This is a genomic window from Bradyrhizobium sp. 35, assembly GCF_023073215.1.
Lineage (GTDB): Bacteria > Pseudomonadota > Alphaproteobacteria > Rhizobiales > Xanthobacteraceae > Bradyrhizobium > Bradyrhizobium canariense_D.
The window spans coordinates 56944-113703 of sequence record NZ_JADPJC010000058.1 but is presented as its reverse complement, the minus strand read 5'-3'; the positions used below and the strand labels follow the sequence as shown (position 1 = coordinate 113703).

General features: G+C 64.8%; 53 protein-coding genes (1 of these 53 only partly in view). 28 read left to right on the top strand and 25 right to left on the bottom strand.

The window, feature by feature from the left end; all coding sequences use genetic code 11:
* Together IVB36_RS13525 and mutY are read right to left on the bottom strand one after the other, a co-directional pair.
* On the bottom strand, nucleotides 1–335 hold the 5' portion of the coding sequence (locus IVB36_RS13525; RefSeq protein ID WP_247372684.1) for a PaaI family thioesterase. The gene continues 88 nt to the left of window position 1, outside the view; the window shows 335 of its 423 coding nt (coding positions 1–335); it begins with the start codon at nucleotides 333–335; its stop codon lies beyond the left edge, outside the window.
* A gap of 52 nt (nucleotides 336–387) precedes the next feature.
* Nucleotides 388–1503 carry an A/G-specific adenine glycosylase gene (gene mutY / locus IVB36_RS13520; protein WP_018454928.1) on the bottom strand — a complete coding sequence of 372 codons (1116 nt, stop codon included), beginning with the start codon at nucleotides 1501–1503 and terminating at the stop codon, nucleotides 388–390.
* A 122-nt stretch (nucleotides 1504–1625) separates the two neighbouring features.
* Here mutY and IVB36_RS13515 point away from each other — a divergent pair, with 122 nt between their 5' ends.
* From IVB36_RS13515 to IVB36_RS13475, 9 genes are all read left to right on the top strand, one after another.
* Nucleotides 1626–2120, top strand: coding sequence for a DciA family protein (locus IVB36_RS13515; protein WP_085352633.1), 495 nt, complete (start codon nucleotides 1626–1628; stop codon nucleotides 2118–2120).
* A 127-nt stretch (nucleotides 2121–2247) separates the two neighbouring features.
* Nucleotides 2248–2922 (top strand): DsbA family protein, encoded by a 675-nt coding sequence (locus IVB36_RS13510; protein WP_027516417.1) that lies wholly within the window; start codon nucleotides 2248–2250, stop codon nucleotides 2920–2922.
* A gap of 217 nt (nucleotides 2923–3139) precedes the next feature.
* Nucleotides 3140–6604: a chromosome segregation protein SMC gene (gene smc, locus IVB36_RS13505; protein ID WP_204513841.1), complete on the top strand. Its 3465-nt coding sequence runs from the start codon at nucleotides 3140–3142 to the stop codon at nucleotides 6602–6604.
* Nucleotides 6605–6664: 60 nt separating this feature from the next.
* Complete coding sequence (locus IVB36_RS13500; protein WP_247372679.1) at nucleotides 6665–7645, top strand: small ribosomal subunit Rsm22 family protein; 981 nt, start codon at nucleotides 6665–6667, stop codon at nucleotides 7643–7645.
* Between the two features lie 138 nt (nucleotides 7646–7783).
* Nucleotides 7784–8344: a LemA family protein gene (locus IVB36_RS13495; RefSeq protein ID WP_085352637.1), complete on the top strand. Its 561-nt coding sequence runs from the start codon at nucleotides 7784–7786 to the stop codon at nucleotides 8342–8344.
* A 32-nt stretch (nucleotides 8345–8376) separates the two neighbouring features.
* Nucleotides 8377–9621 (top strand): M48 family metallopeptidase, encoded by a 1245-nt coding sequence (locus IVB36_RS13490; RefSeq protein ID WP_204513839.1) that lies wholly within the window; start codon nucleotides 8377–8379, stop codon nucleotides 9619–9621.
* A gap of 205 nt (nucleotides 9622–9826) precedes the next feature.
* Nucleotides 9827–10582, top strand: coding sequence for a hypothetical protein (locus tag IVB36_RS13485; protein ID WP_018454934.1), 756 nt, complete (start codon nucleotides 9827–9829; stop codon nucleotides 10580–10582).
* 60 nt (nucleotides 10583–10642) lie between these two features.
* Nucleotides 10643–11311, top strand: coding sequence for a hypothetical protein (locus IVB36_RS13480; RefSeq protein ID WP_204513838.1), 669 nt, complete (start codon nucleotides 10643–10645; stop codon nucleotides 11309–11311).
* 86 nt (nucleotides 11312–11397) lie between these two features.
* Complete coding sequence (locus IVB36_RS13475; RefSeq protein ID WP_204513837.1) at nucleotides 11398–11730, top strand: GIY-YIG nuclease family protein; 333 nt, start codon at nucleotides 11398–11400, stop codon at nucleotides 11728–11730.
* Nucleotides 11731–11753: 23 nt separating this feature from the next.
* Here IVB36_RS13475 and IVB36_RS13470 read toward each other — a convergent pair whose 3' ends face one another.
* From IVB36_RS13470 to petA, 5 genes are all read right to left on the bottom strand, one after another.
* Nucleotides 11754–12293 carry an adenine phosphoribosyltransferase gene (locus tag IVB36_RS13470; RefSeq protein ID WP_007595035.1) on the bottom strand — a complete coding sequence of 180 codons (540 nt, stop codon included), beginning with the start codon at nucleotides 12291–12293 and terminating at the stop codon, nucleotides 11754–11756.
* 12 nt (nucleotides 12294–12305) lie between these two features.
* Nucleotides 12306–14468 carry an anthranilate synthase component I gene (locus IVB36_RS13465; RefSeq protein WP_204513836.1) on the bottom strand — a complete coding sequence of 721 codons (2163 nt, stop codon included), beginning with the start codon at nucleotides 14466–14468 and terminating at the stop codon, nucleotides 12306–12308.
* A 314-nt stretch (nucleotides 14469–14782) separates the two neighbouring features.
* On the bottom strand, nucleotides 14783–15457 hold the full coding sequence (locus tag IVB36_RS13460) for a dienelactone hydrolase family protein (RefSeq protein ID WP_008134159.1): 675 nt from the start codon (nucleotides 15455–15457) through the stop codon (nucleotides 14783–14785).
* Nucleotides 15458–15601: 144 nt separating this feature from the next.
* Complete coding sequence (gene fbcH / locus IVB36_RS13455) at nucleotides 15602–17674, bottom strand: cytochrome b/c1 (RefSeq protein ID WP_247391670.1); 2073 nt, start codon at nucleotides 17672–17674, stop codon at nucleotides 15602–15604.
* A 62-nt stretch (nucleotides 17675–17736) separates the two neighbouring features.
* Complete coding sequence (gene petA, locus IVB36_RS13450) at nucleotides 17737–18267, bottom strand: ubiquinol-cytochrome c reductase iron-sulfur subunit (protein WP_026232845.1); 531 nt, start codon at nucleotides 18265–18267, stop codon at nucleotides 17737–17739.
* A 278-nt stretch (nucleotides 18268–18545) separates the two neighbouring features.
* Here petA and IVB36_RS13445 point away from each other — a divergent pair, with 278 nt between their 5' ends.
* The 6 genes from IVB36_RS13445 (at nucleotide 18546) to IVB36_RS13420 (ending at nucleotide 22273) form a co-directional block, all read left to right on the top strand.
* Nucleotides 18546–19004: a tRNA (cytidine(34)-2'-O)-methyltransferase gene (locus tag IVB36_RS13445; protein WP_018454940.1), complete on the top strand. Its 459-nt coding sequence runs from the start codon at nucleotides 18546–18548 to the stop codon at nucleotides 19002–19004.
* Between the two features lie 28 nt (nucleotides 19005–19032).
* Nucleotides 19033–19665 (top strand): 7-carboxy-7-deazaguanine synthase, encoded by a 633-nt coding sequence (gene queE / locus IVB36_RS13440; protein WP_247391667.1) that lies wholly within the window; start codon nucleotides 19033–19035, stop codon nucleotides 19663–19665.
* 17 nt (nucleotides 19666–19682) lie between these two features.
* Nucleotides 19683–20048, top strand: a complete 366-nt coding sequence (locus IVB36_RS13435; protein ID WP_247357255.1) for a 6-carboxytetrahydropterin synthase — start codon at nucleotides 19683–19685, stop codon at nucleotides 20046–20048.
* Between the two features lie 4 nt (nucleotides 20049–20052).
* Nucleotides 20053–20952, top strand: coding sequence for an oxygen-dependent coproporphyrinogen oxidase (gene hemF, locus IVB36_RS13430; protein ID WP_231188796.1), 900 nt, complete (start codon nucleotides 20053–20055; stop codon nucleotides 20950–20952).
* Nucleotides 20949–21695: an HAD family hydrolase gene (locus IVB36_RS13425; RefSeq protein WP_247372676.1), complete on the top strand. Its 747-nt coding sequence runs from the start codon at nucleotides 20949–20951 to the stop codon at nucleotides 21693–21695. The genes hemF and IVB36_RS13425 overlap by 4 nt, the downstream gene beginning before the upstream one ends.
* Nucleotides 21696–22066: 371 nt before the next feature.
* On the top strand, nucleotides 22067–22273 hold the full coding sequence (locus tag IVB36_RS13420) for a DUF2158 domain-containing protein (RefSeq protein WP_018454945.1): 207 nt from the start codon (nucleotides 22067–22069) through the stop codon (nucleotides 22271–22273).
* 112 nt (nucleotides 22274–22385) lie between these two features.
* On the opposite strand, the gene IVB36_RS13415 is transcribed toward IVB36_RS13420, so the two are convergent.
* Nucleotides 22386–23459: a TauD/TfdA family dioxygenase gene (locus IVB36_RS13415; RefSeq protein WP_247372674.1), complete on the bottom strand. Its 1074-nt coding sequence runs from the start codon at nucleotides 23457–23459 to the stop codon at nucleotides 22386–22388.
* Between the two features lie 391 nt (nucleotides 23460–23850).
* Between IVB36_RS13415 and IVB36_RS13410 the strand changes: the two genes are divergently transcribed.
* Nucleotides 23851–24066, top strand: coding sequence for a hypothetical protein (locus IVB36_RS13410; RefSeq protein WP_018454947.1), 216 nt, complete (start codon nucleotides 23851–23853; stop codon nucleotides 24064–24066).
* Between the two features lie 99 nt (nucleotides 24067–24165).
* Here IVB36_RS13410 and IVB36_RS13405 read toward each other — a convergent pair whose 3' ends face one another.
* On the bottom strand, nucleotides 24166–27915 hold the full coding sequence (locus tag IVB36_RS13405; RefSeq protein WP_247372671.1) for a LuxR C-terminal-related transcriptional regulator: 3750 nt from the start codon (nucleotides 27913–27915) through the stop codon (nucleotides 24166–24168).
* 41 nt (nucleotides 27916–27956) lie between these two features.
* Between IVB36_RS13405 and IVB36_RS13400 the strand changes: the two genes are divergently transcribed.
* Nucleotides 27957–28376 (top strand): nuclear transport factor 2 family protein, encoded by a 420-nt coding sequence (locus tag IVB36_RS13400; protein ID WP_231188813.1) that lies wholly within the window; start codon nucleotides 27957–27959, stop codon nucleotides 28374–28376.
* A 50-nt stretch (nucleotides 28377–28426) separates the two neighbouring features.
* Here IVB36_RS13400 and IVB36_RS13395 read toward each other — a convergent pair whose 3' ends face one another.
* From IVB36_RS13395 to IVB36_RS13375, 5 genes are read right to left on the bottom strand one after another with little or no spacing between them, the layout of a single operon-like run.
* The gene (locus tag IVB36_RS13395; RefSeq protein ID WP_247372668.1) at nucleotides 28427–29194 is read right to left on the bottom strand and encodes a sulfite exporter TauE/SafE family protein; all 768 of its coding nucleotides are present in this window, start codon (nucleotides 29192–29194) and stop codon (nucleotides 28427–28429) included.
* Entirely contained in the window at nucleotides 29191–30447 is a 1257-nt protein-coding gene (locus IVB36_RS13390) for a CCA tRNA nucleotidyltransferase (RefSeq protein ID WP_247372665.1), read from the bottom strand. Before IVB36_RS13390 ends, IVB36_RS13395 begins: the two co-directional genes overlap by 4 nt.
* 9 nt (nucleotides 30448–30456) lie before the next feature.
* Nucleotides 30457–30720, bottom strand: coding sequence for a DUF6111 family protein (locus IVB36_RS13385; protein ID WP_018454951.1), 264 nt, complete (start codon nucleotides 30718–30720; stop codon nucleotides 30457–30459).
* Nucleotides 30717–31388, bottom strand: a complete 672-nt coding sequence (locus IVB36_RS13380; RefSeq protein WP_027568565.1) for a CoA pyrophosphatase — start codon at nucleotides 31386–31388, stop codon at nucleotides 30717–30719. Before IVB36_RS13380 ends, IVB36_RS13385 begins: the two co-directional genes overlap by 4 nt.
* Nucleotides 31385–31996, bottom strand: coding sequence for a DUF1285 domain-containing protein (locus IVB36_RS13375; RefSeq protein WP_247372662.1), 612 nt, complete (start codon nucleotides 31994–31996; stop codon nucleotides 31385–31387). The genes IVB36_RS13380 and IVB36_RS13375 overlap by 4 nt, the downstream gene beginning before the upstream one ends.
* Before the next feature lie 280 nt (nucleotides 31997–32276).
* On the opposite strand from IVB36_RS13375, the gene IVB36_RS13370 reads away from it, so the two are divergent.
* From IVB36_RS13370 to IVB36_RS13340, 7 genes are all read left to right on the top strand, one after another.
* Nucleotides 32277–33275 (top strand): MoxR family ATPase, encoded by a 999-nt coding sequence (locus tag IVB36_RS13370; protein ID WP_018454954.1) that lies wholly within the window; start codon nucleotides 32277–32279, stop codon nucleotides 33273–33275.
* Nucleotides 33275–34219, top strand: a complete 945-nt coding sequence (locus IVB36_RS13365; RefSeq protein WP_018454955.1) for a DUF58 domain-containing protein — start codon at nucleotides 33275–33277, stop codon at nucleotides 34217–34219. The genes IVB36_RS13370 and IVB36_RS13365 overlap by 1 nt, the downstream gene beginning before the upstream one ends.
* Nucleotides 34216–37029 carry a DUF4159 domain-containing protein gene (locus IVB36_RS13360; protein WP_085352650.1) on the top strand — a complete coding sequence of 938 codons (2814 nt, stop codon included), beginning with the start codon at nucleotides 34216–34218 and terminating at the stop codon, nucleotides 37027–37029. The genes IVB36_RS13365 and IVB36_RS13360 overlap by 4 nt, the downstream gene beginning before the upstream one ends.
* A 7-nt stretch (nucleotides 37030–37036) precedes the next feature.
* Complete coding sequence (locus IVB36_RS13355) at nucleotides 37037–39100, top strand: hypothetical protein (protein WP_085361318.1); 2064 nt, start codon at nucleotides 37037–37039, stop codon at nucleotides 39098–39100.
* A 262-nt stretch (nucleotides 39101–39362) separates the two neighbouring features.
* Nucleotides 39363–40409, top strand: a complete 1047-nt coding sequence (locus IVB36_RS13350) for an alpha/beta hydrolase (RefSeq protein WP_085352652.1) — start codon at nucleotides 39363–39365, stop codon at nucleotides 40407–40409.
* A gap of 221 nt (nucleotides 40410–40630) precedes the next feature.
* The gene (locus IVB36_RS13345) at nucleotides 40631–41035 is read left to right on the top strand and encodes a DUF2946 family protein (RefSeq protein ID WP_018454959.1); all 405 of its coding nucleotides are present in this window, start codon (nucleotides 40631–40633) and stop codon (nucleotides 41033–41035) included.
* 147 nt (nucleotides 41036–41182) lie between these two features.
* Nucleotides 41183–43540, top strand: a complete 2358-nt coding sequence (locus IVB36_RS13340; RefSeq protein ID WP_247372659.1) for a TonB-dependent receptor — start codon at nucleotides 41183–41185, stop codon at nucleotides 43538–43540.
* A 22-nt stretch (nucleotides 43541–43562) separates the two neighbouring features.
* On the opposite strand, the gene IVB36_RS13335 is transcribed toward IVB36_RS13340, so the two are convergent.
* From IVB36_RS13335 to IVB36_RS13315, 5 genes are all read right to left on the bottom strand, one after another.
* Nucleotides 43563–44720: a hypothetical protein gene (locus IVB36_RS13335; RefSeq protein WP_247391660.1), complete on the bottom strand. Its 1158-nt coding sequence runs from the start codon at nucleotides 44718–44720 to the stop codon at nucleotides 43563–43565.
* A gap of 31 nt (nucleotides 44721–44751) precedes the next feature.
* Nucleotides 44752–45453: a methyltransferase domain-containing protein gene (locus tag IVB36_RS13330; protein WP_247372653.1), complete on the bottom strand. Its 702-nt coding sequence runs from the start codon at nucleotides 45451–45453 to the stop codon at nucleotides 44752–44754.
* 37 nt (nucleotides 45454–45490) lie between these two features.
* Nucleotides 45491–46006, bottom strand: a complete 516-nt coding sequence (locus IVB36_RS13325; RefSeq protein ID WP_018454963.1) for an N-acetyltransferase — start codon at nucleotides 46004–46006, stop codon at nucleotides 45491–45493.
* A gap of 66 nt (nucleotides 46007–46072) precedes the next feature.
* Nucleotides 46073–47020, bottom strand: coding sequence for a glycosyltransferase family 2 protein (locus IVB36_RS13320; RefSeq protein ID WP_247372650.1), 948 nt, complete (start codon nucleotides 47018–47020; stop codon nucleotides 46073–46075).
* Nucleotides 47021–47082: 62 nt separating this feature from the next.
* The gene (locus tag IVB36_RS13315) at nucleotides 47083–47574 is read right to left on the bottom strand and encodes an NUDIX domain-containing protein (protein ID WP_085352656.1); all 492 of its coding nucleotides are present in this window, start codon (nucleotides 47572–47574) and stop codon (nucleotides 47083–47085) included.
* 80 nt (nucleotides 47575–47654) lie between these two features.
* Between IVB36_RS13315 and IVB36_RS13310 the strand changes: the two genes are divergently transcribed.
* Nucleotides 47655–48536 (top strand): metallophosphoesterase, encoded by an 882-nt coding sequence (locus IVB36_RS13310; RefSeq protein WP_247372648.1) that lies wholly within the window; start codon nucleotides 47655–47657, stop codon nucleotides 48534–48536.
* Nucleotides 48537–48575: 39 nt separating this feature from the next.
* Here IVB36_RS13310 and IVB36_RS13305 read toward each other — a convergent pair whose 3' ends face one another.
* The 3 genes from IVB36_RS13305 to IVB36_RS13295 form a co-directional block, all read right to left on the bottom strand.
* Nucleotides 48576–49130 carry a hypothetical protein gene (locus tag IVB36_RS13305; RefSeq protein ID WP_018454967.1) on the bottom strand — a complete coding sequence of 185 codons (555 nt, stop codon included), beginning with the start codon at nucleotides 49128–49130 and terminating at the stop codon, nucleotides 48576–48578.
* 199 nt (nucleotides 49131–49329) lie between these two features.
* The gene (locus IVB36_RS13300) at nucleotides 49330–49536 is read right to left on the bottom strand and encodes a hypothetical protein (protein ID WP_007595122.1); all 207 of its coding nucleotides are present in this window, start codon (nucleotides 49534–49536) and stop codon (nucleotides 49330–49332) included.
* 30 nt (nucleotides 49537–49566) lie between these two features.
* Nucleotides 49567–51198, bottom strand: a complete 1632-nt coding sequence (locus IVB36_RS13295; RefSeq protein ID WP_247372646.1) for an isocitrate lyase — start codon at nucleotides 51196–51198, stop codon at nucleotides 49567–49569.
* Between the two features lie 221 nt (nucleotides 51199–51419).
* Between IVB36_RS13295 and IVB36_RS13290 the strand changes: the two genes are divergently transcribed.
* On the top strand, nucleotides 51420–52865 hold the full coding sequence (locus IVB36_RS13290; RefSeq protein ID WP_018454969.1) for a short-chain fatty acyl-CoA regulator family protein: 1446 nt from the start codon (nucleotides 51420–51422) through the stop codon (nucleotides 52863–52865).
* Between the two features lie 138 nt (nucleotides 52866–53003).
* On the opposite strand, the gene IVB36_RS13285 is transcribed toward IVB36_RS13290, so the two are convergent.
* Nucleotides 53004–53297: an antibiotic biosynthesis monooxygenase gene (locus tag IVB36_RS13285; RefSeq protein ID WP_007607017.1), complete on the bottom strand. Its 294-nt coding sequence runs from the start codon at nucleotides 53295–53297 to the stop codon at nucleotides 53004–53006.
* Between the two features lie 229 nt (nucleotides 53298–53526).
* On the opposite strand from IVB36_RS13285, the gene IVB36_RS13280 reads away from it, so the two are divergent.
* Both IVB36_RS13280 and IVB36_RS13275 read left to right on the top strand, forming a co-directional pair.
* Nucleotides 53527–54333, top strand: coding sequence for a hypothetical protein (locus IVB36_RS13280; RefSeq protein ID WP_018454970.1), 807 nt, complete (start codon nucleotides 53527–53529; stop codon nucleotides 54331–54333).
* Nucleotides 54334–54497: 164 nt separating this feature from the next.
* Nucleotides 54498–54839 (top strand): hypothetical protein, encoded by a 342-nt coding sequence (locus IVB36_RS13275; RefSeq protein WP_018454971.1) that lies wholly within the window; start codon nucleotides 54498–54500, stop codon nucleotides 54837–54839.
* A gap of 194 nt (nucleotides 54840–55033) precedes the next feature.
* On the opposite strand, the gene IVB36_RS13270 is transcribed toward IVB36_RS13275, so the two are convergent.
* Nucleotides 55034–55675, bottom strand: a complete 642-nt coding sequence (locus tag IVB36_RS13270) for a tetratricopeptide repeat protein (protein WP_026232851.1) — start codon at nucleotides 55673–55675, stop codon at nucleotides 55034–55036.
* Between the two features lie 134 nt (nucleotides 55676–55809).
* Nucleotides 55810–56742: a zinc metalloprotease HtpX gene (gene htpX, locus IVB36_RS13265; protein WP_085361309.1), complete on the bottom strand. Its 933-nt coding sequence runs from the start codon at nucleotides 56740–56742 to the stop codon at nucleotides 55810–55812.
* Nucleotides 56743–56760: the final 18 nt, after the last annotated feature.

Sequence of the window (56760 nt, the reverse complement as noted above, 5' to 3'; positions counted from 1 at the left end):
GCCTCGACGAACGCAATCGTCTTGCCGAGCTGCGTCACCTTGGCCTCGCCGATGATCGGTCCGGGCTTTGCGGGCGCCAGGAAATTCACGGTCATGCTGATGGTGGTGGTGTAGAGCCTGCCCTCGCTCATCACCAGCACGGCGGGGCCCATCGTGTCGTCGAGCATGGCCGAGAGCATGCCGCCCTGGATGAAGCCGGCCGGATTGCAGAACTCCGGCTTGCCGTCGAAGGCGAGCTTGATCCAGCCTTCCCTGGGTCGGGCATCGAGCAGGCGCCACCCCAATAGCTCGGCACAGGGCGGCCTGGGAAAGTTGTCGAGCGCGGTGTTGATCATGCGAGCCTCCGTTGCCTACCACAGCTAACGCAGGCCTGCTGCCAGCATTTTGTCAGCAGGATGGGCTGCTAGGGTCCAATCCATGCGCAATCACCTTACGCATGACGTTGGGCAATGCTTCATCGGCGAGCGTGGCGATCGGCACCCAGCGCATGCTGGCGGGTGCCCGCGTCCGCGCTTCCACCCTCGCCGTGTAGACCACCAGTTCCAGCGGAAAATGCGTGAAGACGTGGGTGACCACGCCGACCTTGCGCTGCCAGCGCGACAGCCCCTTCAACTCGGGCGCCTGCCGTTTTGCCTTGGCGTCGTCCTGCCCGGCCAGCCAGTCCGACCCCGGTACTTCGGTCATGCCGCCGAGCAACCCCTTTTCGGGACGGGTGCGGACGAGAAGCTCGTCGCCGCGCGTGACAACGAAAGCGGCGCCGCGCCGTAGCGCGCCGCTCTTCTTCGCGGCCTTGCGCGGAAACGTGTCCTGCGTTCCCAGCGCGCGCGCCGTGCAGCCCTCGTTCAGCGGGCATAGCGAGCAGGCCGGCTTTTTCGGCGTGCAGATCGAGGCGCCCAGATCCATCAGCGCCTGCGCGCTATCACCGGCGCGAGAATCGGCAAGCAGCGTCGCAGCCAACTCCTGAATCAGCGGCTTGGCCTGCGGGAGCTCTTCCTCAACTGCAAAGAGCCGCGAGACCACGCGCTCGATATTGCCGTCGACCGGCATGGTGCGTCGATCGAACGCTATCGCCGCGATCGCTGCCGCCGTATAGGGCCCGACGCCCGGCAGCGCGCGCAGACGCACTTCGGTGTCGGGAAAGGTGCCGCCATGCTCGCGCGTCACCGCGACCGCGCAGGCATGGAGATTACGGGCGCGAGAATAATAGCCCAGCCCGGCCCACATCCGCAGCACGTCCTCCTGCGAGGCCCGTCCGAGCGCGGTGACATCAGGCCAGCGCGAGACGAATTTTTCGAAATAGGGCCCGACCGCCTTCACTGTGGTCTGCTGCAGCATGATCTCGGACAGCCAGACGCGGTAAGGGTCGGATGCTTCGCCGGGCGGAGCCCGCCAGGGTAATCGGCGGCGGTGGCGGTCATACCATTGGAGCAGCGCGAGCGGACGCGATGGGGTCTCCGGCGGAACTGGTTCCGATTTCGCCTTGAGGGCGGATTTGGGGCTCATGTCCGCACTGTAACGGCAATGCGTCGATCTCTCCACGTCGTGCCCACGCTTGTCGCGGGCATCCACGTTTTTCTTCGCGGTGAAGAGCCTGCGGCCGACGCCCCGGAGTGCTATAAGGTCCCATGTCCAAGCTTCGCCCCATCAAACCCGGTCCCCTCAGCGCCAAGCCGCTGTCGCTCCTGCTCAACGACGTCTTCGCCGAGGCCTATGCCAAGCAGGGATTTGCCGCGCGCGAGCTGGTGACGCGGTGGGCGCAGATTGCCGGACCGGAGATCGCGGCCCACGCCGAGCCACTGAAGATGCAATGGCCGCGGCCGGTCGAGGGCCAGCCGCAGGAGCCGGCGACGCTGGTGCTGCGGGTCGAGGGGCCGATGGCGCTCGAGATCCAGCACTCCGCCGATGTGATCCTGCAGCGGGTCAATCGCTTCTTCGGCTGGAGCGCGGTCGGCAAGCTGGCCTTCCGCCAGGCTCCGCTATCGCGCGCCCGCCGGCCGACCCGGCCCGGCCCGCCGGACGCCAAATCGGTGGCCGAAGTGGCTGAGCGCCTGGGCGACATCGAAGATGAACAATTGAAGTCGGCGCTGGCGCGCCTCGGGGCCGCCATCAAGCGAAATTGAGCCTTATTCTGCGGCCAAACTGGACCTGTCCTGGCCGCTCGCCATTGCCTCAAACGACGTTTCAAGCTAGCGACAGGCCGCCTGAACGGGAATTTCGGGCGAGACCACGCCAATCCGGGAGCCGACCTTGATCATCACCCGCCGCGCCTTCACCTCGATGCTGTCGCTGACCGGGCTTGCCGCGCTCGCCGGGTTCTCGCCGCTGCGGTTCATCTCCGATGCCATGATCCCTGAAGCCATGGCGCAGCCGGCGGCTGGCGACGTGGCCAAGCCGGTGTCGCTGCCCGACATGGCGCTCGGCCCGAAGGACGCCGCCGTCACCATCACCGAATACGCCTCGATGACCTGCCCGCATTGCGCGGCCTTCAACGAGCAAGTGTTTCCCAAGATCAAGTCGGAATACATCGACACCGGCAAGGTGCGTTACGTCTTCCGCGAGTTCCCGCTCGACATCAAAGCCGCCGCCGGCTCGATGCTGTCGCGCTGCATCGCCAATGGCGACGCGCCGAAATACTTTGCCGTCACCGACATGCTGTTCCGCCAGCAGAACGATTGGGTCGTGAAGAACACCACGGAGACCCTGACGCGGATCGGCAAGCAGGCCGGTCTCACCCAGCAGCAGGTCGAGGCCTGCCTGAAGGACCAGGCGCTGCTCGACAAGATCGCCGCCGACCAGAAGTATGCCAGCGACGTTCTGAAGGTCGATTCGACGCCGACGTTCTTCGTCAACGGCGAGAAGATCAAGGGCGAGACCTCGTTCGAGGAATTCGCCAAGAAGATCAATCCGCTGCTCAAGAGCTGATTCGCACGGCACAATCCTGATTCGCATCTCGATAGCCGTATCTTTCCCGGCACAAATCCCTTGGGAAAAGCGGCTTTCGCCGGTTGCCCTCGCAGCCCACCGCGGCCATTGTCCAGCCGCATGAGGCGCCTCGCGCGACTCGCCCGGATACCGACATTGCCTTCCATGGTATTGTCCCGGCAGGGGGATTCGCGCCTGCCAACAGAGATGCGTGCTTATGAAAATCACCCGCCTGCGCCTTCACGGCTTCAAGTCCTTCGTTGAGGCCACCGACTTTGTCATCGAGCCCGGCCTGACAGGCGTGGTCGGCCCCAACGGCTGCGGCAAGTCGAATCTCGTCGAGGCGCTGCGCTGGGCGATGGGCGAGACCTCCTACAAGTCGCTGCGCGCCGCCGACATGGACGCGGTGATCTTCGCCGGCTCCGGCAATCGCCCCGCGCGCAACCACGCCGAAGTGACGATGACGATCGACAATTCCGATCGCACAGCGCCGGCGGCGATGAACGACAGCCAGCTTCTGGAAATTTCCCGCCGCATCGAGCGCGAAGCCGGTTCGGTCTACCGCATCAACGGCCGCGACGTGCGCGCCCGCGACGTGCAGATTCTGTTCGCCGACGCCGCCACCGGCGCGCGCTCGCCGGCCCTGGTCCACCAGGGCAAGATCGGCGAGATCATTCAGGCCAAGCCCGAGCAGCGCCGCCGCGTGCTGGAAGACGCCGCCGGCGTCGCCGGCCTGCACGCCCGCCGCCACGAAGCCGAGCTGCGGCTCAAAGCGGCTGAAACAAACCTCACCCGCGTCGAGGACGTGATCGGCCAGCTCGCGGGGCAAATGGAAGGCCTCAAGAAGCAGGCCCGCCAGGCCGTGCGCTATCGCGAAGTTGCGGCCAAGGTCCGCAAGGCCGAGGCAACCCTGTTCCATCTGCGCTGGATCGGCGCCCATGCCGACGTCAACGAATCCGGCCAGACCCACGATCTCGCGGTTCGCGAGATGGCCGAGCGGACCCAGCACCAGGCCGAGGCCGCTCGCATCCAGGCGATTCGCGCCGCCGAAATGCCGGCGCTGCGCGATGCCGAAGCGCGCGCCGCAGCGGGGCTGCAGCGCCTGACCAACGCCCGCGAGCTGCTCGATCGCGAGGAAGAGCGCGCCAAGGAGCGCGTCGCGGAACTCGAGCGGCGCCTCGCGCAGTTCGAAGGCGACATCTCGCGCGCCCAGCAGCAGACCATGGACGCCGATATCGCGCTGCAGCGCCTCGACGCCGAAGATGCCGAGCTGAAGGAAGAGATCAAGTCGCGCGTTGAGAAGCGCTCCGGCGTCGACGAGCGTGTCGCCGAAGCCGAGGCGGTGCTGACCGAAACCGAGCAGCAGTTCGCCGAGCTCACCACCGCGCTCGCAGACCTCACCGCCAAGCGCAACCAACTCGAAGCCAACGTTCGCACCCACCGCGACAAGCTCGCCCGGCTCGACCAGGAGATTTCGAACGTCGCGGCGGAAGAGCAGAAGCTCACCGAGGAGACCGGCGGCTTCGGCGATCTCGACGAGCTGACCGCGACGGTCGAGAGCGCCGAGCAGACGCTGGCGGCCTCGGAAGCCGCCGCTCAGGCCAGTGAAGCCGCGCACGTCGCCGCGCGGCAGACGCTGGAATCCTCGCGCTCGCCGCTCGTCGAAGCCGACAAGCGCGTGCAGCGGCTCGATACCGAGGCGCGCACGATCTCCAAGATCCTGAACGGCGAGACCAAGAATCTGTGGCCGCCGATCATCGACGGCATCACCGTCGACAAGGGATTCGAAAAAGCGATCGGCGCAGCCCTCGGCGACGATCTCGACGCCCCGGTCGATCCGTCCGCGCCGATGCGCTGGACCAATTCCGGCGTCACCGACGGCGATCCGGAACTCCCCGAAGGCGTGGTGCCGCTCGCCAACCACGTGCAGGCCCCGGCCGAGCTGACTCGCCGCCTGGCGCAGATCGGCGTGGTGCCGCGCGAGCGCGGCGCCGAGTTGGTCTCGCATCTCAAGACCGGCCAGCGGCTGGTCTCGCCCGAAGGCGACGTCTGGCGCTGGGATGGTTTTGTCGCAGCCGCCCACGCGCCGACCGGCGCAGCACGGCGGCTTGCCGAGCGCGCCCGCCTCATCGATATCGAAAACGACCTGGAGCAGGCCCGCATCGACGCGCAGATCAAGCGCCAGGCGCTGGAGAACGCCGAGGCCGAGCTGCAGATGGCCGCCAGCACCGAAGGTGCGAGCCGCGAAGCCTGGCGCGCCGCGCAACGCGAGCTCAACGTCGCGCGCGAACGCCATGCTACGGTCGAACGCGAGATCAGCCGCCATGCCGCGCGCAAGGCGACGCTGTCGGAAGCGCACAGCCGTCTGGCCGCCGACCGCGCCGAGGCCGAAGCCGCCTACGAATACGCCGAAGCGGGGATCTCCGAGCTGCCGTCGAGCGAGGACACCGAAACCCGTCTCGCCGCCGTCCGCAGCGACATCGAAGGCCATCGCCGCATGGCCGCTCAGGTCCGCGCCGAGGCACAGGCGCTGGCGCGCGAAGCCGAGCTGGCCGACCGCCGCGTGCAGGCGATCCTCGCCGAACGAACCGAGTGGCAGAACCGCAAGGAGAGCGCGGCCTCCCACATCGACACCATCCAGGCCCGTATCGCCGAAGTCTCGATCGAGCGCAGCGATCTCGAGAACGCGCCAGCCGTGTTCGCAGAGAAGCGCAGCGCGCTGATCACCGAGATCGAATACGCCGAAAACGACCGCCGCATGGCCGCCGATGCGCTCGCCAGCGCGGAAACCGCGATGGCCGAAACCGATCGCGTCGCCAAGCTGACGCTCGAGGCGCTCTCCAGCTCGCGCGAGGCCACCGCCCGCGCCGAGGAGCGCATGGAAAGCGCGCGGCGCCGACTCGATGACATCGAGCGCGAGATCCGCGACATGCTCGAAGTCGAGCCGCAGGCCGTTGCCGGGCTCGCCGAGATCGAGCCCGGCGCCGAGCTGCCGCCGCTGCACGACATCGAGGAAGACCTCGAAAAGATGCGCCGCGATCGCGAGCGCCTGGGCGCGGTCAATTTGCGCGCCGAGGAAGAGCTGCGCGAGGTCGAGACCCAGCATAATGGTCTGGTCACCGAGCGCGACGACCTCGTCGAGGCCATCAAGCGGTTGCGCCAGGGTATCCAGAGCCTCAACAAGGAAGCTCGCGAGCGGCTCCTGACCTCGTTCGAGGTCGTCAACAACCACTTCAAGCGCCTGTTCGTCGAGCTGTTCGGTGGCGGCGAAGCCGCGTTGCATTTGATCGAGAGCGATGACCCTCTTGAAGCCGGCCTCGAAATCATCGCCAAGCCGCCGGGCAAGAAGCCGCAGACGCTATCGCTGCTCTCCGGCGGTGAGCAGGCGCTGACCGCGATGGCGCTGATCTTCGCGGTGTTCCTCACCAATCCCTCGCCGATCTGCGTGCTGGACGAAGTCGACGCGCCGCTCGACGACCACAACGTCGAGCGCTATTGCAACCTGTTGCACGAGATGACCGCCTCGACCGACACGCGCTTCATCATCATCACCCACAACCCGATCACGATGGCGCGGATGAACCGCCTGTTCGGCGTCACCATGGCCGAACGCGGGGTCTCGCAACTGGTGTCGGTGAACCTGCAAGAGGCGGTGGACATTCTCGACCAGAACGTGGCGTGAGTCCGCTCCCGTCACGCACCTATTGACGTCGTCATCCGCGCAAGCGGATGATGACCACGAATGATGATCTCACCCACCCTCCCCGCCGAACTGAAAGCGGCCCTCGACGGCAAGCTCCAGGGGTTCTCGCGCGCCGACGCTGCGCAGCGATCGCAGAAAATCTCGACCACCTATCGTGCAGGGGGCGGCTCCGGCACGATCAAATCCGAGGCCGATGCGCTCGCCTATGCGCTCGCGAGGATGCCGGCGACCTACGCTGCGGTGGCGGCAAGTCTGAATGCGCTGACCGAGGTCGCACCGGACCTCGGTCCGGAAACGCTGCTCGACGTCGGCGCAGGTCCGGGCACCGCGAGCTGGGCCGCTGCGGAAGCTTTTCCGTCGCTGCAATCCTTCACCCTGCTCGATGCCAACGCCACGCTGAGCCGTCTCGCGCTCGAACTGGCGCGCGACAGCACGCGTCTGGCGAATTGCCGCTATCTGCCGGGCGATGCCGGCGCGAACCTCGCTGAGGTTTCGCAAGCCGATCTCGTCGTCGCGAGCTATGTCATCGGCGAGCTCAGCGAGGGCGATCAACGCAAGCTCGCGGAAGCGATGTGGGCGAAAGCGCGCCACGTGCTGGTCGTGATCGAGCCCGGCACGCCCGCCGGCTACGCCCGCATCCTCACCTTGCGCCAGCAACTGATCGCGGCGGGCGCCTATGTCGCCGCACCCTGCCCGCACGAAAAGCCGTGTCCGCTGACGGCGCCCGACTGGTGCCATTTCTCCCAGCGCTTGCCGCGCTCGCAGGCTCACCGCCAAATCAAGGGCGCCGAGGTGCCGTTCGAGGACGAGCGATTCATCTACGTGGCGCTAACCCGTAGGCCTCCCGCCACCCGCGCCGCGCGCGTGTTGGCGCCGCCGGATCTCGGCAAGCCCGAGATCACGGCAAAGCTCTGCACCGAGCAAGGCGTCGAACTCGCCAAGGTCCCACGGCGGGACAAGGTCGCCTATGCAAGCGCCCGCCGCTGGCGCTGGGGTGATGCCATCCTGTCCGAAAGTTAACCTGCTCCGGCGCTTTCGCCTTGAACTGGGATAGTCCCTCATCCGACCAAGTCTTACCTCTCTTCTGTACCGGGCTCTCGCTCGGCGCCAATTTGGTCTACCCTAGCGCCCGCCTTCTTCCCCCTTCAGGAGTTCTCCATGTCGACCGGCTGGATCGTTCTCGGCGTTATCGTCGTCCTCGTGTTCTTTGCCTTCGCCGCCTACAATCGGCTGGTGGCGCTGGGCCAGCGCGTCGGCCAGGCCTTTGCCGACGTCGACGTGCAGCTCAAGCAGCGCCACGATCTGATCCCGAACCTGGTCGAGACGGTGAAGGGCTATGCCTCGCATGAGCGCGGCACGCTCGACGACGTCATCAAGGCGCGCAATTCGGCGATGTCGGCGCAGGGACCGGCGCAGGTGTCCGCGGCCGAGACCCAGCTCTCCGGCGCGCTCGGCCGACTGATCGCGCTGTCGGAGGCCTATCCCGACCTCAAGGCCAACGCCAATTTCCAGCAGCTCGCCAGCGAGCTGTCCGATCTCGAGAACAAGATCGCGGCCAGCCGACGCTTCTTCAACAGCGCGGTCCAGGAATACAACACCGGCATCCAGCAGATGCCGGCAGCCTTGTTCGCCGGCATGTTCGGCTTCACCAAAAAGGACTTCTTCGATCTCGGCGCCAGCCGCACCGAGGTCGAGGCCACGCCGCAGGTGAAATTCTGAGTTGAGCCGATAGGCCGGCAGGGCATCGCGTCATGGCCGCGTATGGTCTCTACACGCACATCGCCTCGAACAAGTTTCGTTCGATGCTCCTGCTCGCCGGTCTGTTCGCGCTGGTCTACGTGCTGGTCTATGCCGGCGCGCTGATCGCCGAAGTCGTCATCAATGGCGACGAGACCGTCCTCCATTATCTGAGACGCGCCTTCTATGATCTGAAAGTCGCCGCACCGGTTGCGACCGTCGTGGCAGCGACCTGGATCGTGATCGCCTATTTCTTCCACCAGTCGATGATCGATGCGGTGACCGGCGGCCACGACGTCACCCGGCAGGAGCAGCCGCGGCTCTATAATCTGCTTGAAAATCTCTGCATCTCGCGCGGCATCACGATGCCGAAGCTGAAGATCATGGAAAGCCCGGCGCTGAACGCGTTCGCGACCGGCCTCAACCCGCGGCAATATTCGGTCACCGTCACCACCGGTCTCCTCAATGCGCTGGACGACCAGGAAATCGAGGCGGTGCTGGGTCACGAGCTGACCCATATCAAGAACGGCGACGTGCAGCTCATGGTGGTCGCCGTCATCATCGCGGGCGTGGTCGGATTCTTCGGCGAACTGTTCTTCCGCCTGTTCACGAATTTCAGCTGGAGCTCCGGCTCCGGCGGCTCGTGGTCGTCGGGCTCCTCCTCGTCACGATCGTCCTCGTCGTCGAGCGACAGCAAGAGTTCGGGCGGCGGCGCGGTGATCGTCATCATCATCGCGGTCGTGCTGATCGTGGTGGCCTGGCTGTTGTCTCAGGTGGTGAAGCTCGCGCTGTCGCGCTCGCGCGAATATCTCGCGGACGCAGGCTCCGTCGAGCTGACGAAAAACCCGGACGCCATGATCTCGGCACTGCGCAAGATCGAGAACCGCGGCGAGCTGCCGGGCGCAACCTCGGCAGTGATGGAGCTCTGCGTCGACAATCCGCGCGAGGGTTTTGCCGATTTGTTCGCGACCCACCCCTCGGTGCAGTCGCGGGTCGACGCGTTGGTCAAGTTCGCCGACGGCCATGATCCCGGCCCGCTGCCGCTTTCCGCCGACGAGGCCGAGGAGCCAGACACGCAAGCCGACCAGCAGGGCGTCCGACCGCCACCGCGCCAGGGGCCCTGGAACGACGTAGGCGGCGCGGCCAGTCCGCCGCCCCTGCCCGCACCCAGCTCCGCCGGAACCGCCAGCAGCAACCCGATAGGCAATCGAGTAAGCAATCCCTTGGGCAATTCCTTGGGTCCTTGGGGCCGCCATTGAGCGTGATTTGACGCCATGCCCGGCAGAATTCGTCGTGCTTGGGAAAAACGTCGGGAATTGCCGTAACTGGGCCCTGCGGAATTGAATTCTCCCTTGTTTCTGCCATGTTCGCGCCCAACAGCAGACTTGGGACATGTCTGCGACATCGATTTGGGGCCCATCCGATTGCAACCTCGCGATCGGGGGCGCGCGTTAGGGGACAGCAATGGCAAAGCCGGCAGTGGTTGTGGTGGGCGCGGACAAGGGTGGGGTCGGCAAGACCACGGTGTCGCGCACCCTGCTCGATTATTTTTCCGCCAACAACGTGCCGACGCGCGCCTTCGACACCGAATCGCCGCGCGGAACCCTGAAGCGCTTCCATCCTGACATCACCGAGATCGTCGACATGACGACGACGTCGGATCAGATGAAGATCTTCGATACGCTCAACGCGACGAGCCCGTCGGTCACCGTGATCGACGTCCGGGCCGGCCTGCTCTCGCCGGCGCTCGCCTCCTTGCGCGACATCGGATTCCTCGACGCCGCCAAGGCCGGCCAGATCACCTTTGCCGTGTTCCACATCCTCGGACCCTCGATCGCCTCGCTGGACGAGATCGCCGAGACCGCGGGCTTCATGGGCGGCGCGAAATATTTCCTGGTGAAGAACTTCATCAACGATACTCAGTTCTTCCAGTGGGATCAGTCGACTTACCAATCGTATTTCAACCGCATCAAGGACGCGACCGAGCTGACCATCCCCAAGCTCAACGAAATGGCCTATGAGCAGGTCGAGGTGTCCTCCGTCCCATTCCTGAAATTCGTCGCCAACAAGGGCGTCAACGACGAGGCCGCCAACTACTCCTTCGTGCTGCGTGGTTATGTCCGACACTGGCTGGCGAACGTCTGGAGTGAGTTCGATCGGATCCGGCTGACCGATATCGTCGGCTCGACGAAATCCGGGGCCCGCAACAGCGAAAAATAGTTGCGCAAGCCGGGCGGATACGGCTGGATTGGTCGCCAAGTTCGACTGATATAGCTATCGATGCCCGCAACGCCCCTCTACATCATTTGCTCGCCCCGTCCGCAGGTCGGCAAGACCCTGCTGGCGCGGCTTTTGAGCGAATTTTTGCTGCTCAAGAACGGCAACGTCGTGGCCTTCGACGTCAACCTGAAGGAGCCGTCGCTGCTCGACTATCTGCCAACGATCACCGAGACCGCCGACGTGATCGACACCTACGGCAAGATGCAGCTGATGGATCGCGTCATCGTCGATGACGGGCTTGCCAAGGTGATCGACCTCGGCTTCCACGCCTTTGACGAGTTCTTCAAGATGACGGAGGAGATCGGCCTGTTGAAAGAGGCTGCGCGCCGCCACGTCGCGCCGATGATCCTGTTCGTCGCCGACACCGACCGCGTCTCGGCCCGCGCCCACGAGATGCTGCGCGAACAGATCCCGCGGATCAACCTGATCACGGTGGACAACGAGCACATCGTGCGCGGCGAGCTGCCGGAAGCGATGGCCGGCGGCCGGCTGCTGCGCCTGCCGGCGCTGCCCGGATTCCTGAAGACCTATATCAGCCGCCTGAATTTCTCCTTCACCGGCTATCTTCGCCAGGAGAAGGATGCCTCGACCGAGCTGCACCAATGGACCCGGCGCAATTACCTCGCCTTCCGCGAACTCGAGCTCAGCCTGATCCTGCAACGGTCCTGAATATTTTACCCGGATAATATTGACGCCGAGCGACGTTGCGGTTACTGAGTGTACGCACCATCGTTCCTCAGCAAGGCCTCTTCACCGTGAGCATCGACCGTAAAGCAGCAATCGCCGCCTATAAGGAGCGGAAGACCGTTGCCGGCATCTACGTCGTCCGCTGCGCGGCCTCGGGCGAGGCCTGGGTCGGCCAAGCCTCGAACCTCGAGACAATCCAGAATCGCATCTGGTTCTCGCTGCGCCAGGGTAGCCACACCTGCCGTAGACTCCAGACTGCGTGGAACATGCACGGTGAGGCAGGCCTGACACTCGGCGAATGCGAGCGGCTGAAAGATGAGGCGAGCGACTATGTCAGGAATGCGCTCCTCAAAGAGCGCATGCTGCATTGGCTGTCGGAGCTAACGGCCGAGCCGATCTGAACGTCGCCAGCCGTGCCGTGCCCTCAGTGCCCCTCGAACGTCATCAGCGTGCGCACCGGCACGTCCATCGCGCGCAGCTTGGCGGCGCCGCCGAGATCGGGCAGATCGATGATGAAGCAGGCGGCGACCACATTGGCGCCGATCTGGCGCAGCAGCTTCACCGCACCTTCCGCGGTGCCGCCGGTGGCGATGAGGTCGTCGACCAGGATCACACGCTCACCCGGCTGAATGGCGTCGACATGCATCTCCATCTCGTCGATGCCGTATTCGAGAGAGTAAGCGATCCGCACGGTGGTGTGCGGCAGCTTGCCTTTTTTCCGGATCGGCACGAAGCCGGCCGAAACCTGGTGCGCCACCGCGCCACCGATGATGAAGCCGCGCGCTTCCATGCCAGCGACCTTGTCGATCTTGTTGCCGGCCCAGGGATTGACGAGTTCGTCGACCGCACGGCGGAACGCACGCGCATCTGCGAGCAACGTGGTGATGTCGCGGAACAAGATCCCGGGTTTCGGATAGTCCGGGATGGTGCGGACGCTCGCCTTCAGATCATGGTCAAAAGTCATGGTGCCTCTCAATCAGCGCGACGCATCCAGGCGGAACGCGTTCTCGACAATTCGTAAGCCCACCTCGCCGCTCAGCGACATCAGCGATTCCGGATGGAATTGCACGCCGGCGACCGGCAGGGTCTTGTGCTCGAGCGCCATGGCGACGCCGTCCTCGGTGCTGGCGGTGACGGATAGCACCTCCGGCATGCTGTCGCGCTCGACATACAGCGAGTGATAGCGGCCAATGACGATCTCGTTCGGCAGATTGCGCATCAGCCGCCCGCCACGTACCTGAACCCGCGAGGGCCGGCCATGGGCGGGATGCGTGAGCTGCCCGAGCTCGCCGCCGAAATACTCGCCGATCGCCTGGACGCCGAGGCAGACGCCGAACACCGGCAGCTTGTCCTCCAGCGCCGCGTCGATGGTCTTCTTGATCCCAAAATCCTCGGGCCTGCCCGGCCCTGGCGACAGCACCAGCAAATCCCACCGCTTCTGCTTGAGCATGTCGAGCGCATGCACATGGCGGACCACGGTGACGTCGGCGCCGACCTGGCGGAAGTAATCGGCCAGCATATGGACGAAGCTGTCGTCATGGTCGATCAGCAGCACCCTCTTGCCGCTTCCGGTCGCATCGGGCGCAAAGGCCGACAGCGGCTTCGGCGGATCACCGCGCAGCGCCTGGAATAGGGCGGCGGCCTTGACCTGGCATTCGCGGTCCTCGGCGGCGGGATCGGAGTCGAACAGACAGGTGGCGCCGACACGCACTTCCGCGAGGCCCTCCTTCATCCGGATGGTCCGGATGGTGAGGCCGGTGTTGATGCTGCCGTCGAAATTCACCGCCCCGATCGCGCCGGCATACCAGCGGCGGGGCGAGCGCTCGTGATCCTCGACGAACTGCATCGCCCAGAGTTTTGGTGCGCCAGTGACGGTGACGGCCCAGGCGTGGGTGAGAAAGGCGTCGAGCGCATCGAAGCCGGGACGCAGCATGCCTTCGACATGGTCGACGGTGTGGAACAGTTTTGAATAGGTCTCGATCTGCCGGCGCGCCAGCACCTTGATGGTGCCGGGAACGCAGACGCGCGCCTTGTCGTTGCGGTCGACGTCGGTGCACATGTTGAGCTCGAACTCGTCCTTCTCGGAGTTCAGGAGCTGGCGGATCTGCTCGGCATCGCCGATCGCATCGGTACCGCGCGCGATCGTCCCCGAGATCGGGCAGGTCTCGACCCGGCGTCCGTCCGAGCGCACGAACATTTCCGGAGAGGCCGAGACGAGAAATTCGCCCTCGCCGAGATTCATCAGCGCGCCGTAGGGCGACGGATTGATGACACAGAGCCGCTGGAACACTTCCGCCGGCGAGCGGTCGCAGGGCTCGGCGAAGAGCTGCCCCGGCACCGCCTCGAACAGATCGCCACGCGCAAAGGCAGCGCGCGCGGTCTCGACAGTGGCCTGATATTCGCCGGGGGCGTGATCGGCAAAACCCTGGCGCGGTGTCTTGAGGTAGGGGCTCTCGGCGGTCTCGTGCGGCAGGCCCGCGGTGGACTTGCCCTTCCACGCGAAATCGTATGTGAGCACGACGCCGCGGCCGGTGGCGCGGTCATAGGCGAGCAGGCGATCGGGGACGTAGAGCACGATGTCGCGCTGGTCGCTCTCGCGCGCGCGCTTCTGCACGAGGTCCTCGATCTGGAACACGAGATCGTAGGCGAAGGCGCCGAACAGGCCGAGCACGCCGTCGTCATTGGCGGAGAAAGCGGCGACGAGATCGCGCACCAGCGACATCACGCTGGCGCGCCGCGTGCGCTGGTCTTCGTCGATCGGGGCTTCGCCGCGGATGATATGACCGGCAAGGCGCGTCGGCGTCGTCTCGGAGATCACGACGCAGGGTTCGCGCAAGACGTCGGCGAGGAAGGCGATCAGCACCTCCCCGCGCGCGTTCAGCGCTTCCAGCTTGAAATTGACGCCGGTGGTCTCGAGCTTGAGCGGCGGATCGGAGAAGCCGAGGTCAAAACTCTCGTAGCGGCCGGGCACGGTCGTGCCCGACGACAGCACCACGCCGCGGCGGCGGTCGAGCAGGCTGACGAGATCGTCGAGCCGGTTGGCGCCGCCGGAAAACTGTTCCGCCACGCGCGTGATCGCAAGCCCCGCGCGGGTCACGTAGTCGCTTCGAGCCGGAAGGGCAAAGACGGTCCTGTTCATGGGGTCCTCTTACGAAACTTGTCGAGGGAACGCCACACAGGACAAACGATCAGGCCGCCGCACTGCGTGGGCGACCTCAGACGATTTTGGGAGAATAAATCGCACCGGCCACCTCTCAGGAGGTGCGCCACCAAAGACGGGATGGGCGGACGGCGGTGCTCATGGGCGGATACTCACCATGGCGCGGGGACGACGTCAAGGCTGGCTGGGCTGGCTGCTCAACGCCGATCACCACAGTCGTCCCGGCGAAGGCCGGGCAATTGCGCACCAGGCCGGGGCGACACTGAAATGGTAGCGCGACTGGCGCAGCACACCTACCCCAGATGCTTCCTGAAAAACTCCGTCGCCCTGCCCCAGGCGAGCTCGGCGGCTTCCCGGTCGTGCACGGCCTGGCGCTGCTCGTTGACGAAAGCGTGCTCGGCGTCATAGCGGAACAGCTCCAGCGACTTGCCGGCGGCCTTCATGGCCTTTTCGAAACCGTTGACCAGCTCCGGCGTGCACCAATCGTCCTTGTTGGCGAAATGGGCCTGAAGCGGGATCTTGACGTCGGCGGGCTTGGCCGCCTGCTCTGGCGGGATGCCGTAGAACACCACGCCGGCGGCGAGCTCCGGCACATGCACCGCGCCGATGATGGTGACGGCGCCGCCGAGGCAGAAGCCGGTCAGGCCCACCTTGGCGCCGTTGCGCGACAGATATTGCGTGGCGCCGCGCACCGTCTGCGTGGTGGCGTCCATGAAGTCGAGCGAGTTCATCTCTTTGCCGGCGGCGTCGGTGTCGTGATACGGCACCACCTTGCCCTTGTAGAGATCTGGCGCCAGCGCATCGAAACCGGCGAGCGCGAAGCGGTCGCAGAGGCCCTTGATCTGGTCCGAAAGGCCCCACCATTCTTGGATCACCACCACGCCCGGCGCGTTGCCGCGCGCGGCATTGGCGAGATAGCCCGATGCGTCCTTGCCGTCCGGGCGCTTGAAGGTGATGGCGGTTCCCATGGTGTCCTCCGACGAGTTTTTGGGGAGCGGTTGGCGGCATTTTGGCGTTTGAGCGGGCGATAGGCAATCGCGCCTGACAACACACTCTCGTGCCCAACAAAAAAGCCCCCTTGCGGGGGCCTCTTCATTCTCGCCTCGGGCCCCTCAGTGCGAGTCTGCCCAGACCTTCTTCTTGGTGAAGTACATCAGGCCGGCGAAGATGATCAGGAAGATGAACACCTGGAAACCGAGGCGCTTGCGCGCTTCCATATGCGGTTCGGCGGTCCACATCAGGAACGTGGTGACGTCCTTGGAATACTGCGCGACAGTGGTCGGCGAGCCGTCGTCATAGGTGACCTGGCCGTCGCTGAGCGGCTTCGGCATCTTGATGGCGTGGCCCGGGAAGTACTTGTTGTAGTAGGAGCCCTCCGGGATGGTCACACCTTCGGGCGCCTTGTCCTCAAAGCCCTGGAGCAGCGCCGAGACGTAGTCCGGACCCTGCTCCTGATACTGGGTGAAGAAGTCGACGATGAACATCGGGAAGCCGCGGCCGTAGGAACGCGCCTTGGTGATCAGCGACAGATCCGGCGGCGCCGCGCCGCCGTTCGCCGCACGCGCCGCCTGCTCGTTCGGGAATGGCGAGGGGAAATAATCCGCCGGCCGGCCCGCGCGTTCGAACATGTCGCCGGCGTCGTTCGGACCATCCTTGACCTTGTAGTCGGAGGCGAAGGCTGCAGCCTGCGCGACCGAATAGCCGGGACCGCCGGCTTCCGCGAGATTGCGGAAGGCGACGTAGGACAGGCCGTGACAGTTGGCGCAGACTTCCTTGTAGACCTTCAGGCCGCGTTGCAATGCGCCGCGATCGTACTTGCCGAACGGACCGGCGAACGACCATTTGTTGCCCGGCGGCTTGTCGCTGCCTTCGGAGGCGCGCGCGCTGTCGGCTGAGCCCGCAAACAACGCGCCCGCCAGCGCAAGCACGATCGCGCTCGACACCATCGGCGTCGACCTGCTCCCGGTTTTGGCCAGGACGGCATCCGAGATCGAGTTCGGCACCGGACGCGGCTTCTCGATCCGCGAGAGCAGCGGCAGCACGATCAGGAAGTAGGCGAAATAGCAGAACGTCAGGACCCGGCCGGCGATCACATAGATGCCTTCCGGCGGCTGCGCGCCGAGATAGCCGAGCAGGATGCAGACCGCGACGAAGATCCAGAAGAACTGCTTGGCCAGCGGACGGTACTTCGACGACTTCGTCCTGGCGGCGTCGAGCCAGGGCAGGAAGCACAGGATGATGATCGCCGAGAACATCCCGATCACGCCCGCGAGCTTGTTCGGGATCGAGCGCAGGATCGCGTAGAAAGGCAGGTAATACCATTCCGGCACGATGTGCGGCGGCGTCACGCCCGGGTTCGCCGGAATGTAATTGTCGGCGTCGCCGAGATAATTCGGCATGTAGAAGATGAACCAGGCGTAGAGCAGCATGAAGCAGGAGACGCCGAACATATCCTTGATGGTTGCATGCGGCGTGAACGGAACAGTTTCCTTTTCCGTCTTGGGCTCGACGCCATCAGGGTTGTTCTGGCCGGAGACATGCAGCGCCCAGACGTGGAGCACGACGACGCCCGCGATCAGGAACGGCAGTAGATAGTGCAGCGAGAAGAAGCGGTTCAGCGTCGGGTTGCCGACCGAATAGCCGCCCCACAGGAGCGTCACGATGCTCTCGCCGACATAGGGGATGGCGGAGAACAGATTGGTGATGACGGTCGCGCCCCAGAAGCTCATCTGGCCCCACGGCAGCACGTAGCCCATGAAGCCCGTCGCCATCATCAGGAGGTAGATGATGACGCCAAGGATCCACAGCACCTCGCGCGGCTCCTTGTAGGAGCCGTAATAGAGGCCGCGCAGCATGTGGACGTAGACAGCGACGAAGAACATCGAGGCGCCGACGGCATGCATGTTGCGCAGCAGCCAGCCGTAATTGACGTCACGGACGAGCAGCTCGACCGACTTGAAGGCGAGGTCGGCATGCGGCGTGTAGTGCATCGCCAGGATCACGCCGGTCAGGATCTGGATCCCCAGCATGAAGGAGAGGATGGCGCCGAAGGTCCACCAATAGTTCAGGTTGCGCGGGGTGGGATAGACCACGAAGGAGGAGTGCATGAGGCCGAGGATCGGCAGACGTCGCTCGATCCATTGCAGGGCCGGATTGCTCGGCTGGTAGTCGGATGGTCCGCTCATGATGCGATCCTGAGGAAATAATACGACGAGACGGCGCGAAGCTTCGGACGAGGGCCCGAAGCTCAGCCGATCTGGATTTTGGTGTCCGAAACGAACTGGTACGGCGGCACCGGCAGGTTCGCGGGCGCGGGCCCCTGGCGGATGCGGCCGGACGAATCGTACTGCGAACCATGGCAGGGGCAGAAGAACCCGTCGTAATTGCCTTCATGGGCGATCGGGATGCAGCCGAGATGGGTGCATATGCCGATCACGACCAGCCATTGCTCATGGCCGGACTTGACCCGGGCCTCGTCGGACTGCGGATCGGGCAGGCTCGCCACGTTGACGGCGCGCGCCTCGTCGATCTGCTTCTTGGTGCGGTGGCTGATATAGATCGGCTTGCCGCGCCAGAACACCTTGATGTCCTGCCCCTCGGCAACCGGGCTGAGATCGACCTCGATCGGCGCACCAGCGGCGATGGTCGACGCATCAGGATTCATTTGGGAGATAAAGGGCCAGAGCGCGGCTGCGCCCCCTACTGCTGCAGCTGCCCCCGTTGCAACGAATAAGAAATCACGGCGTGTCGGATGGTCCGCCGAAGACGCTGTCGTCACGATTCCAACCCTTTCTTCTTATGCAGCCGGCGGAACCGCTCCGGGAGCCCCCAAGGTCCCCAGAACAGCCTGCCGGCGCCCGCGGCCCCCCGCGGCGGCAGAACTTCGCGTGCCCCCACCAAAACAAGGCGAAAACAGCAGTCCAGAATCGTTCTATTGGCACCCTTGCCGGGCGAGCGCAAGCCCGCTATCGGCGCGGGAGCGTGCAATGCACGAATTCCGCGGCTAGCGATGTTTTATTGAGACATTTCCGGCCCGCACCGAACCCGGCACCGCCCATGCAGATAGCGCTTTTCCAACCCGACATCCCCCAGAACACCGGCACGATTCTCAGGCTCTGCGCCTGTCTGGGCATGGCCGCCCATATCATCGAACCGGCGGGCTTCCCGGTCTCCGACCGGCATTTCCGCAGGGCGGGAATGGACTACCTCGATCAGGTCAGCATCGTCAGGCATGACTCCTGGTCAAAGTTCGAGCAATGGCGGGCGGCGCAAGGCGCTCGCCTGCTGCTGTTCACCACCAAGGGGGCGACCGACTACCGCGATTTCCGTTACCAGACGGCGGACATCCTGCTATTCGGGCGCGAGAGCGCCGGCGTCACCGAGGCGGTGGTCGAGGCGGCGGACGCGCGGCTGGTGATCCCGATCGCTCCGGGGCTGAGGTCGCTCAATGTCGCCATGACCGCGGCGATGGCCGCAGGCGAAGCGCTGCGGCAGCTCCGGAACCCGCAAGTTTAATATGTTGAGGTATGTTGAGGAGAGACGGTTGAGTTACGCGGTCAAGGAAATCTTCCTGACCTTGCAAGGCGAAGGCGCCCATGCCGGGCGCGCGTCCGTGTTTTGCCGTTTTGCCGGCTGCAACCTCTGGAGCGGGCGCGAGGCCGACCGTCAGGAGGCCACTTGCAAATTCTGCGACACCGATTTCGTCGGCAGCAACGGCACCCTCGGCGGTCGCTATGGCTCGGCCGCGGAACTCGCAGACACCATCGCCGCGCAATGGACAGCCTCCACCGAAGACCGCTATGTGGTGCTCACCGGCGGCGAGCCGCTGCTCCAGGTCGATACCGCGCTGGTCGACGCGCTCCATGCCCGCGGCTTCGAGATCGGCGTCGAGACCAACGGCACCATCGCCCCGCCCGAGGGGCTCGACTGGATCTGCGTCAGCCCAAAGGGCGGCAGCGATCTGGTGATCCGGCGCGGCCACGAGCTGAAGCTGGTCTATCCGCAACCGCTCGCCATGCCGGAGGCCTTCGCGGATCTCGCCTTCGAGCGCTTCTCACTGCAGCCGATGGACGGGCCCGAGGTCGCCCAAAACACCGCGGGCGCCATCGACTATTGCCTCAATCATCCGCAATGGCGGCTCAGCGTGCAGACGCATAAGTCGCTTGGTATCAGATAGGATTGGTTTTCGAACAGATGTGGGAATTGACGAAATCGTTTCGCTTCGAGGCGGCGCACTCATTGTCGGGAACGACGTTCGGCGCGGATAGCGAAGAGATCCACGGCCACTCCTTTCGCGCCGAGGTGACGCTGCGCGGCACGCCCGATCCCAAAACCGGCATGGTGGTCGATCTCGGCCTGGTCCAGCGCGCCATCGAGGATGTGCGCATGACGCTGGATCACAAGTACCTCAACAAGATCGAGGCGCTGGGCACACCGACGCTGGAAAACCTCTCGCGCTTCGTCTGGGAGCGGCTGGCTCCTATCGGCAAGCTCACCCGCGTCAGCATCCACCGCGACAGTTGCAACGAGAGCTGCACCTATTACGGTCCGCAGGGCTGACGAAATGACATCCACATTGGACCCGAGCTTGATCGAAGACCGCAAGACGCGCGCACGCGCCTGGTTCGAAGCCTTGCGCGACGACATCTGCGCGAGCTTCGAGCGGCTGGAGGACGATGCCCCCGAGAGCCTTTATCCCGGTGAGGCCGGCCGCTTCAAACGCACACCCTGGCAGCGCACCGATCATACCGGCGCGGCCGGCGGCGGCGGCGTGATGTCGATGATGTCAGGCCGCCTGTTCGAGAAGGTCGGCGTGCATTGCTCCACCGTGCACGGCGAATTCGCGCCAGAGTTTCGCGCGCAAATTCCGGGCGCGGCGGACGACCCGAAGTTCTGGGCCTCCGGCATCTCGCTGATTGCGCATCTGCGCAATCCGCACGTGCCGGCGGTGCACATGAACACGCGCTTCGTCGTCACCACCAAAGCCTGGTTCGGCGGCGGCGCCGATCTTACGCCGGTGCTCGACCGCCGGCGCACGCAGGACGATGCCGATAGCATCGCCTTCCACGCCGCAATGAAACAGGCCTGCACGCAGCCGAACGGCATCGCCGATTACGACAAGTACAAGAAGTGGTGCGACGAGTATTTCCACCTGCCGCACCGCAAAGAGGCGCGCGGCATCGGCGGCATCTTCTACGACTGGCACGACAGCGGCGACTGGGACGCCGACCTCGCCTTCACCCGGGACGTCGGTCGCGCTTTCCTGAAGGTCTATCCCGACATCGTGCGGCGCAATTTCGCGACAAGCTGGACCGCGGAGGATCGCGAGGAGCAATTGATCCGGCGCGGCCGCTATGTCGAGTTCAACCTGCTCTACGACCGCGGCACCATCTTCGGTCTCAAGACCGGCGGCAATGTGGATTCGATCCTGTCGTCGCTACCACCGGTGGTGAAGTGGCCATGACGACGATGAAGCCCGCGATGAGACCGCTCCCGCGCGCCATGCTAATCGACATGGACGACACCATCCTGTCGGCCTATGCGCGGCCCGAGATCGCCTGGAACACGATCACAGCGGAGTTCGCCGAGGAACTCGCGCCGCTGCCGCCGCAACTGGTCGCGAGCACCGTCCTGGCCTTCGCGAAGAATTTCTGGGCCAATGCGGACGCTTCGTGGCGGCTCAAGCTCGCCGAAGCCCGGCACCTCACCGTCAAGGGCGGTTTCACCGCGCTCGCGGCCGCCGGTCATCGCGCCCTGCCCGACGACCTCGCCATTCGTCTCGCCGACCGCTTCACCGTCTATCGCGAGGAGGAGATGTTCGTCTTCCCCGGCGCGCATGACGCCATCGACAGGCTCAAGGCGCTCGGCATCAAGCTCGCATTGGTGACCAACGGCGCCGCGGACACCCAGCGCGCCAAGGTCGAACGCTTCGAGCTGGCGCACCGCTTCCACCACATCCAGATCGAGGGCGAGCACGGTTTCGGCAAGCCCGAGGAGCGTGCCTATCTGCACGCGATGGAGGCGCTCGGCGTCACCGCAAGAGACACCTGGATGATCGGCGACAATCTGGAATGGGAAGTCGTGACGCCGCAGCGTCTCGGCATCTACTCGATCTGGATCGACGTGCATGGCGACGGCCTGCCCGAAGGCTCGATCGTCAAGCCCGACCGCATCATCCGCTCGCTGACAGAACTGGTGCCGGACTGACTGCAATCGGGGTGCGCAAACAAAAACGTCGAAAACAACCCCATGCACAGTAGACGGCCGCAGCAAAATCAAGGACTTGCGGCAAGCGCAAACTGCGGATCTGACGAAATCATTTGCGCCGTCGGGCAAAACAGGCGCATGGTGTCATGGTCGCGACGCACGGGACGGAAGAGCCCTTGTGCCATCCATCGAACAGGCACCATTGCCTCTCGTGATGGGATCGCTCCGGCCTAAAGCTCTCTGATCGACGTTTCAGCAGTCTGGCCGGCGGATGCGCGCTACCGCAACACATCCACTGACCGAGTAGCCCGTGATCGGCATGTCATGCCGGTTTGCTAGCTTCGCCGTCAATCAACCCGAAAGGACCATCCATGGAACTAAAAGCCGGCGATATCGTCATGCTGAAATCCGGCGGGCAGCCGCTCACCGTCGCGGACGTGAAGGGCGACGACGTGATCTGTCTCTGGATGGGCGCGGAGGGCGATCTGTTTCGCGAGACGCTCCCGCTTGCGGTGCTCGAGCACCTGGAAGAGCTCGACGACGAAGACGAGGATGAAGACGACGAAGACGAGGAGTAAGCGCGGCTGAGGCCGCGTCCTCATTAGGTCGGGGTGCTCGGCTCCGCCCAACTTGGTGTCCGCTCCTCTGTCCATATCGGCACGAGAGCGGACATCGCTGGATGCTCGAACGTCAATCCAACGGAACGTTCAAACTGGTCCCTTTGGTGATGATGCCGCCACGGTTACCGATCTCGATCGAGCCATAGCGCTGCTTGAAGCAATCGGGCAACGGCCGGTCGCCTTCCATGCTGAGCCAAAGGCGCAATAAATGACGCTTCTGGCCTGCATCGGGCCAATCGCGGAATCCGGTCCGGTCATGCAGCAAGGCATGATTGTAAACGAACTGCATGTCGCCCGGCTGAAGCCGCATGCCGAAATGCAGCGCGGGATCATTTGCGAGCGCGTCAAAAAGATCGAGCGCCTCGACGTGAGCCGGCGTCAGTCTCGGCGCATCGGGAAAGCGCTGCGCACTATCGATATATTGGCGCTGATAAAACCCGGTCAGGAACCCCGCATGCCAATTCAGCACCGGGATTTCAAGATATGGCTTTTCGTTCTCCGGCACCTCGCCTCGTCGGTCCGTCGCGATCGGATCAAACAAGAGAGCGGCAAGGTCGGGACGTCTGTCAAACATCTCGTTGTAGATTGTCGTCGTACTGACAAGGAGAGAATCCCCTCCCTCCCTCGCCTCGCGAATGCATAACAATCCAACCACGTCGGACGAATCCGTGTGGAATGTTTGCCGTTCCGAGGTTTGATAAATTCGGGTGTTCGGATCCTTCGCATCAGCGCCTGTGTCACGGACGTGACCGAGAATGTGGCCCGCTGCATTCTGAGACCGCGCCGATCCAAGATGGGCGCCCACTCCGCAAAAGATCGTAGCGGCAAACTCCTGACTGTATTTTGCCACTGGGAGGCCGCGGATCACTTCGAAGCCCAAGCCGACCAAAAGCCTTTTCTTGAGCTCTTCCAGATGCGCGCCGAAGTACGGAAGCGGAAAGCTTTCCTTCGTGATCTCGGCGATTTTTTTGTTGCTGCCAAGATATGTTTCAGCCGCGCCCTCGAGTTCGGCGATCTCGCCGGCAGCAAGTGATATCAACCATCGATCGGGATTGGCTTTCATCTCAGCGCCCTCCCAGGCGGACGGGATATCGACCTTCCCTGAAGGGCGATGGATCCCGCTGGGCACTGAGACCACATTCATGGTGTTGGTTCCTGAGGGAGATTGAACGTCAGACATCGGCGCGGACGATCGACGATATTGTGCCGACCGCTTGTTTGCAACTTGGCTGAGGCGCAGCCCTGAGCCGAGTGCATCGCCGCCGACAACGGGTGCGCTCGCTTGACGAGATCCGTTCCGGGCAGTTGGCGATCCGCTTCCGCCAAGGGGATCGGTTAACAAACATGGCCTCTCGTGCGATCGATCAAAGCCCGGGAAAAAATGGCATCAGCCGGAACGTTCGCGAAGCTGGCTGAGTTAAAAGCCATACGCGTCGCGCTGTGGTCATAGCCGCACCGCGCGCCCGATAAAGGCCCTGCACGAAGCGAAACCTACTCTGCGGCGTGCTTCGCAGCACGGCCGCGCGAGGATCGCGATGTACACGACGGCGATATACGATGAGCTGAGGCAGATCGAGCGCGACGTCGTCGAAGGAGAACGCCGGCTCGCCGAGCAGGAGGCGCTGATCATCGAAATGAAGCGCCAGAACGAGGACACAACCAAAGCTGAAGGCGAACTTGAACGGATGCGCATGGAGCAGCGAGGTCGCGATCAGGATCGGCAACGTCTGCTCTCACGGCTGCAACCCTGAACAACTGCTCCCCATCAGGCTGATCCGCCAAAGGCGTCGCGTTCCTGAGCCGTGGCTACGGTGACAGTTGCCATTTTCGGTCAATGACGATGCAGCGGTTCAGATCAGCAAATCATGATGCGCAGGTAGAATCGCTTGGTGCGGGCTGTTGGTGCCGTGATCGTCCGCGTGTCCGTTCAGTGCATGAGGGACGAGCTTGACGTTGAACCCGAGGCCTTCTTCCTGACCGGGCGGAACGTGCGCATCCAGCGGATGATTGAACTCTTTCAGTCCGACTATCTCGACGAAAGCAGAAGGAGCTACGCCGCTATCGAACCGGAATACCGGTCCCTGGTCTGCGCCGCCGGTTTCGAACGCAGCCTTGGCCGCGTGTGCGTCGTCTGCGATTGCTGCAGATTGCGCAGCGTGCTGCGAGTTACCGTGGTCCACGGTGGCTGGTTCTGCTGTCTTCACGGTCCCCGCAGCCTGCGAAGCCGAAGAGGGATGCTCGGCGCCATCGCCGGCGCCGTTGCCCGGTTTGCCTCCGTGTTCCGTCGATTCCGTGCTTGCCGCCTTTGCAGATCCTGGCTCCGAAGCGCGTTGCGAGTTGCCGTGGCCCGCGCTGGCGGGCGTTGCGGCGGCCGGATCGATCGCTGCTCCGTCCAGCGGGCTTGCAGCGGCTGAGTGCCCGGATTTTCCGTGTTCCGCGCCGTCTGGTTCTGCCGTTGTCGCTGGTGTTTGCGCGCCTTCGGAAGCCGAAGCGTGATGCTCGCCACCACGGTCGGCGGCGTTGCCCGCTTTGGAGCCAGCTCCAGTCGATTCGCTGGCTGCCGCCTTCGAAGATTCTGGTTCTGAAGCGTGCTGCGCATTGCCGTGACCCGTGCTGGCGGCCGTTGCGGCGCCCGGATCGATCTCGGTTGCGTCTGGTGCGTTTGCAGCGGTTGAGTGCCCGGATTTGCCGTGTTCCGCGCCGTCTGGTTCTGCCTTCTGCGCTGCCCCTCCCTGAGCCTCCGGGTCCTTATCGTGATGCTCGGCGCCATTGCCGACGCCGTTGCCGGGTTTGCCCCCATCTTCCGTCGACCCCGTGCTTGCCGCCTTTGCAGATCCTGGCTCCGATGCGTGCTGCGGGTTGCCGTGGCCTGCACCGGCGGCTATCGCGGCGCCCGGATCGATCTCGGCTGCGTCCGGTGCGTTTGAGGCGGCGGAGTGTCCGGATTTGCCGTGTTCCGCGCCGCCTGGGTCGGCCTTCTTCGCTGGCCCTCCCGGAGCTTCCGAAGCCGAAGCGTGATGCTCGGCGCCATTGCCGACGCCGTGGCCCGCTTTGGAGCCAGCTTCAGTCGATTCGTCGGCTGCCGCCTTTGCAGACCCCGGCTCCGAAGCGTGCTTCGAGTTGCCGTGACCCGCGTCGGCGGCCGTTGCGACGTCCGGATCGGTCTCGGCTGCGTCCGGTGCTTTTGCAGCATTTGAGTGCCCGGCTTTGCCGTGTTCCGCGCCGTCTGGTTCTGCGTTCTTCGCTGACCCTCCTGGAGCGTCCGAGGCCTTATCGTGATGCTCGGCGTCATGGCCGACGCCGTTGCCCGGTTTGGAGCCAGCTTCAGTCGATGGCTCCGAAGCGTGCTGCGAGTTGCCGTGCCCCGCGCTGTCGGCGGTTAGGACGCTGGGTTGGCCGATCTCGTTGGGCCCCGTCGACGAAACGCCGTTGCCCGCATTGATCGGACCATTGTTCGATGCGACATTTGCCGCTGCCGGGGCCGTCGCGCTATGAGCAAGCTCGATGGATGATGCGTGAGCCGACGCGGCAGACGCACCATCGCTCTCTTCCGTTGCATCCGCCGACGCGTCGCTGGAGCTTCTGAGCCTCGTCGACGTTCCCAAGCCGGTCCGGGCCTGCCCGAAATGGAAACCCGAGCCGTTGTTGGCCAGAAGGGCCCAGGCTCCAGCCGTCCCGAGCGTGCTCTCGCTCCCCTCGATACTGGTTTGGACATGATCCTTCGTCAGAGCGGCCTCATCGGTTGCGATCGCCGGTATCAGCGCGGCTTCGAGCTGCTCCAAGGTGGTCGCAACAGCCGCGCCATCTGGCTCGGAGCCGACATCCGCCTCCGCAACGGCCACGATCCCCTCGAGATGGATTTCCAGCAGGCCGCGATCGCCGATATCAAGGATATGATCGGTCGCATTCACATAGACGATCGTCTCGTTGCTTGCGGAGTCGTAGACCCAGGCGAGTGTATGTGGCGGTATAGACTTGGTTGCCGCCGTCATGTGCAGCCAGGCAAGCGCTCCGAAAGCCGCAAGATTGATCCTGCCCGGCCCAGATGCGAAATCGAACACGGCGTCGGAAGAGGTCGACTTGAACTGGTTAGACTCGGAGTCAATCGGGGAGCGATAAACAATTTTTTCAACGTCGCCGCCCCCGCCGACACCGGCATCGTGACCAGGGTCCGCGCCAACAAATTTATGGAGATTGTCACCCGCATCGCCCGGGCCCTTTTCGCCCAGAGCGCCTTCAGCGAGGTTGCCGTTTCCAGTGGTCACAGCGGCGAAAGACAGGCGGACATCGTGCGAAAGGAAACCCGGGGCTGAATTGTCGGCATGATTGGCGGCAGCATGGGTGATCGCGGCCAGTTTTGTGGTCGCACTCTCTTCAGTGACGGCCAGGATGCTGTCGATCGACGCTTGACGAAGGTCATGCGCGTGGGCGGCGAGATGGGGATCCTCCAGTGCGTAGATCAACGCACCGGTGAGAATAGCAAAGTTGCCATACCCTCCATGCATCGACATCGCATTGGAAAGAAGCCGCGGGAATTGATGTTCCGGGGCCGGGTCAACTCCGACCTGTATGTCGTTTGCTCCTCGCAGTAAGGGCACGGGAAGATCGGGCGCGCCCGATCCAGCAGGAGCGTGGTGCGTCCACGCTTTCGCGCCCCCGGATTGCTCGGCCGCGCGTAGCGCTTCCATTGCCGCCGCCGGGTTGGTGATTTGGGCGGCCTTGGCGAACAAGTCTCTCTGGGCCTGCGTGGGCGGCTCGCCGGATTCCCAGACGACGAGGTGCCGGAGAATCCCTTTTTTCCAGGGCTCGTACCCCGCGTGCTCGTCCACGTGGCCGACGCCGTTCTCATCCGGGAAGATGTCGTTCGCTTCCGACGCCTTGAGTTCGTCCGCAATTGCGAGCGCCAGAAATGCCAGGGAGAGCGCGGCCAGGCCGGAGGGCCGTTGCAGCAATGCGATGGTCGCGAGCACAGTTCTGTTGGTGATCTCAAGCTTCTGGAAAATATTGTACAGGTGGACCTTGACCGTCCCGTCGGAAACGTTGAGCTGACGCGCGATCTCCTTGTTCGACATTCCTTCCGCCACGAGTCGTGCGATTTGACGTTCCCGTTGCGTCAACAGCTCCAGCATCCCTTCGACTTTGCTATCGCCGTCCGCCTCCTTGCCGGGTGCGGAGAGATCGGACTTCTCCAGTGCCACGCCGCTCTTCGTCATCAGCCGCAGCGATCGCAGCATCGTGGCGGGAGAGGCATACTTCGAAATTGCGCTGCAGGCGCCGGCTGTGATGGCTGAAGTCAGATCGTGGTCGGTATCGGACTCGGTGAAGAACACCAGGCGCGTGGAGAGCTTCTCCGCCTTCACAATCGCGAGGATCTCGGAGACCGTCAGATCCGGCACCTTGTCGGCAAGAAGCGCGACGTCAGGTGTCAGCTTCCGAATTGCTTCGAGGCAGCTTGTCCGATCGCTGGACGATGCGACAACGTCGAAGTCCGGCTGCGTCCCGAGGACCGACCTCAGTCCCTGCAGAACGATCGGCTGTGGATCGACGATCACGAGCCGGATGGGCTTGAGTATCCCCTGCCTGGCGGACGTGTCCAACATCGACTTTGGCCCTCGGCCCGGTCCCCTATGTCGTTCGCCATATGGCCGTGCCCGGGTGGGATATTAAAATCAAAAAAGGCCTGGCGGTTCCAGAGCCTGACCCAGATTTGGACGCGATGCGAGTGAAAAATATGTCCTTTGACCCGATGGCCGTTGCGGTCGACTGGCTTGATGCCTATCGCGCGGGCGATATCGAAGCGATTTTGGAACTTCATGCCGAGGATGCCGTGGTCCACTGCGGCTGCGCCGGCGGCCAAACCATCACCGGCCGCGAAGCACTTCGTGCCTATTGGGTCGATCACCTCCGGAAATATCCGGCAGGCACGTTGGATGATCTCAATCCCTGGCGCAACGACGGCACCATTATCTCGTACCTCACCAGTGCTGGCGTCATGAGTGCACTTTTGGCATTTGACGCCGCCGGCAGGATCAAGGAACTGGACTGCAGTCCCTCACACTAGACCCGCGGCGTGAACCAAACTGGCAGCGGGACAGCGCCACATCCGATTGATTAGATGAGCTGCCTCGCCGCAGCCGAGATCATCACTACGCCGCCGGTGATCACCGCGACGTCGAGGATCGCGGTGTGGATGTGCACCGGCATCCGCTCGACGAAGGCTTTTGCCAGGAACGCGCCGGGGATTGCGATTGCTCCGATCAGCAGCGCAAAGGCGAGCACCTGTGCGGTCACGGCGCCGGCGAGGCCGAACACCGAGATCTTGATGAGGCCGGTGCCGAGCGAGATCATGGCATCGGTCGCGATCACGGCCGCGCCTTCCAGGCCCGCGGCCATCAGCAGCGACAGCAGGATCACGCCGGAGCCGGAGGTGCCGCCGACCAGCACGCCATAGCCGACCGAGCCGGCCGCAAGCCCAGTGTCGCCGATCTTGACCTGGCGGCGGCGGAGCACACGGCGCAGCGGCACGCTCAGGATCAGCATGGAGCCGATCACCAGCGCCGCGCCCGCATTGGTCAGCCGTGTGTAGCCGTAGGCACCAAGCGCTGTCGTCAGTGCCGCACAGGCCAGCACGATCAGCGCGCGGCGGCGATCGGCATAGCGGAGATAGGCGAGCGCGCGGCTGGAATTGGTGAAGATCGCGGAGATCGCGATGATCGGCACCACCGGTTCGGCGCCGACGAGAGGCACCAGCACCAGCGGCATCAAGGCGCCGGTGCCGTAGCCGGCGAGACCACCGATAATCGAAGCAAACAACGCCATCAACGCGACCAGCAGGAGCTGAAAGGTCGAGATGTCGGCGAAGCCTGAGACGATGGTCACGTTCTCTCATCGCGGCTGACGCGTGCCGCAGCTTGATCGGCGATGGAAGCGAGCGCGGCTTCCTCTAGGGGAAAATCCGCCGCAAGCCAAGCGTCCTCCGCGAGCGTCAACACATGTCCGAGCGAGGGTCCTTCCGCCATGCCGCGCGCGATGAAGTCGGCGGCGCGAAGCGGAAATTTCGGCGCAGTCCAGCGCTGCGGCAGCTCGGCGAGCGCACGCCATCGCGACGAGCCGACGTCACCGCCGGCTCTCGCCCAGCCCAGCAACACGCGATCGTGATAGCGATCCGCACCGAGCCGGTAGAGCAGCCGCCGCGCATCGGCTTCGCCCTTGGTGGCCAAGCGCCACCAGCGGTGCCCCATCGAATCCAGCGCCTTGGTTTCCGCATTGGAGAGCCTCAGGCGCGTGGCGACGCGCTTGGCGTCTTCAGTCACCGCGACCGTCAGCGCGGCGAGGCGCCGCGTGCTGCTTGCGGTGAGGCCGAGCTCGCGCTCGATCGCGATCATCGCCGAGAGCGGCCCGGTATAGGCGACGCCGCCGGTCAGCGCCTGCAGCAATCCGCCATCGGCCATCGCAAGCGCGGCGGCGGACGCGCCGGGAGCGACCAGAAGCTTCAGCGTCTCGATGCGCAGCCGCTCGGCCGAGAGGCTCGCGAGGCCGGCGCGTCCCCGGATGCAGGCGAGATAGCCGTCGCGGTCGGGATCGCCGGCGCCGAAGGCGGCGTGGATGCGGAAGAAGCGCAGGATGCGCAGGAAATCCTCGGCGATGCGCTGGTCGGGATCACCGATGAAGCGCACGTGCCGCGCGGCCGCATCCGCGATGCCTCCGACGTAATCGTGGACGACGCCGTCGGCATCGACCGAGAGCCCGTTCATCGTGAAGTCGCGGCGCTCGGCGTCCTTCACCCAGTCGCGGCCGAACGCGACCTTGGCCTTGCGGCCGAAGGTCTCGGTATCCTCGCGCAGCGTCGTGACTTCATACGGCTGGCTGTCGATGACGAGCGTGACGGTGCCGTGGTCGATGCCGGTCGGAACGGCCTTGATGCCGGCGCTCTTGGCGCGCCGTATCACCTCGTGCGGGAGCGCCGTGGTCGCGATGTCGATGTCACCGGGCACGAGGCCGAGCAGCGCGTTGCGCACGGCGCCGCCGACAACCCGCGCCTCCTCGCCATCCGCATTGAGCAATTGCAGGACGCGCGCGGTGCCGCCCGAAATCAGCCAGGGCGCATCGGCGAGCATGGGCACCGCGCTCATCGGCCGGCCCTATCTTTCCACGCCCGGCACGAGCTTGCCGTTCTCGACATGGGCGGGGACATAGGTCGAATCCGGTGCGGCGCCGGAGAAATGCGCAAAGCCGATCAGCCCGGCGATCACCAGCACGAGCGCCGCCAGCATGAGACGCGCGACGATGGTGATCGGCCAGGACGATTGCACGAACAGGCCGGAACGCGTGGCGGCCAGGAACAGCGCATAGACGGCAAAGGGAACGAGGAAGATTCCGATCTCGGTCAGGATCGGCCGAATCATGACGAATAGATCCGCTCATAGAGCACACGGAGCATGCCGGCCGTCGCGCCCCAGATGTAGCGTTCGGCAAACGGCATCGCGTAGTAGGACCGCTCCATGCCGCGGAATTCCTTGCTGTGCACCTGGTGGTTGGCCGGGTTCATCAGGAAGGATAGCGGCACTTCGAACGCATCATCAACCTCGGAATGGTTGATCGTCAGCTCAAAGCCCGGGCGCACCCTGGCCACCGTCGGCAGGATGCGGAAGCCGAAGCCGGTGCCGTAGAGATCGAGATAGCCGATCGGCTCGACGAAGTCGCGCGACAGCCCGACCTCCTCCTCGGCCTCGCGCAGCGCCGCATCGAGCGGCGAGCGGTCGGTTGCGTCGATCTTGCCGCCGGGGAATGCGATCTGGCCGGCATGGTCGTTCAGATGCGCCGAACGCTGCGTCAGCAGAATGGTCGGCTCGGGATGATCGACCACCGCGATCAAGACCGCCGCCGGCCGCACCGGCTGCTCGCGCGCGATGATCTCGAGCATCTTGTCGGTGCCGGGATCGCCCGAGGCCGGAATGATGTTGGGATCGTAGAGGCCGGGCGGAACGTCGAAGCCGAGCCGCGCGGCGGAGCGGGCGAAGAAATCCGCCGCACCGATCACGGCGGGATCGTTCCTGGAGATAGGCTTGTTCAAAGCGCGGCCCTCACCTGCTCCGCATCGGCCATGGCGAAGAACTCGCCGGCCGACTCGACACCGAACATCGGCTGGCCATCGACCATCCGCTCCTCACCCATGTCAACCAGATCGTAATAGAGCGCGCGGGTGACCTTGGCCCAGAGCTCGGCGCGGATATGCAGATAGGGCGTCAGCCCGCCGTCCTTGGCCTGCTCGAAGCGCAGCCGGTGCGACGCATCGCAGGTGACCCAGTCGTCGACATTGGTGCGGAAGCGGAGCACGCGATGGTTGGCATCGCCGTCCTTCTGCATCTCGACCGCCATGAACGGCGCGTCGTCGACGCGAATGCCGACCTTCTCCACCGGCGTGACGAGGAAATGCTTGTCGCCTTCGCGCTTGAGGATGGTCGAGAACAGGCGAACCAAGGCATGACGGCCGATTGGCGTCCCCAAATAGAACCAAGTACCATCTGACGCGATTCGAATGTCGAGATCGCCGCAAAACGGCGGATTCCACAAATGCACCGGAGGCAGGCCCTTTTTGGCGCCTTCGGCATCGGCAGCAGTTTTGGCAGCGGCAGTCAGCCCCTCAAGACCGCGATCGGCGCTCTGCCCTTGGTTCGCCATGGTTTGCCCTGACTTTGTCATTTGGCACGATCGGTCATTTGGCACGATTGGTGCAGGTTTACGTTGTATCCGGGTACTCGGTTCCACCCCGCATTCGTCCGGTGTGGAGGTCGCCACTTCGTGATGCCCTACATATCCCTAAGCCGATAAGGTGGGGATAGGTTAGTTCAACGAATACATGGCCTTCCTGCAAGTCTAGCATAGGGCCCACGTCTTGAGTTGAGGACGTGATGACATGACGACGCAAGCGAGCTGCATGGCAGGCTGAAGGAGCTAACGGATGGCGGAGAGTGTCGAGAAGCTCGAAGACGGGATAGTCCGTTCGGCCGAGCAGGTGTCGAGCCAGATTCGCGCGGCAAAGGATGCGATCGCGTCCGTCATCTTCGGCCAGGATCGCGTGATCGAGAACACGCTGGTCACCATCCTCTCCGGCGGCCATGCGCTGTTGATCGGTGTCCCCGGTCTGGCCAAGACCAAGCTGGTCGAGACGCTCGGCATCACCCTCGGCCTCGATGCCAAGCGCATCCAGTTCACGCCCGATCTGATGCCGTCGGACATTCTCGGCGCCGAAGTGCTGGACGAGAGCACCTCCGGCAAGCGTGCCTTCCGCTTCATCTCCGGCCCCGTGTTCGCGCAACTGCTGATGGCCGACGAGATCAACCGCGCCAGCCCGCGCACGCAGTCGGCGCTGCTGCAGGCGATGCAGGAGCAGCACATCACCGTTGCCGGCGCGCGTCACGATCTGCCGAAGCCGTTCCACGTGCTCGCCACGCAAAACCCGCTGGAGCAGGAAGGCACCTATCCGCTGCCTGAAGCCCAGCTCGACCGTTTCCTGATGGAGATCGACGTCGACTATCCCGACCGCGACGCCGAGCGCCGCATCCTGTTCGAGACCACCGGCGCCGACGAGACGCTGGCGAAGGGCTCGATGACACCTGATGCACTCATCACCGCGCAGCGACTGATCCGGCGCCTGCCGGTCGGCGATTCCGTGGTCGAGGCGATCCTGTCGCTGGTGCGCTCGGCCCGTCCGGGTCCGGACGGCGGCGACACCAGCAAGTTCATCGCCTGGGGACCGGGCCCGCGCGCCAGCCAATCGCTGATGCTCGCGGTGCGCGCTCGCGCGCTGATCGACGGCCGCCTCGCGCCCTCAATCGACGACGTGCTCGACCTCGCCGAGCCCGTGCTGAAGCACCGCATGGCGCTGACGTTCCAGGCGCGCGCCGAAGGCCGCACGATTCCGGACGTGATCCGGCAATTGAAGACACGGATCGGTTGATGGCGGCGGAGAACGGGCACACAGCAAAGGAGGTCATCGCGATCCGACGTGCCGATGGCGAAAGCCGCACGCTCGCCGCTTCGCTGCCGCGCCTGGTGCTCGAGGCCCGCCGTATCGCCGCCAACGTCATCCACGGCCTGCACGGTCGCCGTCGCGCCGGCTCCGGCGAAAATTTCTGGCAATACCGCCGTTTCGTCTCCGGCGAACCGTCGCAGAATGTCGACTGGCGGCGCTCGGCGCGCGACGATCTCCTCTATGTCCGCGAGCTCGAATGGGAAGCCTCGCATACGGTCTGGATCTGGCCCGATCGTTCGCCCTCGATGGCGTTCGCGTCAAAGCAGGCGCGTGAATCCAAGCTCGAGCGGACGCTGATCGTCGCCTTCGCGCTGGCCGAGCTGCTGGTCTCCGGCGGCGAGCGCGTCGGCATCCCCGGTTTGATGGCACCGACCGCCAGCCGCAGCGTCATCGACAAGATGGCGCAGGCGATGCTGCATGACGATGCCGACCGCTTGAGCCTGCCGCCCTCCTTTGTGCCCGCGGCGCTGGCCGAGACGATCGTGCTGTCGGACTTCTGGTCGCCGCTCTCCGAGATCAGGACCACGCTCGCCGGCCTGTCCGGCTCCGGCGCGCATGGCACGCTGGTGCAGGTCGTCGATCCCGCCGAGGAATCATTCCCCTATTCCGGCCGCGTCGAGTTCGTCGAGCCCGAGGGGTTCGGCGTGATCACCGCCGGCCGCGCCGAGAGCTGGGCGCAGGATTACACCGCCCGGCTCGCGCTGCACCGCGATCAGATCCGCGCCGAGACCAACAAGCTCGACTGGCTGTTCACGACGCATGCGACCGACCGCTCGGCCGCCGAGCTCTTGCTGTTCCTGCATGCCGGCATGCAGGTGAGCAAATCGGGCGCGCGCACCACAACGATCAAGGCGGGGCCGGCAGCATGATGGGACTGCCGCTCGCCTTCACCGAACCGCTGCTCCTGATCGGCCTCGTCAGCCTGCCGGTGCTGTGGTGGCTGTTGCGCGTGATGCCGCCGCGGCCGCGCCGGATCGAGTTTCCGCCGACGCGCCTGCTGTTCGACATCGCACCGCGCGAAGAGACCCCGTCGCGAACGCCGTGGTGGTTGACCGCATTGCGGCTGCTGGCTGCGGCACTGGTCATTTTCGCCGCCGCCGGTCCGATCTGGAATCCGCAAACAGGCGCGGCCGCCAGCAAGGCGCCGCTGATGATCATGTTCGACGACGGCTGGAGCGCGGCCTCGAACTGGGACATCCGGATCAGGGCCGCCGACGAATTGATCGCCAGTGCCGAGAACGACCGCCGTGCGATCGCGCTGGTGCCGCTGTCCGAGCCGAACCGCGATATCACATTGATGCCGGCGGGCGCCGCGCGCGTCGCGCTGCGGCAGCTGACGCCAAAGCCGTATTCGATCGAACGCGTCGAGACCCTGACCGCAATCGATCGCTTCCTGAAAGCAACCGGCGACTGCGAGATCGCCTGGCTCTCCGACAGCGTCGACACCGGTCGCGGCGAGGAATTCGTGACTGGCCTCGGCAAGACCATCGGCGATCGCAGCCTGACCGTGTTCGAAGGCGGCACCTCCGCGGCTCTGGCGCTGGTCGCGGCAGAGAATGCCGCAGCCAGGATGACGGTGAAGGTGCTGCGCACCGACAGCGGCATCGCCATCGGCACCGTGCGCGCGCTGGACCAGAAGGCCTCGCCGATCGGCGAGGCGCGTTATTCGTTCGGCCCGCAGGACAAGGAAACCGAAGCGTCGTTCGATCTGCCGGTCGAGCTGCGCAACGACATCACGCGGCTGGAAATTGCCGGTGAGCGCTCCGCCGGCGCAGTGCAGCTGCTCGACAAGCGCTGGCGCCGCCGCGCCATCGGCATCGTCTCGGGCTCGACCAGCGAGACCGCGCAGCCGCTGCTGGCGCCGACCTTCTATCTCACCCGTGCGCTGGCGCCGTTCGCCGACGTGCGGCTTGCCGACAAGGGCTCGCCGCAGCAGGGCATCACGCAGTTCCTCGATCAGAAGCTGCCGATGATCATCCTTGCCGATGTCGGCACCATCGCCCCTGAAATCCGCGAGCGTCTCAATGCCTGGATCGACCAGGGCGGCGTGCTGGTGCGGTTCGCCGGTCCGCGGCTGGCGCAGGCCGAGGACGATCTCGTCCCGGTCAAGCTGCGCAAGGGCGGCCGGACGCTCGGCGGCAGCCTGACCTGGGAAAAGCCCCAACATCTTGCCTCCTTTGCCGCCGATGGTCCGTTTGCCGGCGTCGTGGTCCCCAAGGACGTCACCATAAGCCGCCAGGTGCTGGCCGAGCCCGACGCCGTGCTCGCCACCAAAAGCTGGGCGTCGCTGGAAGACGGCACGCCGCTGGTAACAGGCGAGCATCGCGGCAAGGGCGTCGTCAGCCTGTTCCACGTCAGCGCCGACATGCGCTGGTCGGATCTGCCGATGTCGGGCACCTTCGTCGAAATCCTGCGGCGTGTCGTCGACATGTCCGGCTATACCGCGAAGCCGGGTCCAGGCGTTGCCACCGAGGCGACCGCCGAAACGGTGGCGCCGTTGCACATCCTCGATGGCTTTGGCGCGTTCGGTCCGCCGCCGGCTGCCGCAAAGCCGCTGCCCGCGGATTATCGCGACCGCGCCACACCCGATCATCCGCCGGGCTTCTATGGTCCGGCAGAAGGACCGCTCGCCGTGAACACGCTTGCCAGCGCCGACCGTATCGCAGCCCTGAACACCACGAGCCTGCGCGCCCGGCATGCCACCTACACCAACGCCGAGCCGCAGGACTTGCGCGGTTGGCTGCTATCGACGGCGCTCGCGCTGTTCCTGATCGACGCCATCATCGTCGCGGTACTCGGCGGCGGCCTTGCCGCGCTGGTGCGCCGCCGCGCCGCGCCCGCGATGATCGTCTTTGGGCTGGTGCTCGCAGGTCTCGCCTCGTTCGTGCCGACGCCGTCGCATGCGGACAGCGCGTCCGACGAGTTCGCGATGAAGGCGGTGTCGCAGACCCGCCTCGCTTATGTCGTGACCGGCAATGCCGACGTCGATTCCATCGTCAGGGCCGGGCTATCCGGACTGACGCTGTTCCTGGCGCAGCGCACCGCGCTTGAGGCCGGCGATCCCGTCGGCATCGACCCGGCGCGCGACGAACTCGCTTTCTTCCCGCTGATCTACTGGCCGATCGTGCCGGGCGCGCCCAAGCCGTCGCGGGACGCCATCAACAAGATCGACGCCTATATGAAGCAGGGCGGCACCGTGCTGTTCGACACCCGCGACGCGGTCGAAGCGCCACCCGGCGCGAACGGCGCCGCGCAGACCCCGGCCATGCAGACGCTCCGCGAGATCCTGTCCTCGCTCGACGTGCCCGAGCTGGAGCCGGTGCCGCGGGAGCACGTGCTGACCAAGACCTTCTATCTGTTGCGCGACTTCCCCGGCCGCTTCAGCACCGGCCAGACCTGGGTCGAGACCTTGCCGCGCGAAGACGACGAGGACAGCGCGCAGCGGCCGGCACGCGGCGGCGACGGCGTCTCGCCGATCATCATCACCTCGAACGACCTGGCCGGCGCCTGGGCCGTGCGGCCCGACGGCCAGTCCATGCTGCCGGTGATCGGCGGCGACCCCCGCCAGCGCGAATTCGCCTACCGCGCCGGCGCCAACATCGTGATGTACACGCTGACGGGCAACTACAAGGCCGACCAGGTGCACGCACCGGCCCTGATCGAACGGCTGGGGCAGTAGGATCGATATGAATTACGGCATCGCATTCACGCCGCTTGTTCCCACGATCGTGCTGTGGCTCGCGCTGGCCGCGATCGTCGTCATCGCGCTGGTGCTGCTGCTGGCGCGGGCGCGCGGCGCTGCCGTGCGCGTGGCCGCGCTGGCGCTGTTCCTGCTGGCGCTCGCCAATCCCTCCTTTACCCGCGAGGACCGCGATCCCCTTACCTCGGTCGCCGCAATCGTCGTCGACAAGAGCCCGAGCCAGAATTTCGGCAACCGCAATCGCGAGGCTGCGACGGCGCAGGAAGCGCTGGTCGACAGCCTGAAGAAGATCAAGGGGCTCGAGGTCCGCGTCGTCGATGCCGGACAGGCTGACGGCGAGACCGACGGCACCAAGCTGTTCGGGGCGCTGGCCTCGGCCTTGTCGGACGTGCCGGTCGACCGCGTCGCCGGTGCGTTCCTGATCACCGACGGCCGCGTCCACGACATTCCGGCCAACGCCGCCGGGCTCGGCTTCCAGGCGCCGGTGCACGCGCTGATCACGGGGCAGAAGGACGAGCGCGACCGCCGTATTGCGGTCATCGCCGCGCCGCGCTTCGGCATCGTCGGGCAGCCCCAGACTATCACCTACCGCCTCGACGACCAGGGCGTCAGCGGCGAGCGCGCCAAGGTCACCGTCCGCAGGGACGGCGAGGTCATCAACGAGCGCACGCTTTCGAGCGGCCAGGCCGCAAGCGTCGACGTCGACATTAAGCATTCCGGGCCGAACATCGTCGAGATCGAGGCCTCGCCGCTCGAGCGGGAATTGACGCCGGTGAACAACCGCGCCGTTGTCGCCATCGACGGTGTGCGCGACAAGCTGCGCGTGCTGCTGGTCTCAGGCGAGCCGCATTCCGGCGAGCGCACCTGGCGCAATCTGCTCAAGTCCGATGCCAGCGTCGATCTCGTCCACTTCACCATTCTGCGGCCGCCGGAGAAGCAGGACGGCACACCGATCAATGAATTGTCGCTGATCGCGTTTCCGACCCGCGAGCTGTTCCAGCAGAAGATCAACGAATTCCAGCTGATCATCTTTGACCGCTATGCCCGCCAAGGCGTGCTGCCGATCGCCTATTTCGACAACATCGCACGCTACGTGCGTTCCGGCGGCGCGGTGCTGGTCTCGGCCGGCCCCGACTACGCGTCCAACACCAGCATCTGGCGCACGCCGCTGGATTCGGTGCTGCCGGCCGAACCGGTCGGGGTGACGGAAAAACCGTTCTACGCCCATCTGTCCGACGTCGGCAAACGCCATCCCGTCACGCGTGGCCTCGAGGGCTCCGCCTCCGAGCCGCCGCGCTGGAGCCGGTTCTTCCGCACCGTCGATACCCGCAATGCGGTCAACCCGCCGGTCATGACGGGCGTCGACGGCAAGCCGCTGCTGTTCCTGTCGCGTTTCGGCGAGGGCCGCGTCGCACTTCTGCTCTCCGACCACATCTGGCTGTGGGCGCGCGGCTATGAAGGTGGCGGCCCGCATCTCGATCTGTTGCGGCGGATGTCGCACTGGCTGATGAAGCAACCTGATCTGGACGAGGAAGCGTTGCGCCTGCAGGTGCAGGGCAAGAATCTCGTGGTGGTGCGCCAGACCATGGCGGACAGCGTTCAGCCGGTGAGTGTGACCTCGCCGTCGGGCGTGTCGCGCGACCTGACGCTTGCAGCGGGCGATCCCGGCGAATGGCGCGCCAGCCTGCCGGCGAGCGAGCTCGGCCTGTGGCAGGCCACCGACGGCACGCTGAAGGCGCTGATCAATGTCGGCCCGACCAATCCGAAGGAGTTTTCGGAAGTCACCTCCACCACCGAGACGTTGAAGCCGCTGACCCAGGCGACCGGCGGTGACGCCGTGCGCGTGGTCGACGGCGCCAGCGTCGAGCTGCCGCGCATCCTGCCGGTCCGCTCGGCGAGCGTCTTCCATGGCGACGGCTGGATGGGCGTGCGGATGCGCGACGCCAGCGTGGTGAAGGGCGTCGGCGTGCTGCCGATCTTCGCTGGCGTGATCGGGTTGCTGCTGCTGCTCGGAGCATTCGCCGCGACCTGGCTGCGCGAAGGGCGGTAGGCGGCTTACTCGCCTCCGTTCGCTTCCCCTTAGTCAGATAAAATCCCCATCCTCCCTTCTTCGCCGGAAGCTCCATAGCACCTTCGCCCCCGAACTCGGTCGAATGTAGCGCGTTGTGAAATCTGGGGCCGGTTCTTCCTCGGCGCTGGGCAGGCGCGTCCCTGTCCAGGCATCGCTCCCCGCGGACAAGAGCAGTTCTCGACGGAGCCTTCGCAGCACCCAAACCGCGCGAGCGCTCAGTGAGAAGCGGAGTTACTCGACCATGACAGACCGACTTCAACCGATCAGTTCTGAAGCCGAACTATCGCTCGACCAGCGCACGTTCAGCTCGCCTCGTCAGACAACGCGCTATATCGAGTGCGGGCCGGCCGACGGACCGTTGATGATCTTCGTCCATGGCTGGCCGAGCATCAGTTTGATGTGGCGCGCGCAGATGGAAGCGTTTGCCGCCGACGGTTGGCACTGCGTCGCTCCCGATCTGCGCGGCTACGGCGGCTCTTCCACGCCCGCAGCCAACGACGCCTATACCATCGAGGAAATCGTGACGGACATGGCCGAACTCCATGATGACTTGGGCGGCAAGCCTGCGATCTGGGTTGGCCACGACTGGGGCTGTGTTGTGGTCGGTGAGTTGGTCGCGCATCAGCCAAAGCGCAGCCGCGGAGTCGTGCTGACCTCGCTGGCGTATCAACCCGACGGGCACGCCCTGCGCACAGTCGTCCCGCTGGTCGACCGGACGATTTATCCGGTCGACCAATATCCGGATGGCCAATGGGATTACTACCGTTACTACAACACGCACTTCGAGGCGGCAGTCGCCGACCTCGATGCAGACTTGGCAGCATCGCTGGCGTCGATCTTTCGGCCAGGCGACCCCGCCGGCATCGGCAAGGTTTCGCCGAATGCGATGGTCACGCGCAATGGAGGGCGCTTTGGCGCCGCGCACCGCGCTCCGCCGACTGAGCCCGATTCGGCTCTCTGGCCGCCGGCGGACTTCGACGTGCTGGTGCAGACGTTCAAGGCTCATGGCTTCCGCCCATCCTGCGCGTGGTACATGAACGACGACGCCAACATCGCCTATGCGCGCAAGGCACTCAATGGCGGCCGCCTGTCGCAGCCGGTGCTGTTCGTTAACGGCGACTTTGATCAGATCTGCAGCATCACCGGAAATCGCCAAGGTGACCCGATGCGCGCCACCTGCCCGGACCTGACCGTAACGAGCATGCCCGCAGGGCATTGGCTGCCGCTGGAGCGCAAGGCAGAACACATCGAGGCCATCCGCACCTGGCTCCGGAGCAAAAAGCTCTGATGCCACCTGCTCGCGCTGACACTGAGTCCAATCGCCGTCCGCGTAAGCCGTTTGACAGGTCCTCAGCCTAGGCTTTCAGTTGCCTGCACGACACGGCAAGGAGCCGGCCCGCTCGGGTCGGCTCGACAGCGGTTGACATCCGCTGACGGATTGCGCGATGTTACATTATAACATCGCGGGATCAGGGGATGATACCTCGCGATGTGGGGTGGCGTTTCCAGATGAAGTGGTTCCGGTCGAATATCAGGCACGGCGCCCGGCTCGCGATCTTCGCGATGCTGGTGCAGTTCGCGCTGACGTTCGGCCACAGCCATTGGTTCGCCCAGGCGGCTCCCCTCGCCCAGTCCTCGCTGCAGCAGACCGACGGCGCCCAAGCTCCCGCTTCGATCGACCGTTCCGCGGTCGAGAGGCAATCGCCATTGGCTCCTGACAGGGAGCAACCGGGCGAGGACAATTGCGCGATCTGCGCATTGGTCGCGATGGCGGGCACCGTCTTGTTCGCGGCGCCGCCTGTGTTGCTGCTGCCGCAGGCGATCGACCTGCTCTACCGCACCACCGACGCCGAATTCGTCCACCTGAAATCGGCCGGTACGGCATTCCAGCCCCGCGCCCCTCCCGCGTCCTGACTTCCACAACGCTTGATCACGCCCGGGCTCGCCGCTTTCAGGCGCATTCCCGGGAGCAGCTGAAGTCGAATTCCGTCGCGCAGCGACGGCAGGCCGCCTCCGATCAGCAGACGAACATGCGGACGGCGCCTGACTGGAATCAGGACCATGTCATTCAAATTGCGGCGCGCGCAGCGCCTTGGCGGAGCAAGCCTGCTCCTGCTCGGCGCCGCCACCTCGGCGCTGGCCGAGGATAAGTCATCGACCGAGATCCCCGCCGTCACCGTGACGGCTCCGAGCCCCATCGTGCGCAGGGCGGTGGTGCCGACCCGCAACCCCGGTCGTCCCACCCGAACCGCGCGGGCACGCAGCCACCAACGCGCTGCGGACGCCACGCCGGCAACCTCCACGCCGGCCGCACCTCAGCAGGGCGTGCTGCCCATCGTGACCAACCAGTTCGCGACGGTCACGGTGGTGCCGAACGAAGAGATCCGCCGCGAGGGCGGCGGCCAGCTCGGCGACCTCCTGTTCTCGAAACCCGGCATCACCGGATCGAGCTTCGCGCCCGGCGCCTCCAGCCGGCCGATCATCCGGGGACTTGACGTCAACCGCGTCGGCATCGTCGAGAACGGCACCAATGCCGGCGGCGCCTCCGATCTCGGCGAGGATCACTTCGTTCCAATTGATCCGCTCGCGACCAACCAGGTCGAGGTGGTACGCGGGCCGGCTGCGCTGCGCTATGGCTCGACCTCGATCGGCGGCGTCGTCAGCGCCACCAACAACCGGATTCCCGACGCGCTGCCGACCTGCGCTCCGTCGTTCCAGACCTACGGCATGCCGACGAAGGCACCGCTCGCAGCGGCCGCGACTTCGCCTTGCGTCACCGCCGAGACGCGCAGCGCGTTCAGTTCGGTTGACCGCGGCGTCGAAAGCGGCGTGCTGCTCGACACGGGCGGCGGCAATTTTGCCTTCCATGCCGACGTCTACGGGCGCAACACCACCGACTACAGCATCCCGAGCTACCCGTACCTCGCCGACCAGACCCGGCCCGTCGCCAACGGACGCCAGCCCAACTCGGCGACGCGCTCAGACGGCGCCTCGATCGGCGGCTCCTACTTTTTCCAGGGCGGCTATATCGGCGCGGCGATCACGCAGAACGACTCCCTGTACCACATCCCCGGCATCGACGGCGCCGACCACAACACGCGGATCGACGCCCATCAGACCAAGATCAACGTCAAGGGCGAGTACCATCCCGACGCTACGGCGATCGACGTCGTTCGCTTCTGGGCCGGCGCGACCGATTACCGGCACAACGAGATCGGGCTTGCCGATCCCGCCGATTCCAACACGGACGGCGTGCGGCAGACCTTCACCAACAAGGAGCAGGAGATCCGCACCGAGGTGCAGCTGATGCCGTTCAACGCGCGCTTCGCCGAGGTGACGACGGCGCTGGGCTTCCAGGTCGGCCATCAGGAATTGAGCGCGCCGAGCCCGGACAATCCGGGCACGCTGTTCAACGGCCTGTGGGACCCGAACAACAGCACGCGCGTTGCCGGTTACGCGTTCAACGAGTTCAAGTTCACGGACGCGACGCGGGCGCAGATCGCCGGCCGCATCGAGCATGTCGAGCTGCACGGGACGACGCCGGATTTTCCCGCGGACTTCCTGCCCGACGGCACGCCGCAGGCGGGCATCGGCCGTAATCCGTCCTTCACGCCGAAGAGCGGCAGCATCGGCCTGTTGCAGGACCTGCCAGGCGGCATGGTCGGCAGCATCACCGCGCAATATGTCGAGCGCGCGCCGAAGGCCGCCGAGCTGTTCTCGCGCGGCGCACATGATGCGACCGCGACCTTCGACATCGGCAACCCCAACCTCACCATCGAGACCGCGAAATCCGTGGAGGTCGGCCTGCGCAAGGCAACGGGGCCGTTCCGCTTCGAGGCGACGGTCTACTACACGCATTTCAACAACTTCATCTATCGCCGTCTCACCGGCGTGATGTGCGACGACGACTTTGCCTCGTGCGGCACGCCCGGCGCCGAGGTGAACCAGGCGGTCTATTCGCAGCGGGACGCGAACTTCCGCGGCGGCGAATTCCAATCGCAGCTCGACGTCGGTGCATTGCAGGGCGGCATCTGGGGCATCGAAAACCAGTTCGACGTGGTCCGGGCCACCTTCACCGACGGCACCAACGTGCCGCGCATTCCGCCGGTGAGACTGGGCGGCGGCGTGTTCTGGCGCGACGACAATTGGCTGATGCGCGTCAATCTGTTGCACGCCTTCGCTCACAACGACGTCGCGGTGATCGCGGAGACGCCGACGGCGGGCTACAATTTGCTGAAGGCCGAGGTCAGCTACAAGACCAAGCTCAACCCGAATGCATTCGGCGCGCGCGAGATGCTGCTCGGCCTCGTCGGCAACAATCTGTTGAACGAAAACATCCGCAACTCGGTGTCCTACACCAAGGACGAGGTGTTGATGCCCGGCATCGGGGTACGGGCGTTCGCGAACTTCAAGTTCTGAAAGCGCGATAGCTAGCCGGACTTCATCGTGCTGTGGCTGAGGCGGCCGCTTCGGGGGCCCCCTCTGATGCCTCCTGAAACAGCACGGCAAACAGCAGGGTCCACAATGTCAGGAGAGAAATAGGGATCGTGTAGTACGGCGTCGCGATCGGATAGGTGAAGAAGAAGGCGAGGTTGAGCGCCAGATTGGCGATCGTGAGCAGCGCGACGCGGCGAATGCCGTTCGCCTGCCGCAACAGCCAGATCGAGCCTGCGATTCCGATGACGATCAGCAAGGTCTGGAGCGGATCGGCCAGATAGTCCCGGACCACCGCGAACGAAAAATCCAGTGGCCTGACATCGGGATTGTTGCCGTAGGTCGATGCGAACGGACTGCCGGCGTTGACGGCGTAAGAGACGATGGTCGGGATCACGCCGGCCAGCAACGCGACGCCGAACACAAGCCCCTGCAAGAACCGGGACATCGTCCGCTTCGTAAGAAACGCGACGAGGAGAAAGAGACCATAGCCCGACGCCAGGAAAAGGTTGGCCAATCGAAAATCGACGGTCAATCCGAGCAGGAAACCGATTGGCGCCAGCAGCCAGATATTCGGTTGAGATCGCGGGCCCGCCAGCCATCGCGCCGTGAGACATCCTGCGAGCGCGCACACGACGACCGTCGGGGCCATCGAATAGCTCGCCTTGACCGGATTGACCATCAGGTAGATCGCAAGACAGCCGAACGTCCCGGCCATCAGGACCAACCTCATGCTGCGCGCGAGAGAAAGCGCAAACAGCGCAAAGCCCAGGACGACAATGGTCGCCAGCATGTACATGGGCGCGACCTGGTGCCCTGGCGGAAACAACGCCAACACGAGGCCGACGCCCGGCGGGTATTGAATGACGACCTTCCCCGTGGCCGGCATCAGATTGTGACATGGCGCCGCGGTCGTATCGTTCCAGTCGGGGTAGCCGATCTCCTTCAGCTTTGCTTTCTGATAGCCATCGTCGTCGCGGGTGAGGCTGGTGTCGAATCCCTCCACCAGCCCGAATCTCTGGAACAGATGCGCCTGCCGCAGGTAGCAGATGTCGTCATAGACGCCGCGCGCCTCGTTCCATCGCATCATGGTCCAGAAATGGCCGACCAGCACCGCGAGAAACAACACGACGAAGAAGGCTTTGCTGGTGTGGATCTTCTTCATCGGGATCATGCTGGGGCGGGAGGCGGCTGCTTCAGCGGAATGCGAGATAGAGATTGGACGATAGCAGGCCGAGCGACAAACCGGTGTAGCCCACGGCCGCGGACTTGGGGTTGGAGGACTTAGCACTCGCAGACTTGGCAACCAGCGCGGCGAGCCCCAGCAGCCGTTTTCGCGTCATCAGGATCAGATTCTGCTCGTCGGTCCATTCCGACTTGCCGGCGATCATGCAGGCGATCCTGAAGGTGCCGTCCAGATAGTGCGCCAGCGGGATGGCCGTGTGGTGCTCAACCGGAAAGAACCTGTTGGGCACCGTGATGAAGACCCGCCGCGCGACGCGGCCAAGCTCCTCGACCAGGAGCACCTGGTTTTCATGGCTGCCGGCATGCTCGAGCACGGCATTGGACGTCGCGACGTCGAACGCATTGTCGTCAAACGGCAGCCGTGTATTCGGTTCGATCTGCACGTAACGGCAAAGCGGAAAAGCCGCCTTGAACCGGATACCTTCGCCGAGCCCGCAAGCCGTGATCTTGTGCTGATGCGGGTAGCTTCGCTCGAGCACGTTGGCGCCGTCGTTGATCACGTCGGACACGCCGACATCCAGGATCTCGTCCGCCGAGGACGGCTGCATCTGGGCGATGAAATCCTGGTAGATGCGGTCGCGCGCCGCGATCAGCAGCTTTTCCGCCGTGCTCCCGGACGCCACTTCCCGGTAATATTGCTGATCGACCGGCACTGCCCTACCTTCATGTGAGCTTCGAAGCGAGGGCGCGTCAGGTTCGCGTCTTGCTCCAGTCGGGACCGACCGGCCCCGATACGCCTTCGAACGCGCCCTCGACCAACTCGATGACGAGGAGCCGGCTGTAATCGACCGGGCCCGGCATGGTGACGCGTCCCTTGGGGACTTGCTTGAAGCCGACGCGGCTGTAATAGGGTTCGTCGCCGACCAGCAGCACCAGGCGATGGCCCTGCGCCTTGGCATCCTTCAGCGCGCGCTCGAGCAGCAGCCGGCCGACGCCGCGGCTGCGGAACGGAGGCTCGACCGTCAGGGGCCCGAGCAGCAACGCCGGCGTGTCGCCGACGCAAATCGGCAATTGCCGGACGGATCCGACCAGCAACGTACCGACGCGGGCGGTGAAGGATAGATCGAGCACATGGTCCACGTGCTCGCGGATGCGGTACGCGCTGAGCACGAAGCGGCCCGGTCCGAAGGTGCGTTCGTGCAGCCGCTCGATCGCCTGAGCATCGCCGACAGCTTCCGACCGGATGGTGAGGGAAAGATCGTTCATCGCGTCGGCGGGATATCACCTTGGAGGGCAGCGGTCTATACGATTGCGCCCGGCCCCCGAGGCATTTCAGCTCCTCCCGAGCGGTGGTTGGGACAGGTAGGCGAGCATCTTCATTTCCCGCCGCCCGCGCGTCACGGTGTCGAGCACGAGCCCTGACGAAGCCGAAAGCAGCGCCATGATCATCAGGCCCATGGAGAGGACGGCGGTCGGCAGGCGCGGTACCAGGCCGGTTTCGAGGAAGGTGATCACCACGGGCAATCCGAAAGCGATCGACAGCAGCGCGAAGACGATGCCGATCGCCGAAAAGAAGCGCAGCGGCCGCTCCAACCGGTTGAGCTTCAGCATCGTGTTGAAGATGCGCAACCCATCCTGCCAGGTATTGAGCTTGGAGAAGGAGCCTTCCGGGCGCGCATAATAGGGCGTCTCCACCTCGGCGACCGGCAGCGACAATTCCAGCGCATAGACCGCGAACTCGGTCTCGATCTCGAAACCGCCGGACAGGACGGGAAAGGATTTGACGAAGCGGCGGGAGAACACGCGGTAACCGGACAAGATGTCCTTGAAGGCGTGACCGAAGGTCGATGCCAGGAAGCCAGTGAAGAGCTGGTTGCCGATGCGATGACCGCGCCGGTAGGCCGCTTGCGATTGATCGACACGCAGGCCGACAACCATATCCAGATGCTCGTCGAGGAGCTGGTCGATCATGCGCGACGCGCTCGGCGCGTCGTAGGTCGCATCGCCATCGACGAGCACGTAGATGTCGGCTTCGATGTCTGCGAACATGCGGCGAACGACGTGGCCTTTGCCCTGGCGCCGTTCGCTGCGCACGATCGCTCCCGCCTCGCGCGCGACCGCCGCGGTACGGTCGGTCGAATTGTTGTCGTACACGTAGACCTCGGCCGCAGGCAGGGCCTTGCGGAAATCGGCGACGACCGTCGCGACGGCGGCTTCCTCATTGTAGCAGGGCACCAGCACGGCGACCCGAAATGGCCATGACGTCGTCGATTCAGACAATCTTCATCCCTCGTCCATGCGCCGACACCGCAGGCGCGGCGATCTACTAGCACGGGCAGCCATCATCGCCACGTCGCAATCCGCGGCCTGTCGTGCAGGACTTCGGCGATCCGCAACCGCGTGCCCGGCGTGGTCCCCTCGGGCAGCGCAGTGACCGCGAAGAATCCGCACTCCGCGATCTCGCGGTTGGGCGCGGGCAGGCGATCCTGCTTGAACTGCCTGACGACGTAGACCGCGACATGGTCGCGGCGGGAGACGTGGCTGTTGAGGAAGATGCCGTGCAGCACGGCGTCGCCGGTGAGATCGATATCCCCCTCCTCCTTGAGCTCGCGGCGCATCGCGTGCTCCATGGTCTCGCCGAGATCGACGCCGCCGCCGGGCAGATACCAGCCCGTGACGTAGCTGTGCCTGACCAGGAACACCCTGGTGTCGGCATCCACCACCACGGCGCGGACGCCGAGCGTCATCCCGCGGACCAGCAGGAAATAGGCGTGGAAGATTCGCCGCAGCAGCGGCTCGAATTTCCGTCGGACGCTGTTCAGACGTTCCCCCATCGGGCTCCCTTGATGCCCCGCTTGCACCTAGCCTGCGACCTTGCCATTACAGCGGACGAATAGCGAGGCAATCGCCCCCCATGGCTCCCTTCACGCTCGCCCATCTGTCCGACCCGCATCTGCCGCCGCTGCCGAAGCCCCGGCTGATCGAGCTCGCCGGCAAGCGCGCGTTCGGCTATGTCAACTGGACGCGCAACCGTCACAAATACCAGCGCCGCGAGGTGCTCGACGCCCTTGTCGCCGACGTGAAGGCGCAAGGTCCCGACCACATCGCGGTCACAGGCGATCTCGTCAATCTGGCGCTGGAGGCGGAGTTCGCGCCGGCGCGCGCCTGGCTCGACGGCGTCGGTCCGCCCGACCGCGTCACCACGATTCCCGGCAATCACGACGCTTATGTCCGCGCTACCTTTCATCGCTTCGGCGAAACCTTCGCGCCCTATCTTGCGGGCGACGATGGCTGTATCGGCTTTCCGAGCCTGCGCCGGCGCGGGCCGCTCGCACTGATCAGCCTGTCCACGGCGGTGCCCACCTTGCCGTTGATGGCGACAGGCGCGCTCGGACGCGAACAGCTCGCGGCGCTCGAAGAGGTGCTCGAGCGGCTCGCAACCGAGGACGTCTTTCGCGTGCTGCTGGTGCATCATCCCCTGAAGTCCGGCGCGCGCCACAAGCGCATGACTGACTCCGCCGGGCTGCTGACGCTTTTGAAACGCCACGGCGTCGAGTTGATCCTGCATGGACACGACCACATTCATTCGACGATGTGGTTCGAGGGACCCAACGGCAATATTCCGGCCCTCGGCGTGCCGTCGGCCTCCGCGCTCGCGCACGGCCGCACCCCGGCTGCGGCCTACAATCTGTTCACGATCGAGAAGGACAACGCCGGCTGGCGTTGCGAGCAGACGGTGCGGAGCCTGGGGGTTGGACTTCAGATCGGACAGATCAAGCATGTGAGATTGATTTGAGGCCGCCCGTCATTGCTCGCAATGACGACGGCGAACGTCTCACCAGCTCCGCAGCGCCGCGAGCACGGCAACACCGAACAGCGCGGCGGCGCCGAGCACAAATCCGAACACGAACGGCCACACGCGCGAGCGGCGCCGCGGCGGCGCTAGCTCGGGCTTCGGCTCGGGCGGGACCACCATCGCATGCTCGCGTTCGATCATGCGGCGGGCGACATAATCAGTCACGGCCTCGACGATGACAGCGGTGTCGTGCGATTCGGCGAGCACGATGCGGCCGAAGCGGGTGTCCTGCACGAAGCGGTACATTCGCTTGTCACGCCCCATCAAGATATGCGCGACGACGTCGATCCAGAGCCTGGGCGTGTCGCCCTGGCTGATGCCACGGTCGAACAGGTCGATCTGATCGGGCACCTGCGCGAACAGGGGATCGAGCGAATCGTTGAGGATCTCGAGCCGCGCCACCTCGGCATCGCGCAAATCGACGACGACGCCGGTCCGGTCGGCGGCCTCGATCCGCGCGCGCAACAGCGCATCGCGCAGCCGCACCGGGCGCGGCTGGCTGGGATGGATCCCGCTGGTCTCGGGCTCTGACATTGGCGGCCTCGTCCTCACTTGGCGGGATTAACCTATCAGCAACCAAAGTGTCCGCAAAGGGCCTACAATTCCAGTGACTTACGACGCCCACAAATCTTTCACCTGTGCCAAAAACAGACGGTCCCACCCGGCTTGCGCCGGATGGGACCCTCCGTCCTTGGACGTCTTCTTATTCAGATTGGCATGCAAGTTCAGATTGTCACGCCGAGACCCGCGACGGCTCTTCCACGATCGAGAAGCGGACGCCCGCCTTGTGGCGGTTCTCTTCCGAGACCGAGCGCCAGGCGTCCTCGGCCTCCTTGCGGGTCTTGAACGGACCCTGCACCTGGGCCGAACCTTCCACGAGCTTGTGGAAGTTCATCGAACCGAACTCGCCGCCGATCACCCAGAAATTGCTGTTGGTCATTGTCAGTCTCCTGTCGATTAGCGTGATGCGTTAGCCGAACTGGTTCATCGTGTTGTGGGCACCGCCCGCCTTCAGGGCAGCCTCGCCGGCGAAGTATTCCTTGTGGTCGTCGCCGATGTCGGAGCCGGCCATGTTCTGATGCTTGGCGCAGGCGATACCCTGACGGATCTCGGCGCGCTGGACGTTCTTGACATAGCCGAGCATTCCCTGGTCGCCGAAATATTCCTTCGCCAGATTGTCCGTCGATAGCGCCGCCGTGTGATAGGTCGGCAACGTGATCAGGTGGTGGAAGATGCCGGCACGCTTGGCCGAATCCGCCTGGAAGGTACGGATGCGCTCGTCGGCTTCCTTCCCCAGCGGCGTATCGTCGTATTCCGGCTTCATCAGCTCGGCACGATTGTACTTGCTGACGTCCTTCCCGGCTTCCTTCATGGCGTCGTAGACCTGCCAACGGAAGTTGAGGGTCCAGTTGAACGAGGGCGAGTTGTTGTAGGCCAGCTTCGCGTTCGGAACCACCTTGCGGATCCGGTCGACCATCTTGGCGATCTGCTCGATATGCGGCTTCTCGGTTTCGATCCAGAGCAGGTCGGCGCCGTTCTGCAGCGAGGTGATGCAATCCAGCACACATCGGTCTTCGCCGGTGCCCGGGCGGAACTGATAGAGATTGGAGGGCAGGCGCTTCGGACGCATCATCTTGCCGTTGCGGTTGATGATGACGTCGCCGTTGCGGGCGTTCTCCGCGGTCACTTCCTCGCAATCCAGGAAGCTGTTGTACTGGTCGCCGAGGTCGCCGGGCTTGTGGCTGACCGCGATCTGCTGGGTCAGGCCGGCACCGAGCGAGTCGGTGCGGGTCACGACGATGCCGTCTTCGACGCCGAGTTCGAGGAAGGCGTGGCGGCAGGCCCGGATCTTGGCCAGGAACACCTCGTGCGGCACGGTGACCTTGCCGTCCTGGTGGCCGCACTGCTTTTCGTCCGAGACCTGGTTCTCGATCTGGAGCGCGCAGGCACCCGCCTCGATCATCTTCTTGGCGAGCAGATAGGTGGCCTCCGCATTGCCGAAGCCGGCGTCGATGTCGGCGATGACGGGCACGACATGGGTCTGGAAGTTATCGATCTTCTCGATCAGCTCCTTCTCTCTGGTCTTGTCCCCTTCCTTGCGGGCCTTATCGAGGTTGCGGAAGATATCGTTCAGCTCGCGCGAATCGGCCTGACGCAGGAAGGTGTAGAGCTCTTCGATCAGCGCCGGCACCGAGGTCTTCTCGTGCATCGACTGGTCCGGCAGCGGGCCGAACTCGGAGCGCAGCGCCGCGATCATCCAGCCGGACAGGTACAGATAGGTGCGATCGGTCTTGCCAAAGTGCTTCTTGACCGAGATCAGCTTCTGCTGGGCGATGAAGCCGTGCCAGCAGCCCAACGACTGCGTGTACTTGGTGGGGTCGCCGTCGTAGGCGGCCATGTCGGCCCGCATCAGCGCCGCGGTGTAGCGAGCGACGTCGAGGCCGGTCTTGAAGCGATTCTGCAGGCGCATGCGGGCGACGGCCTCGGCCGACACCCCGTTCCAGGTCGGCTGGGTCTCCAGGAGCGACCGGGCCGCCTCGACCTCACTCTGATACGAGGCAGGGGCCTGGAAGGTGCTGATGCCGCGGGGCTGGTACTTCATGTGCCTGATCCTTTCACGACGATGGCACCGCCATCGACATTATTGACAATGCATTGCGAGATGCGTGTCAGAAGCTAAACGCGAGAAAGCCTAGCTCGTATAGTAGTCTTGTATTTGAATGGTGATGTCATGTAACATAGGTGATTGTAATAAATGTCACTTTGTAAAACTTGTAAATAATATAGGTCAGCAAGACTGCCTTACGACTTTGGAGACCTAGAATGCCCGCCGGATCCGGTAAGAAGCTCTTCGTCGGCCCGCGCTTCCGGCGGATCCGGCAGCAATTGGGGCTGTCGCAGACTCAGATCGCCGAGGGGCTCGGGATCTCGCCGAGCTATGTCAACTTGATCGAGCGCAACCAGCGTCCGGTGACTGCGCAGATCCTGCTACGGCTGGCCGAAACCTACGACCTCGACCTGCGCGACCTCGCGACCGCCGACGAGGACCGCTTCTTCGCCGAACTCAACGAGATCTTCTCCGACCCGCTGTTCCGCCAGATCGACGTTCCCAAGCAGGAACTGCGCGATCTGGCCGAGCTTTGCCCCGGCGTCACCCATGCGCTGCAACGGCTCTATGCCGCCTATACCGAGGCCCGCCAGGGCGAGACGCTGGCCGCGGCGCAAATGGCCGACCGCGACGTCGGCACCCGCTATGAGGCCAATCCGGTCGAGCGCGTCCGCGAGCTGATCGAGGCCAACCGCAACTACTTTCCGGAACTCGAGCAGGCCGCGGAGACTCTGCGCGACGGACTGAACGTGCCGGCCGAAGAGCTTTATGCGGCACTGGCGGCACGGCTGCGCGAAAAGCATTCGATCCAGACCCGCATCATGCCGGTGGACGTGATGCGCGAGACGCTGAGGCGCTTCGACCGCCATCGGCGCCAGCTCCTGATCTCCGAACTGGTCGACCCGCCCGGCCGCGCGTTCCAGCTCGCCTTTCAGCTCGGCCTCGTTGAATGCGCGCAGCATCTGGAGACCATCATCGGCCGCGCCGGCGCGCTCGACGACACACCGCGCCGCCTATTCCGGATCACGCTCGGCAACTACTTTGCGGCCGCGGTGATGATGCCCTACCCGGCCTTCCTGGCCGCGGCAGAAGCGTTGAACTACGACATCCATCTGCTGGCGCAGCGCTTCAATTCCGGCTTCGAGCAGGTCTGCCATCGGCTCACCACCCTGCAGCGGCCGAACGCGCGCGGCATCCCGTTCTTCCTCTTGCGCGTCGACAATGCAGGCAATGTCTCGAAGCGATTTTCGTCGGGCACGTTCCCGTTCTCGAAATTCGGCGGCACGTGTCCGTTGTGGAACGTGCACTCGACCTTCGACACGCCTGACCGCCTGCTGAAGCAGGTGATCGAGCTGCCGGACGGTACGCGCTATTTCTCGATCGCGCAGATGGTGCGCCGCCCCGTCGCGCCGCACCCGCTGCCACAGCCGCGCTTCGCCATTGGCCTCGGCTGCGAGATCCGTCACGCCGCGCGCCTCGTCTACGCTGCCGGCATCGATCTGGAGAAAACGGAGGGCACGCCGATCGGCGTCAACTGCCGTCTCTGCGAGCGCGAAAACTGCGCCCAGCGCGCCGAGCCGCCGATCACGCGCACCCTGATCCTGGACGAGACGACGCGGCGGGTGTCGAGCTTTGCATTCTCGAATGCGAGGGAGCTGTAAAGCACACCGCTGTCATGCCCCGCGAAGGCGGGGCATCCAGTACGCCGCGGCCTATCGGTTCAATCCCTGCCGTCTCGGAGTACTGGACGCCCGGTCAAGCCGGGCGATGACAGTTGAATGTGCGGCTGCACCCAATCCCTACGCCAGCGTATGCACGATCACCGGCCCGGCGGCGGCGCGGGCGTCGCCTGCAAGCAGCGCGCCCAGATCCTTCTCGATCCAGGCGATCGCACGCCTGTTCGCCTCCTCCGCCTGCTCGAATTTGTCGAAGATCGAAATCGCCGTGACCGTGTCGTCACCGGCATAGACGACGTAATAGGCGCGGAAGCCGTCGACGTCGCTGATGATCGGAACGGCGCCTTCCTTGATACGGCGCGCCAGCTCTTCGGCGCTCCCGCTTTTTGCCTTGGCCTGACGGATGGCGGCATACATGGCATCCTCGCTTCCGGCTATCTGGTTTGAGGGCTTGGTGCCCGGACCGCATGCTACGCCGAAGCGCGCGGGCAATCCACGCTTGGTTAACTCGGCGCTAATTCAGTTCCGCGATCCGCAACGATCGATTAAGCACGCCTCAACATCGCTGCCTTAGTCTCGCCCCACTCACTTTTCGCAAACAACGGCGGCTTATTCTGCCGCGTGAAGTGACATCAGGGGGTTCATCATGCGCATTGCGTTGCTGCTGACCGCGACCATTGTCGGCGCGCTCTTTGCCAATCCATCCCATGCCGGACCGCTGGATCCGTCCTCCGGCGCAGCGCAGGCGTTACCGCCGGGCTTCCAGAGCTACCGCGGCTACATGTTCGACCTGTCGGAGAATTCCGACCGCAAGGATGTCGACAAGCTCACCGACAATGTGAAGAGCCAGATCGACGTGGTCGAGGCTGCCGGCCTCTCGCCGCGCGTGCTGCGCTTCTTCCGCACCGTCCCGATCATCGCCAGCGAGCTGGCCTGCCTCGACGAAGGCGCCGCGACCGCGTGCTACGGCCGGGTCACGCCTGACATCCAGCGCACCGCTCCCCGCACGCTGACGGTCTGGGACCCCAACAAGCAGCGCTGGAGCAATCCGAACGCCGTCGACCTCGCGGTCGATTCCGGCCTCGGCGTGATCATGCTGCGGCCGGATATGATGCGTTACGAAAAGGAAGCGGTGCTGCTGCACGAGCTCCTGCACGCCTACCATGCGCGGCTGTTGCCGGACGGCTACGCCAACAAAGGCGTGATCGGCTATTACGCCTACGCCAAGTCCAAGGATCTCCTGCCCAAGGAATCCTATGCGCTGAAGAATCACATGGAATTCTTTGCGGTGACCGCCAGCATCTTCCTGGCCGGGAAGAGCGAATTCCACGACCCGAAGTCGCGCGAGGCGCTCAAGGAGAAGTTGCCGGACTATTACAAGTATCTGGTGGGGGTGTTCGGCTTCGACCCCGATCCGGCAGCTGCGAGCGGCCCGGTCGCCTCGCTGAAGTAAGACAGACAGCGCAAAACCAAGGCAGAGAGCCGCGCGCACAGCGCGGCTTTTTTGTTTTGGTCACCGGAAGCTGCGGATGACGCGCGGCCGGGAATTGCCAAGGTGGGGCCCGATCTGCATAGTCCCGCCCGCATCGATACCGTTTTCGAAGAGGATAGAACAACATGGCGGACGCCGACCTGGATGTCGTGATCCGGCAACTGGCCAGACAGCTGCATACGGGCCTGATGACCCGCGCCAAGGAGCGCCGGGATCGATTCAACGGCCTTGCGGCCAAGGCCAAGGGCAAGGAGACCGGCGACCGCTTCAAGATGATGGCCAAGGCCACCATGGAGCAGGCCGTTGCCGCCGCCAAGCGCCTGCAGATGTCCGCCGACAACGTCGCCGACAGCTACGCGCGGTCGATGCGGATCGCCGCCAGCACACCGGTCGCGGTGAAGGTGGAGAAGAAGGCGCCCAAGGAAAAGCCGGTGAAGAAGGCGAAGAAGGCCAAAACCAAGAAGTAGGAGCGCACTTTCTTCCTTCTCCCCTTGTGGGAGAAGGTGGCGTGAAGCGCCGGACGAGGGGTGGTTTCCGCGAATTCAACTGCAGCAGACTCACGCGCGGAGAGATACCCCTCACCCGTCTCGCCGCTTCGCGGCGAGCCACCCTCTCCCACAAGGGGAGAGGGTTGCAGCGGCGCACGCAGCTCTAGATATCTCTACCGCCCTGGCGCGGCGAGCCGGGTCGGCTCGGCGCTCGCGAGTTCAGCGAGTTTTGCGCGTGCCGCGTCGCGGGTGCGGGCATCCTTGCCGGCGGGCAGCGCCAGCGCGGCTTCGAAATCGGCGCGCGCTTCATTCGCCTGGCCACGCGCCAGGAAGGCGAGGCCGCGATCGAGCCGAGGCTGCGCATCGGAGGGGTCGAGGCGGACCGCGGTGTTGTAGCTCAGGATCGCGCGATCGAGATCGCCGGCGGCCGCGAGCGCGAGACCGCGCTGGTGATAGGGCGCGGCGTGCCTGGGATCATGCGCGATCGCCTCGTCGTAATCCTCGATGGCAAGTTCGAGGTCGCCGTTCTGCCGGCGCGCCAGCGCCCGATCGCGATAGAGCGAGGCACGGTTGGGATTGAGATGGATGGCCTCGTCGAAATCCGCGATCGCCCGCCGCCAGTCGCCGTGGCGCAACGCGATCCGTCCGCGCCCCTCATAGGCGAACGCGATCAGCGAGCCGCGCAGCGGCGAGAAGCCGATCACCGCCGAACAGATGTCGGGCTCGTCCTCGTCTCCGCAATTGACGACGGTGTGCGTGGACAGGCCAATCAGCACGCCCACGACGATCAACAATGGTACTGCAGCTTTGGTCATCTTCGACGGTGGCAGGCAGAGGGCCGGCCACGCATCCCCTTTCGCAGGAACTGTCACGGCAGGGTGTTAACACCGGCCGGGACCGTCCTGTGTGCGACAGGTCACAAAGCGTGCAAATTAGAGCCGCTGCTGCGTCAGCCCCAAGGCCCGCGCGAGGAGGAGCGGCCCCACGGGCTCCGCGGCGGATAGTTCTCATTGGCGCCGACCGACGGCGACGCCTGCGCACCAAGCTCGGCTGCGAGCTGCTGAAGCGCCGCGATGCGATTTTGCGTCGAGGGATGGGTGGCAAACAGATTGTCCACGCCGTGGCCCGACAGCGGATTGATGATGAACATGTGCGCGGTGGCGGGATTTCGTTCCGCCTCGGCGTTCGGGACCTGATGCGCCGCGCCTTCGATCTTCACCAGCGCCGATGCCAGCCACATCGGCTGACCGGCGATGCGTGCGCCGAGATTGTCCGCGGCGTATTCACGGGTGCGGCTGATCGCCATCTGCACCAGCATGGCGCCGATCGGGGCGAGGATCATCATCAGGATCGAGCCGACGATGCCCGGGCCGTTGTTGTCGCGGTTGCCGCCGAAGAACATGCCGAACTGCGCCAGCATCGAGATCGCACCGGCAATGGTCGCGGTCACAGTCATCAGCAGCGTGTCGTGGTGCTTGATATGAGCGAGCTCGTGCGCGATCACGCCCGCAAGCTCCTCGCGGCTGAGCTGGTGCATCAACCCGGTGGTGACCGCAACCGCGGCATTCTCGGGATTGCGCCCGGTGGCAAACGCGTTGGGCTGCGGCTCGTCCATCAGGAACACGCGCGGCATCGGCAAGCCGGCGCGGGCCGCTAGCTCGGCCACGAGCCCGACCAGCTCCGGTGCGCTGCTGCGGTCGACCTCATGGGCGCCATACATGGACAGCACCATCCGGTCGGAGTTCCAGTAGGTGAAGAGATTGGTCGCCGCGGCAATGACGAGCGCAATCATGGCGCCGCCGGCACCGCCGATCAGATAGCCGACGCCCATGAACAGGGCGGTGAGGCCTGCGAGCAGCATTGCGGTACGAAGATAATTCATGGCCGTCTCCCGAGGCCG

Bases quoted from the DNA above. Each gene is read 5' to 3' on its own strand.
- mutY (WP_018454928.1), bottom strand. From the start codon at position 1,503: ATGAGCCCCAAATCCGCCCTCAAGGCGAAATCGGAACCAGTTCCGCCG.
- IVB36_RS13515 (WP_085352633.1), top strand. From the start codon at position 1,626: ATGTCCAAGCTTCGCCCCATCAAACCCGGTCCCCTCAGCGCCAAGCCG.
- smc (WP_204513841.1), top strand. From the start codon at position 3,140: ATGAAAATCACCCGCCTGCGCCTTCACGGCTTCAAGTCCTTCGTTGAG.
- IVB36_RS13500 (WP_247372679.1), top strand. From the start codon at position 6,665: ATGATGATCTCACCCACCCTCCCCGCCGAACTGAAAGCGGCCCTCGAC.
- IVB36_RS13495 (WP_085352637.1), top strand. From the start codon at position 7,784: ATGTCGACCGGCTGGATCGTTCTCGGCGTTATCGTCGTCCTCGTGTTC.
- IVB36_RS13490 (WP_204513839.1), top strand. From the start codon at position 8,377: ATGGCCGCGTATGGTCTCTACACGCACATCGCCTCGAACAAGTTTCGT.
- IVB36_RS13485 (WP_018454934.1), top strand. From the start codon at position 9,827: ATGGCAAAGCCGGCAGTGGTTGTGGTGGGCGCGGACAAGGGTGGGGTC.
- IVB36_RS13480 (WP_204513838.1), top strand. From the start codon at position 10,643: ATGCCCGCAACGCCCCTCTACATCATTTGCTCGCCCCGTCCGCAGGTC.
- IVB36_RS13470 (WP_007595035.1), bottom strand. From the start codon at position 12,293: ATGACTTTTGACCATGATCTGAAGGCGAGCGTCCGCACCATCCCGGAC.
- IVB36_RS13465 (WP_204513836.1), bottom strand. From the start codon at position 14,468: ATGAACAGGACCGTCTTTGCCCTTCCGGCTCGAAGCGACTACGTGACC.
- IVB36_RS13460 (WP_008134159.1), bottom strand. From the start codon at position 15,457: ATGGGAACCGCCATCACCTTCAAGCGCCCGGACGGCAAGGACGCATCG.
- fbcH (WP_247391670.1), bottom strand. From the start codon at position 17,674: ATGAGCGGACCATCCGACTACCAGCCGAGCAATCCGGCCCTGCAATGG.
- IVB36_RS13445 (WP_018454940.1), top strand. From the start codon at position 18,546: ATGCAGATAGCGCTTTTCCAACCCGACATCCCCCAGAACACCGGCACG.
- IVB36_RS13435 (WP_247357255.1), top strand. From the start codon at position 19,683: ATGTGGGAATTGACGAAATCGTTTCGCTTCGAGGCGGCGCACTCATTG.
- hemF (WP_231188796.1), top strand. From the start codon at position 20,053: ATGACATCCACATTGGACCCGAGCTTGATCGAAGACCGCAAGACGCGC.
- IVB36_RS13425 (WP_247372676.1), top strand. From the start codon at position 20,949: ATGACGACGATGAAGCCCGCGATGAGACCGCTCCCGCGCGCCATGCTA.
- IVB36_RS13420 (WP_018454945.1), top strand. From the start codon at position 22,067: ATGGAACTAAAAGCCGGCGATATCGTCATGCTGAAATCCGGCGGGCAG.
- IVB36_RS13415 (WP_247372674.1), bottom strand. From the start codon at position 23,459: ATGAATGTGGTCTCAGTGCCCAGCGGGATCCATCGCCCTTCAGGGAAG.
- IVB36_RS13410 (WP_018454947.1), top strand. From the start codon at position 23,851: ATGTACACGACGGCGATATACGATGAGCTGAGGCAGATCGAGCGCGAC.
- IVB36_RS13405 (WP_247372671.1), bottom strand. From the start codon at position 27,915: ATGTTGGACACGTCCGCCAGGCAGGGGATACTCAAGCCCATCCGGCTC.
- IVB36_RS13400 (WP_231188813.1), top strand. From the start codon at position 27,957: ATGGCCGTGCCCGGGTGGGATATTAAAATCAAAAAAGGCCTGGCGGTT.
- IVB36_RS13390 (WP_247372665.1), bottom strand. From the start codon at position 30,447: ATGAGCGCGGTGCCCATGCTCGCCGATGCGCCCTGGCTGATTTCGGGC.
- IVB36_RS13385 (WP_018454951.1), bottom strand. From the start codon at position 30,720: ATGATTCGGCCGATCCTGACCGAGATCGGAATCTTCCTCGTTCCCTTT.
- IVB36_RS13375 (WP_247372662.1), bottom strand. From the start codon at position 31,996: ATGGCGAACCAAGGGCAGAGCGCCGATCGCGGTCTTGAGGGGCTGACT.
- IVB36_RS13370 (WP_018454954.1), top strand. From the start codon at position 32,277: ATGGCGGAGAGTGTCGAGAAGCTCGAAGACGGGATAGTCCGTTCGGCC.
- IVB36_RS13365 (WP_018454955.1), top strand. From the start codon at position 33,275: ATGGCGGCGGAGAACGGGCACACAGCAAAGGAGGTCATCGCGATCCGA.
- IVB36_RS13360 (WP_085352650.1), top strand. From the start codon at position 34,216: ATGATGGGACTGCCGCTCGCCTTCACCGAACCGCTGCTCCTGATCGGC.
- IVB36_RS13355 (WP_085361318.1), top strand. From the start codon at position 37,037: ATGAATTACGGCATCGCATTCACGCCGCTTGTTCCCACGATCGTGCTG.
- IVB36_RS13350 (WP_085352652.1), top strand. From the start codon at position 39,363: ATGACAGACCGACTTCAACCGATCAGTTCTGAAGCCGAACTATCGCTC.
- IVB36_RS13345 (WP_018454959.1), top strand. From the start codon at position 40,631: ATGAAGTGGTTCCGGTCGAATATCAGGCACGGCGCCCGGCTCGCGATC.
- IVB36_RS13340 (WP_247372659.1), top strand. From the start codon at position 41,183: ATGTCATTCAAATTGCGGCGCGCGCAGCGCCTTGGCGGAGCAAGCCTG.
- IVB36_RS13335 (WP_247391660.1), bottom strand. From the start codon at position 44,720: ATGAAGAAGATCCACACCAGCAAAGCCTTCTTCGTCGTGTTGTTTCTC.
- IVB36_RS13325 (WP_018454963.1), bottom strand. From the start codon at position 46,006: ATGAACGATCTTTCCCTCACCATCCGGTCGGAAGCTGTCGGCGATGCT.
- IVB36_RS13315 (WP_085352656.1), bottom strand. From the start codon at position 47,574: ATGGGGGAACGTCTGAACAGCGTCCGACGGAAATTCGAGCCGCTGCTG.
- IVB36_RS13310 (WP_247372648.1), top strand. From the start codon at position 47,655: ATGGCTCCCTTCACGCTCGCCCATCTGTCCGACCCGCATCTGCCGCCG.
- IVB36_RS13305 (WP_018454967.1), bottom strand. From the start codon at position 49,130: ATGTCAGAGCCCGAGACCAGCGGGATCCATCCCAGCCAGCCGCGCCCG.
- IVB36_RS13300 (WP_007595122.1), bottom strand. From the start codon at position 49,536: ATGACCAACAGCAATTTCTGGGTGATCGGCGGCGAGTTCGGTTCGATG.
- IVB36_RS13295 (WP_247372646.1), bottom strand. From the start codon at position 51,198: ATGAAGTACCAGCCCCGCGGCATCAGCACCTTCCAGGCCCCTGCCTCG.
- IVB36_RS13290 (WP_018454969.1), top strand. From the start codon at position 51,420: ATGCCCGCCGGATCCGGTAAGAAGCTCTTCGTCGGCCCGCGCTTCCGG.
- IVB36_RS13285 (WP_007607017.1), bottom strand. From the start codon at position 53,297: ATGTATGCCGCCATCCGTCAGGCCAAGGCAAAAAGCGGGAGCGCCGAA.
- IVB36_RS13280 (WP_018454970.1), top strand. From the start codon at position 53,527: ATGCGCATTGCGTTGCTGCTGACCGCGACCATTGTCGGCGCGCTCTTT.
- IVB36_RS13275 (WP_018454971.1), top strand. From the start codon at position 54,498: ATGGCGGACGCCGACCTGGATGTCGTGATCCGGCAACTGGCCAGACAG.
- IVB36_RS13270 (WP_026232851.1), bottom strand. From the start codon at position 55,675: ATGACCAAAGCTGCAGTACCATTGTTGATCGTCGTGGGCGTGCTGATT.
- htpX (WP_085361309.1), bottom strand. From the start codon at position 56,742: ATGAATTATCTTCGTACCGCAATGCTGCTCGCAGGCCTCACCGCCCTG.